This window comes from Candidatus Melainabacteria bacterium (assembly GCA_003963305.1).
GTDB lineage: Bacteria > Cyanobacteriota > Vampirovibrionia > Obscuribacterales > Obscuribacteraceae > PALSA-1081.
In genome coordinates, this window is record RXJR01000006.1 from 182,868 (window position 1) to 240,538 (window position 57,671).

Consider the following 57,671-nt stretch of genomic DNA (forward strand, 5'->3'; position numbering starts at 1 on the left):
GCATCGAGCAGATGAAGCATGAGACAGGCATGAACAGAGCTGCAGACCAGCGCGGATTTGCAGTTGTCTATATGGAAGCACTCCCCAAGGCATTTCCAGGAACATACGGACAGGTTCAATCTAATGGATGGAACTTGTCGCACGGTGCTCTTACTGAAAAGTCGTCAAGCTATGACGATTTGAACTATGTGCGGCAGGTAAATAGTGAGTTGTCGCGCCAACTAAAAGTTGATCCATCGGCAAAATATATAGTCGGCTTTTCCGAAGGAGGCGGAGCAGCACAATACGTTGCGCAAAGCATGCCTCGCACATTTGCCGGCGTGGGCTCTGTGCACGGCACGCGACTGGAATCGGACCCGATACCAAAGTGGGGCGACCGCACCGCATTTATTGCTGTTCTTGGCGATGACGATAACATGCTGCCAATCAGCGGCGGGCATGGGATCGGTGAAGGCTGGCGACTCATGAAAGGATTCGCCACCGTCACGATAGGCAAAGTATCTGAATCGCTACCGCTCTCCCAAAAGACGGTCTGGGCACAAGCCGATGGTTGTGGAATGCCAATCGTTACAGACAATGCCCGCAACAAAACATCCGTATATGTGTGTCCAGGAACCAGGGTCACCGAAATCGTTCGTCACGGTGGCATGCATGCCTGGGACGGACTTGGTCAGAATCCAAAGAATCAAATTACGAAAACTCCCGACTTTGGGTGGCCGGTCATCGGAGTGCCAAACGCCAAAGAAGATACAACTAATGACGTAGTGAACGCACTTATGCCATATAGGAAGGATGGCCGCGCGGTCAACATGCGACGTAACTTCTTGGAACAGTAAACTAATGCAAAAACAATGGATCGCCTCATTCCTTATTTGCGCTTCGACATTGGCACCACACGCAGTGGCAAAGAGTGTCAACGGTGTCGGCAGGGGTAAACCTCAACCGCACGTGACTAGAGAAGAAACATCCCAGGAAAGACAAGATCGTCTGGATCGAGAAAAACAAATGGAAGACGATCTCGCCGCTTACCTGGAAAGATGGAAAGCCGATCGGCAAGCACCAAGCTATACCTCAATCGCGTACTCCAACAAGACTTTTCGCTGGGGGTTCGCGTGGGGTCAAGAAACTGTAGGACGTGCCAACGTGGAAGCGAAAAGGCGTTGCGGGCCAGGGGCAGAGGTGCTGTGCTGGTCAAGAGGCACCTCGTTTTGCGCTCTCGCTGATGGTCCGCGCAGCTACGGCGCAGCACCGGGGGAAACTTCAACGCAGGCAAAAGCTGAGGCAATCAGGCTCGCCAGCAGAATCGCACCAGGTGCAAGAATTGTCCTGGTTGTAGGCGGCAATCCTGCGACGATCACACAACCAAAATAATTTTCCGCCCGCCAGCATTGCTAGACGTTTCTAACACCGTTGCATGCAGGATAAGCTGAACAGCCATAGAACATTTTGCCGTCGTGCTTGCCACCTCTGGCAACACGCTTAATCATGCTCTGCCCACATTTTGGACACGAGACTGGAGCAAAAGGCATATCGCCCTTGCTTGGCTTGAACCTTGGATTGACAGTCCTGGAAGAACGCCCGCAACTATCTACAGGCGTCGGGGCAATTCCTGATGAATTGGATGGAGGCGGCGGAGCCTGGCTCACCCGAGCGAATTGCGGAACAGCAGCCGAAGTAGGCGCGGTTTGGACGGCAGTGTTATTCGATGCACCAGCGCCGGTAGGAACACTATTAACAACACGTTGTGGCTGCGCACCAGATACAGTGCCAGAGACAGCGCCAGAAATCAACGCCGCATTCCTGGCGGAATTGAAATTCAAATAATCAGTATCTTTCGGTCGCGTCTTCGGAATCTGAATTTTCAAATAAGCGAGGTCTTCTTTGTCACGGAAGTAAGCAGCATAAGCATGTGCCACTACCGGGTCTTCTTTCTTTTCACGAGCATTGATGGCGTATACAGCTTGAGTCAAATCTGAAGGACCAGACGTCAGTGTTCTACGATAGTCACTTCCCTTTTGATCGATTTCGATCTGAATTTTTTGAAGCTCCTGTTGGTCCATATCGTTCGGCTTGGGATCATAGACAAAAGCATTCTCCAGGCTCTTTCGCCATTCAAGCAACGGCACTGAATTGTTGGCACCAAAACCCGGCACTTCCAGCACCTTCTCTTCCGTAATATCGAGCGCAGTTTCAATACCGTATGATGCCAGTGCCGTTTGACGAGCCAAACCGACATGCCGAATCTTCGCTTTTCGAATTTCGTGACTTTCCAAATACTTCAAAAGCTGCATGCCATGACGCTTGTTCTGATACAGAGAAATCTTCAGATGTTTTTCGCGTTCGAGATTTTCCAGTTGTTTCTTCGCATCTGCAAGCGACGCCTTAACTGCTACAGCTTGAGTGATACCTGCTCTGGTGCGCCAGGCTGCAATCGACTTCTCAAATTGTTCTTTCGAATGGAAATATTTTTCGACGAAATACTTCTCTGAGCTTATTCTGCAGAAGAACAATTGTTTGAGAGCAAAACAAATTACTGAGCCCCAGACAAACCACATTTTCGGCAGTGCAAAGCCGATCGCCGCTGCTACTATCAACAATGCGATGCCAATCGCTCTCGATCTATAAATTTGAAACTTCGCTTTTTTGGCTTCGGCACTTGGAACATATTTCACAAGTGGCAATGTCGGATGAAGCTGCGAAGGATGAGGTAAGACAACCCTTTCGATGGCAGACCATGCCAGTCCCAAACTGAATGACGCCGCACCGGGATCTATGGCAGGCAAACCACGATTTGTAAAAGTTGGCAGAAACAGCAAGATGCCGAGCTTGCTTTCCATCCGGCACCATGGGCACTCGGAAGCAGCTTGTGGATACCAGTGCAAATTGTCTGAGCTACACTGAGTTACCTCAGTTTCAAGCTTGACGAGTATGTTAATCCACTCTTCCGCGTTCGGGCGGCGCTCGACGGAGGGGCTGAATGCACGTTCAAAAGCATCCGCCACATCGCGAGGAAAATCCGCTAACGAAGCGGCTCCCGGTGGTCGAGTCATGCCAACATCGCGTATTTGCGAATAAACAAAACGGTGCTCGAAGATAGCACGTTCCATCGGCATATCGCCTTTAGCGAACGCACCGACGAATGGATGCCTGCCCATGAAAAGCAGCTGGAAGATTACAACCGCCAGACCGAAAGCATCATGGTTAGCCGTGCGAACAATGCCGCTCAGCTTCTTGCCCTGCAGCTCGGGCGGAGTATATTCAGGCACTCCAACGCGGCAGAGAAACTTATTTGCGCCATCGATGATTTGAAAACTATCGGCATCGATCAAAGCAACCTTGGCTTCATCAGAAATCAAAATTCCGGAGTGATTGATATCGCCAATCACACAACCGGTACGATGCACTGACGCAACGGCGCGGCTGACATTAGCAGCCGTACGAACCAAAAATCTAAAATCAGCTTTCGGAAAATGCTTCTTTCTCGCCCCGGGCGAATAAAGTTCGAAAAGAGGCTTATGTCCGTTGACGCGCTTCATCACAAAACCGGCAAACCTGCCGTCACTGTGACGAGCTATTGCAAGCGGAAATGCAACCCAACTCGACTGTTGGGCAATCTTTCGGTTTACTATCGAAAGAATTTTGGCTTCGCGCTGTTGAATATCTGTGGATGTGTAGACCTTCAAAGCACGGTCGTCATTTTCCAGGGCAAAAACTTCCCCCTCGCCACCGCGCCCAAGACGCTTGCCGAGTCGCACATTTACTCCGTCGACGATTAGTGATGTCATTGCCGATGCACCGCCAATATCAACGTCTTGTCATCATCGGTACGAGCGTTGACCGCATCACTGTTCAAATAGTTACTGAGCTGCTGCGAGAGTTTTTGATCAAATCCTTCTGCCGCCGTAGAAATTACGGGCCGAATCATTCCATCAAAAAATGGTTTGAAGGGTTTCTGCGCCGCCATATCGAGAGCCAATCTTTCAACACCATCGGAAAAAACCGCCAGCGCAGTAACCGGAGTATTCAGCCTTGATATAACAAGCTTCGGTTCAGGATCGTCGGTAAGGAAAAAAGTCGAGGAGGCATATTGTCCCTGACTCGGCCAACTCAAAGCAGTCCATTCATTCGTTTCACCGCAATGCGCAACAGCACTGCCATCACCGACATGGGCTACAAGCGTATTGTCCCCAGTCGAGATCATCAATATTACCGTCGCCGCAAAATCACGCGGTTTCAAACAACGAAGTTCGGCTGCCTGCGCGATGCGCTCGCGGGCAGCATAGATCCAATTCCAGAGGTCATCATCCGTTGGAAGTTCTGACTTGGAAAAATCAAATTGTCGGGCTTGAGTGACCAGAGTACGACATATCAAAGAGGCGCCTTCGCCGCCCATTTGCGCGCTGCCGGCACCATCTGAAACGACCGCGACTAGAGCCTTTCCACCATTAGCGCCGTACGAGCAGCTGAATGCATCCTGCCGTCGAATATTTCGTGCAACGTGTGACGTTCCACGACAAGATGCAGCTGCCCATGTCCAGCTATTCATTCATCAACTAAACAACTACCGCCCAGCCGTTAGGTGCAACAGGGTTTGCCAGAGGAACAGGCTCACCCGGGTTCGATCGAGACACTGAACTAAGTGAAGTGGAAAGCCAGGCAAATAGATCTTTGAAAGCCAGACCTTTCAACTTCAACGGGGTTCGCACTGACAACTTGGCAAGAATGTCCATGTTTGCAGGCTCAACACCGGCGGCGTAGAACATGAATTCCTTCTTGTCTTCGCCTGAACGAATCATTTCTGCAGCTCTGCCCCAACTATCTGAAGGAGCACCATCTGTGATGAGAAAAACCCATGGTCTGTAGTAAGCAATACCATTGGACTTATAGAGTTCTTTTCTTTCACGCAGCAATTCGATACCACGTTCGATGGCGGCGCCCATCGGAGTCAACCCGTCAGCCTTGAGAGCGAGCGGATGGAAATCAGCGACGGAAGTGAACTCATTGTGTACACGCACTTGCGGACCATAAGAGACTATGGCGATTTCTACTCGCTTAGCCGCCAGACTGTCTTCATTCAACTCGGCGCGAAACAATTGCAACGCCTGATTGAGTTGAGTCAGTTTGTCGCCTGTCATCGAACCCGACGTGTCGAGCAATAACAAGCACGGACAGCGAGGCTCTGGATTTTCAGCGAACTCAACGCCGCCGAAAGGCACTTGCTCAAAACTATTTTCAGACACGTCGATATCTCCCCAAATTACTTGAGACGTTACATAACAATAGCACGAAAAGCGCTCTACGTCCCGTTACCAGTGTTTCATTTAACTTTTAATTGTCACCACATTTGATATCGCAACAGACCTACACGCATACACAATTTGACACCATGGCATATCCACTGCATACAGCGCGGAGTTAGATTATCGGACGAGTATCAAAGATATCGGCAGCTCTGCTCAATGCAGCCATTGCGAATTATATATCCAAAGGCGTCATTTTCGGTATTAAAAACGCACCGAATTCAGTGCGAGTTATCGGACATGCAACAGCCGTTGCAAATTTAGGCAGCGGTCTCGTAGCGGTTCAGCCGCCGTATAGTCGCGGTTTCATCTTCAGGGTAAATCCCGTGTCTTGACCTTTCAATTTTGGCTAGATTAATGAAGCCAGAACTTTCTCTGGTCGTTGATTCACTTACTAAAAATTGACTGCTTCGGAGGACCGCCTTCCGTTGTTTTCCTGCATGCGTGGCAGCCGCCATGAGTGCACATATACCGCCGCAACTCTATTGAGGATAAATCATGCACTCTCCCAAATTACTTTTACTAATACTGGGGTTGGGTACCTGTTCAACATACTTGATCTCGTCATCTATCAACTCTGAAGTAAACATGTTCCATGCCTTTGACCACTTCGAAAAAAAGGTCGATACCGCAGCCTCTGCATCGGTTCCTGTAATCGGCTCATATGACCCATCTGCTTCGATTCCCAGGGTCGACCCATCTACTTCGATACCTTCAGTTGGTGCAGATGCTTTTTCCAGTTCGGACACTACAGAAAGCGCAGATACACCCTCTAGTTCAGATACTACAGAACGTGCATCTGACTCCAGGACATCGGATGCCGCAGTCATTGCATCCGGCTCCTCACCACTGAAACCGACTGCGGAAGACTCGACTTATAGCAAGTTAATTGCACCGTCAATAAAATCGAAGAATGGAGAACGACCGAGCCTGGATCTAGCTTTCTGCATCGACACTACCTCGTCGATGCAAGGCGAGATAGATACGGTAAAAGCCAAAGTAAAATCTATGGTGGCTAGAATTGCGCACAGCAAAAGTCGACCGGTAGTACGCGTCGGACTGGTTGCTTATCGTGACTTTGGTGACGAATACGTAACCAGATTTCTTGATTTTTCAAACGACATTGACGAAGTAGAAAACTCAATATCCAATCTTATGGCGGATGGAGGAGGCGATGGGCCGGAAGCGGTAGATCGGGGACTGCGGGTGGCCATAAATGATCTTGATTGGCGCGAAGACAAAAGAACAGCAAAATTGCTCTTCCTCATAGGAGATGCACCGACCCACAACGACTCAGAGGATGACCTGCAGGAACAGGCAAAATTCGCAGCAGCGAAAGGCATTCACATCAACACAATTGCCTGCGACGGATTAGAAGGTTATGGCGATCACGGAATTCCGCTCTACAAGAAAGTCGCTCAGCTTACGAACGGCAATTTTGAACCACTAGCTTACAATCAGCAAATTGTTGACACACATGGGCACGCCGCAACGCTCATCACATCCGGTGGCAAATCATATGTCGTCAAATCAACGGACAAAGAAGCATGGAAGGGCGACATCAACACACTGGTAGCAAAAGGCATCGCCGCGCCAGCTCTACAGGGCGCCACGAATGGAACAATCGGAGTTCAAGGCAGCGACGCGACCTACATAACAGGTGTCAATACAGCAGGAACAGTGCGCGCGTCGAACAATCTCGACTCCGTCATGGTCAACGGTGCAGAATCACTCATGTCAAAGATGGGCTTTTAAGTTTGTTGAGCAGTGGTTGACGAATTTTCATGGAGTGCAGCCGTCCCGGCTGCAAACTCGTTATCGAGCGGCGTCATGGAGCGCAGTCGTCCCGGCTGCAAACTCGTTATCGAGCGGCGTCATGGAGCGCAGCCGTCCCGGCTGCAAACTCGTTATCGAGCGGCGTCATGGAGCGCAGCCGTCCCGGCTGCAAAAGCATTAGCCTGCAGTCCAAACAAAAACCGACACCGTATACAGTACCAATTTCCCACCAGCAACAAGAGCATTCCACCCGGCTGCAAGCCCGACAGGCGTACCAGATTGCAAAGACTTGCTTAGCATCTGACCACCTCAGGTACGCAGTGCTATAACCTATAGGTGCAGTTACAGTTTCAAGGAGCACTGATATGCGCCATCCCGACGTCCCCGAATCTCTTGAAGGCTGGTGGATTCTCCATCGCATGTTCGCATTCGACCGCCTGGCTTGGGATGAGCTGCCACAGGACGAACGTAATGAAATCGTCCGGCAGGCAACTACAGCGCTTGAGCCCTTGAAAAACGGACAAGATACAGACCTCAGTCTCGCCCAAATGGTTGGGCACAAGGCTGATTTCATGCTGACGCATTACAGCAAGAACTTCGAGGGTCTCGCCTATGCACAGATGGTGGTAGACAAGCTCAAAATTGCCGAATTCCTGACGCCAGCCACTTCATACGTCTCCATCCTGGAACTCGGACTCTATGACGCGACCGGCAAGATTCACGCAGCGCTGGCAGAAAAGGGGCTGAAACCAAACTCGGCCGAATGGATTGCTGAATTCGACGAAATGGTTCAGGCTCAGCAACACGTACCCCATAACTCCGGACGCTTGTGGGCTCGCATCCCTCAGCGCCGTTTCGTCTGCTTCTATCCGATGGACAAAAAGCGCGGCGAAGACGTCAACTGGTACATGTTGCCATTCGCAGACCGAGCAAAATTGATGCTAGATCACGGCAAGATCGGACGCACATATCATGGTCAGGTAACCCAGGTAATATCAGGTTCGATCGGATTCGACAACTTCGAATGGGGCGTCGATTTGTATGCCGATGACCCACTCGTTTTCAAAAAGCTGATCTACGAAATGCGCTTCGACGAAGCCAGCGCCAAATACGGACACTTCGGCGATTTCTACTCAGGGGTTCAGTTTTCGCTCGATCAGCTACAGACTGCGCTCGATGGAACCGCTGTTCCAGCCCTGAATGTGCTGCAGCCAGCCTGACAGATTTAATGGGAATTTGTAGTTTGCCTACTATACAGGCGACCTATCTTCCATTAGTGTGAAGGTGCCCAAACTAATATGACGCTCTGACGAACCTTGCGGTTGGTCAAGAATCAGTTCTCTCGACGACCTTGCAGTTGTCCATGAGGCTTGAATTCCGTTACAGCAGCAGCAATAGCTGATGCGGAACGTCTGTGCGCCCACACCTAATTGGATTTACTAATGATAAAAAAGATTCTTTTCGTGGCCGTGTTCGTGTCCACTTCGGCGCTCGCGTCTGAGCCTTGTTTCGCCCAAAAGCGCAACGGTCTGCCACCAACGCAGATGGACAGTTTCGTTCGTCAGGCCGCAGGCAATGCCGAAAATATTTATGGCGACGAAAGCCACGAAGGACCTCCACCATTCATGTATTTCGAATACGAGAACCGCATAAACAGCGGTATCTACGACATAAGAGACAAAGGACTGACCACAGGACATGGAAGCTACATGCCCTCAGCTTGGGGTCGGGACGAGTTCCTTGGCGCCGAGTGGAGTCAGTCCGGAGCAAACGGCGGAAATCCAAATCTGGGCGGCATCGGCACAACTCAGGACCAGAACGGTAACCCGCAAAATGGACGCATGACTCCCGCCGATTTGCCTTACAAAATCAGCAAGGGCTGGTTACAGGTCAAAGATGCCAACGGAAACGTACTGGGCTACATGGCGCCGGGCGAGTCATATGAAGACTTTTTCTCGGGTCAGTCGGGTCATCTGTTAGCCGGCTTTCAAGATAAGACGCCGGCGCTGCTGCAACAGGTTCGACAAACAGGACGCGGCAATTTCACAACGTCGCAAGCAACAGCTCAAGCAATCGCGCAGAACAACTCCGCCATTGCGCACGCTCGCGCACAAGCCACCGCCGCCGCACAGGCCGCCCCTGCAGAAGGACAATCAATCGCTCAAGCAAATGCATCGGGACAGGCAGCGACACAACAAACATCGACGATGCCAATGGACACAGCGCCTGGCGGCGCGACACCATAAGGCGAACCTGAGATCGGATACCATTGATACCGGTCGCGCAAAGAGCACGGCTGCAAAATGGAATCTTTTCTATGCTTCAACTGATTTACCAAGATCGTCCGATCGAAAATCGCAGCGACGCATTGCACCTTGCTGGCACCGCGGGTGAAACTATCGCCTTGAAGTTTGATATTAACAGCGACGCGATCATCGATGATTTTCGCGTCACAGTTGATGTGTCAAGGTCACCCAACAGCCCTGTAGATTTTACAGATCCAGGCATCACGCAAACAGATTGGTGTGCCGAAACCTTCGTAGTAAAAACGTGGCAGTCCGCCGGAATCGGAATCTATCAAGCAGAGGCGATGCTTGTAGACGAGCTGCTCGTCAAGGATGATCGACTTGAATTGAAGGACTCATATCGCAGTAAAATTCAAAACTGGCGAGAAATTCTAAAACCGAGCAAGTTCTATAAAGGTCCGGAGATTGCCTCTCACAAAGACGCCAGAACGAAAGTTCTCGCTGGCGAGTCAAAAAAATTCTATGCGCGAATCAAAATCCCCCCACACATCAAAGAAGGACACTACAGCGCACACATTACTTGCCAATCCGGCAAAGAAACACTGCAGACCATTCCGGTGTCGATTGACATAGCGCCAATTAGCCTGATAACGCCGCCTCACACTTTCTTTCTCTGGTACAAAGGGCGTCTGAATCCTCGCTGTCCTCAGCACTTCGTTAGCGAAAGTCTCTTTCGATTGCAGCTGCAGGATATACGCGACCACGGCTTCAATTGCATCTCGCTGACGGAGACAGATACATCGACGGCACAAAGAGCAATCAATATTGCGGAGGAAATAGGATTCGAAAAAATAGTACTGCCTCCACCGTTTCCAGAACTAACGAAGTTGTGCTTCAAGAAAGCGCAGCCGATCATCTACTTGAGCGACGAATTGGACACACGGATCGAATTTCCAGGAAGTGACAGCCCTGAAGCCTTAATAGGGCATCATCAGCAAAATTGGAAACGAGCTCGAACTGTTGAAAAAGCAAAAACACTGGTTTCTCTTGTCAGTCACACCTTTACAAAAAGGCTACAGAACGAAACAGACATCGGACACTGTGCCGACATCATAAGCCTGTATCTAAATCGAAATCGAGAATTCTTCCAGTTCACCGAACAATTGCAAAATTCCACGTCGAGCCAATTCTTTTACTACTGGCAGTGTTACATGGAAAAACCAAACTTGAATCGAGTGCTGGCAGGTACATATCTGTGGAAAAGCGGCGCAGCCGGAATTTCACCATATTGCTATCAGCACATGCCGGTTTATCCGAACTCTCCCTTCAACGACTTTGATGAGTGGGAGCCCGACTTTCACGAGGGCGGCATTAATCGCCCCTTCAAAGATCACATGACGACGTATCCAAGCCGAGACGGAATCATACCGACCCTTCAGTGGGAAGCTTTGCGAGAAGGCATAACAGACTTCAAATACTGGTTTACTCTGCACCATTGGCTTGAAAAAGCTCTGACAAGTGAAAACAGGGAAGCTCGGGAATACGCGTCAGAAGCCAGAACACGAACAAACAAAATTCTATCGAGAATAAATTTGATCACCATCTCAATCAATAGCGAAACAGAGTTAGAACCTTACCCGAGCATTGAGCCGCATGAGTACGATCACTTCCGCAACGAGATCAGGAACGACATCGTAGCGCTGTCACGACTGCTGCACACATAGCTGAATGCATGGCTCCTAGCCTAGCTGAATGCATCGCTGCATGCGTCGCCAAATGCGTAGCAGCCCGTCGAGGGCGCTTCAACATTGTAATAATCCGATAATGAATTGACGTAATCGTTGATTGCCTGGCGACACGGGATGATACTGTAGTGGTTCAGTTGTAATAAGCAAAATGATCGACGTCGTAATCGTTGCGAAAAACGAGGAGCGGCACATAGGTGCCGTTCTCTCTGCCATTGCCGCGCAAAAGAACCTAACTGGAATAAAAACATTCGTCGTTGACAACGGATCATCTGACAACACCGTTGAAATTGCACAGAAGCACAATGCGCGTATCATCGAATGTACAGGCACCCTCGGCAAGGCACGCAATAGCGGTATTGCGTGCGGTGACAATGCGCTCGTAGCGTTTTTAGACGCGCATTCAGTGCCTATCGAAACCTGGGGAGCAACACTCGCAAAGGCTTTCTCCGAGCAGACCGACCTTGGTGCAGCAATGGGAAGCATCGAAAACATTTCAGAGAGACCAGGCACGGAGCTATTAGCAAAACACTCCATGTTTTCGTCGCCCGAAAGACTCTGGAAAAACACTATCAGTGGACTAAATTCACCGCTCCCCTGGATTCCCACCGGTAATTGCATGTACTCGCGCGATGCACTGAACCAGGTGGAAGGGTTCGACGAAAATCTGTTCAGATGTGAAGACACCGATCTGTCATGGAAGATTGTGTTGCAGGGATACCAACTTGCTTACGTGCCGGAGGCAAAAGTAACCCACTACGACCGAGCCGGAGGCACTTCATATCTGCGCAAGTACTATAACTATGGTGCCGGCGCCGCAGAACTTGCGTGCAAGTATGGACTGGAGTCCTCGCCGGTTGCAGACAAAAACTTGAGCGGTACAAAATTTCTCCTCGATGCTTGCTACAAACTCGGATTTTATTCCAGAAGAAAAACGGCGATGTCGCCCAAAATCACAAATCAGGTAGATCAAAAATTCCGCCAAAAGTTTCCCTGGCATAACGGCACTAAAATCGGATTATCATCAAGAATGATCTACTGGTTTGTGCAAGAAAGCACCTGCATTTGCGTCAATCTTGAAACGAACTCACGCCTGGTGCTGGAAGACTTAAGTGCAGACATTTTCCACCTGCTGACACGGCAGTGCAACCGCTCCGAGATCATCGAATCAATCAGTCAACAGTTTGATATCGACAAGGAGGCAATAGCTTCAGATCTAGACGAATTGATCCAGCAGTTGATAGACAATCAAATTTTGTCAGCAAATCAGCACTCACCGAACCACTCTGAAAGCCATTTCTCAAAATAATCACCATCACAGTCTCGAACCAATAAACGAGGCAATTGAAAGCGGTCGGTGCCGGGCCAGATCGCTTCGGGAATGTTCGAACATGCGTATTTATATGAAAGTTGCTTCGCTATCGATACAGTTTCGGAAGTATAGTCCGCTCTTGTGCCATAAGGATAGGCAAACCCATCAATGGAGTGACCCACCACGTCCTCCAGAAATTGCTTGCTCTCCCTGAGTTCGAAGGTTTGTTCAGCGATAGACAAACGGGAGAGTACTGGATGGTTAACCGTATGAGAACCGAGTTCGATCAGACTAGACTTAGACAGCTCCACAATCTCATCAACGGTCAATGATTGGCAAGGTGACGCAAGAGGGTTCGATCCAGCAACGGGATTCGACCCATCAGGAGGATTCAATCCGGCAAGAGATTTTAGCTCATCCAGAACTCTCGCACGCTCTCGCTCTGTTGCATCGCGCAAAAATCGGGTAACTTCGCGATAGATTTCATGTCGAGGGCCGGGGTCGTGCTCGCACAATAGATTCCAACCGCCGAGCACATTAGAGAGACCATTCAAAGATTGCCCATTAGAAGTGTTATTAGAAGCCGTGGACGACTCATTCAAATTCCACTCTCGCATCTCGCTCAAGTTTAATCTGACCTGATCCGGCAATGCAATCGCACCAAATATGATGCTTTCTACTTCACTCCACCAGAAAGGTGTGCGATGCTGGACCATCCCGGTGCTTATAAAGACTGTAGCCGGCACCTCATACTTGGTCAGAATTGGCAAAGCTGCAGTCAAATTGTCGGCATATCCATCGTCAAACGTGATCACAACTGAATTAGTTGTGAATGCCTCTTTACCGCCATCCAGCGCAGAACAATTGAGAGCACGATATTTCTGTCTCAGAACTTCAAGATGTTCACGGAAATGTGCTGGCGCCACCGATAACAATTGAGGATCTGCATCGGTATCGCTGATTCGATGATAGAGCAACATCAAAACACGAGGAGCTTGAAGGCTGCGCAAGAATGGTGGTGCTGCCTGCATCTCGATCATTCTTGAAGGCGCTCCCATTGACTACCACAGCCGACTCAAGAGGTAATTGTCGCAGATTGCCCGCGTATAAAGTTTTTAAGAGGCGCAGAAGTCCAGACAAATTCTGTCTGATTATCACTAAAATGGTCACACTGAATTCTGGACATTATTATGGAATCTAAAAACAACAAAATACTCATCTTCTCTGACGGCGCATGCTCAGGCAATCCAGGCCCAGGTGGATGGGGTGCGATAGTGCTTCTGCCAGACGGCACGGTGCATGAGCTCGGTGGCGGCAATCCATCGACAACCAACAATCGCATGGAAATGGCGGCAGTCTTCAAGGCTTTGAGTCTACTGAATCTCGAAGAGATGCACGATATTACCGTTTACACCGATTCTGTATATCTAATAAATGGCATCACGAAGTGGATAAAAGGCTGGAAATACAGGGGATGGAAAACCTCTACAGGTGGGGATGTACTCAACCGGGACCTCTGGGAAGAACTGTCCAAACTGGTCAGCAATCTGGAGCCGTCACGTATTGCGTGGAAGTGGGTAAGAGGACACGACGGCAATCCAGGCAACGAAAGATGTGATCAGATAGCCGTTGCCTTTTCGAAAGCTAAACGCGAACCGCTCTATGTTGGCCCGGTCGACGCTTATTTCGTCGACCTCACCGAGTTACCCGAAGAACAACCATTACCCGAGCCAAAGGGCACTGGCACCAATAATGGTGCCTCGAAGGGCGCTTACAAAACTGCCTCGGCAGGTGGTACAGCTTACTACATTAGTTATCTGAACGGCGTTGTCGAGACTCATTCAACCTGGGCAGAATGCCAGAAACGGGTGCATGGAAAACCCGCCAAATTCAAAAAGGTCAAATCAAAACAAGAAGAGCTGGACACCCTTAAAGGATGGGGTGCCGGCTAAATCTACCAGGCTTGATCTTCCCAATCAGTTAGTTCAGCACGGTTTATCAGACCGCGCCGAAAGGCTATGTTTAGAGCACGACAGCGATGATTGTATTCATCTTCGTCTGAAGCTCCTTTACTGGAAATACCGAACTTTGTGTACAAACATTTAAGACGAGCTTGGACTGCCTTCTCAGTGATATACAAACGCTTCGCGGTAGCTTTATCAGTAAACCCGAGTGCGATACAAATCAGCACCTCAAATTCAGCTTCGGTCAATCCAGTAGCACCACTTTCGGTGCGGCGAATAATTCTCTGAATGCGCGGATGAATCCAGCAGTCACCACTCAGAACGGCCTTAGTAGCGTCAATGACTTGCTGATCTGTGGAATCCTTCAAAACATATCCAAATGCGCCATCCGGAGGAACAAGCTTCCATAGCTTGCGCACGAATATTTCATCAGAATGATTGGATAAGATTATTACGCCCGTCTGAGGCATTTCCTTCAATATCTGTTCGGCCGATTTGATTCCAGAAAGCACCGGCATCTCGATATCGAGAAAAACAAGCGGTGGCTTATGCTCTCGAACAAGCTCAAGCGCGCGTTGACCATCAGCCGCCTCATAAAATGGTGAAAGCGATTCAAGGTTTTTCGAGAGCAACTCTCTCAGCCAGACACGCTCCCGCTCCTGATCGTCGGCTATTACAATGCCCAATAGAGAACGCTCCGAAGTTAGCGAGACAACCTTATACATGTCATTGTAACCTGTTTAAAATCTGCTTACTAATCTGCTTGAGCGTAGTGAAGACTCCAGGTCCCGTAGAAGCAATGGATTCAAAGGAAACCACTTTACCTGTTGGATTCAAATCACTCTCCATCATCTCAAGACTCATAGCACTTGTGAGATCCCGTTTGTTGTATTGCAACACATAGGGAACTGACTGTAACGATAAGCCATAGCTTTCAAGATTCTCTTTCATGTTTTCTAGAGCATCGATATTTTCCTGACGTCTGACGATATCAGAGTCAGCCACGAAAATAATTCCGTCGGCGCCGTTTAAAATAAGCTTGCGGCTGGCGTTGTATTCAACCTGTCCGGGAACTGTATACATCGAAAAGCGTGTTTTGAAACCTTGAACGGTGCCCAGGTCTAATCCAAAATAGTCAAAGAACAGCGTTCGTTCAGTCTCAGTAGCAAGACTGATAAAATCTCCGCGCGTCTGAGGCGCCAGCTGACTGTATATAAACTTCAAGTTTGCGGTTTTGCCACCAAGACCGGTGCCATAATAAACGATCTTACAGTTAATTTCTCTAGTGAACAGATTTATCATTGCCATGGTTAATCCTCGTGCTGCAACGCAGCAGTGAGCCGCCGCCCGCGCTGCTGCGGTCAGAGACTAGCTATTGAACTCCACTACTGCAATTATTTCACCTTCGAAATAAGCACGGTATGTGGTGCCTCTTAAAACTCACCTGGGGTCCACCCTAACCAGTCAACCGGAAAGAAGTTGAATACAGATAGAAACTTTGGTGCCAGTTGGAAACGACATAGCACTTGTCCAATTGACTTCAGCGCCGATTGCTGAAGCACGCTCGCGAATATTCTTCAGCCCACGCGACAAGGTATTACGCGTGTCTCGAATGCCGCGTCCATTATCCTCTATCGAAACAATCAAGCTGCCGGCTCTTTCTTCTACGAGAACAGTTGTATGAGTCGCGCCGGAATGTTTCTCGATGTTGTTGAGGGCTTCCTGGGTAACACGATATATGGCGAATTTTGCCTCGTCTGAAATTTCAATGCGATCACGCTGAAGATTCGAATAGACAATTGCTTCTATCAAACTGGCGCGGCGAAATCTGTCGACAAGAGCCTGGATAGATGGAATCAAGCCTGCCTCGGTCAACAATCGCGGATGCAGATCAGACATCACCGCACTGACGCCAGCAGCAATTAACTCCATTCTCCCAGTCACATCTTGAACCACTAATTGATCGCCTAAGTTGCCAGCGAGAAGCACAATATTTTCCAGGCGAGGAAGAATGAATCGATCAATCTCATCTGAAATATTCTTGCGTTCGGCGCCGACCGCCAGGCTTTCAAAAAGCGCTCTGTCTCGGTTAATCAAACGAGCCCACTCGTCTTTAGCGTGCGCGAGAATAATATCTAATTCGGATAGTCTCGCTTGAGACAATTCATCAACATCGAACTCTTCACTAGCCATCACAGGCGATGCTTCCTCAGATATCGAAATCACCAGGTCGTTTGGAAACTGGTCGCGAGCCCCCAGTGAATCAAGTTGCACGCTAGCCCCGGCAAGAGAGCACCAGGCTTCAAATGCGTCAAAATCTGCTCTCTCCGCAGTAATCCACTGTGCGGAGGAAACGAGCTTATCGGCACAGCGAATCGTGATAACACTTTGGTCGTTGATACGCTGATATTGGATCATAAGCATGTCATTTTCGGATTCGACAAACATCTTCAAAAGCGCTTGAATGGCGCGATACACACAGAGTTGCTGCAGTCTGGATAATTGACATTCTTCAGCTTGTTCAAAGAACAAAATAAGACGTCCGCACCGCCTCATGTAACGCTTGCAGATATTGTCGATGGCTGGAAGCAACCCTAACTCTTCCAGATCTACTGGATGCAACTCGCCCAGCAAATCACGAAAGGCTGAGATGGATTGATGAACCTCGTCCACCAGAGCAGCGCAACTCGATGCAGCGGCGCTGGATGCAGCAGCATTGGATTCAGCGACGTTGGATGCAGCGCTGCCGGGTAAGCCCAGGTTTGGCGTACCGCCAGTTTGGGCTTGAACAGAGCGAATCAAACGTGCCAGCAATGGCAAACTCTCATCGTGCAATTCTTTTGCAACCCGATGTCGCTCTGCTTCAACAGCTGCAAACTCAAATTCAAATTGAATCATACGAGCTTCTGCATTCCAACGCGAACCAATATGACGGGCACGCGCCGCTATAGCAGATTTACTCGTCGCAGAGGTCGGCGGTGCCTGACTCTCAGCCAACGAAGAGCTTATCCTGGTTCGCACCAAAAGAGCCGAATACTCCGCCCATAATTTTTTCATCGTCAAAAGCGATTGCAGTCGCGGCGGAAGTGCGACCATCGAAGTTTGCTCACATTGCAAGGGGCGCTGCAAACGTCGCCTCCAATCACCCACCAATGCCAATTCGATTCTCTCACAAGACGGCAAGCTGTGAACTGGGAGGGCAAGCAGGAGGCACCTGGGGTTCACCCCAGGTCGCCATAGACCAGCTACGGCCTTGCACAACGACCAGGAAACGGCGACTTAGCGAACCTGGACCTTAACCTATAATGGAATAATCTGGTAAACGGAACAATCTGGCGGCGACAATCGACACAGACATGCAATTTCAGATTCTCCTTTTCGACGGCTTTGAAGAAATGGATGTCTTCGGCGTTTTCGAACCGCTGAGAATGGCTGATTTGCAGGTCAAGCTGGTCAGCCTTCACCCGAAAGAATATGTCACCGGCTTTTACGGCACCCGCGTCATTCCTGACACATTGCTGGATGTAACCAATGCGCCGGATGTATTAATCGTGCCAGGCGGTGGGTGGATAAATCAATCACCGGCTGGAGCCTGGGCAGAGTCGGAAAAAGGAACCATACTGGCGGCACTCCAGCAGTTCAGTCAGGAGGGATGCATTCTCGCTTCCGTCTGCGCTGGGGCGATGTTGCTTGCCAAAGCAGGATTGCTCACAGACCGGGCTGCTACCACTAATCTGTCTTTGCTGGACGAGCTGTGGCAAGAGCAAGTGAACGTCATACAAGCGAGAGTTGTTGACGACGGCGACATTATCACCGCAGGCGGTATCACCAGCAGCCTCGACCTCGGCGTCTGGTTGGTACAACGTTTTCTTGGTGCAGACAAAGCGTTAGAAGTTTCGCGCAAGCTGGAATTTGAACCGCGTGGTTGCGTTTGGCAACAAAGCAAGTCAAATCACTGATTGGTCCACTACTGTTCGTAGTGCTCAAGCAGGTGCCGGACTGGATGCAAAATTCCAAATTCCGGGAATGAAACAATTTACCTTGACCCAGGCGGCGGAGAAAATCAATGAGCGAATCATGGTCAGCCCTAACGCACAGTGCCGAATCCGCGGCGCGTGGTGGCAAATACAACGAGGCAAAAGAGTTTTACAAGCAGGCGATGGCAGACGCAGACTCACGGCATGACTTGCTCCAGGCTTACTACACAAGATGCAACTATGCAGCTCTGCTGAGACTTTTAGAAGAGTATGCAGAGGCTGAACAACTGTTGCGGGTAGCGACCCAAATGCGGCACGACTATCCGCAACAATTGGCGCTAGATCCAGTCACCCCCTTGACCGACCTGGAAAGAATTCTAGTGAAGCAAAATAGATTGGCCGACCTGGAGCAAGTTCATCGTGCGGATGCGGACCGAATGTTCAACACCTACGGAAGAGACTCGCACGAATTCAAAATGAGTCTGATGAATCTTGCTACGACCTACGGCACTCATTTTAAGGACATGGATAGGTGTAGAGCATATTTTCGAGAAATTCTTGACTGGTCGAAAACTGCAGAACCAATCACGCGAAAAATGATCTACATGCATTATGACAAGGTGCTGCGTTCCGCCGGACTCAATGCGGAAGCAGATCTGGCGCAGCAAGAACTGGCAGCCTTGCAACAAACCAACTAGACGCCTCTTGTTAATTGCCAGTCAAATTTGAAAGTCATGTCTAATGTAATGACTTCAGCGAGCTAGGTAAGGGTGAGCACACATTGCTGTGTTCCTTGCAAACCGCTGCAGTTCGGCCCATTACTTACACCCCTGAAGCCCAGTGACGAAACCGAACTCAACGAGTCGACACATCGCACTTGATACGGTGCGTTTTTAGAGCACAAGCCACTTCACATTCACTTCACATAGGCGCCAAAGCATTGATGCCCAAGGGTTTTCGGACGCCCTCAATCCTTTCGAGCGAAATCTTACAAAACGACCAAACGGTGCAGAATCTCAAAATGTATAGCCGATCACTATAAAGATATAGCAATCACCAAAGGCACTGTTGATCAACAATAATGACGCTCTTGTCTCCTCAGGTATTACGTTATGTCCAATATCGATAAAATTCTGAATTGCTGCCATTGCAACTCCGCCTTTGTGTTCACGAGTGGCGAGCAAGACTTCTTCAAGGCCAAAGGTCTTACGAACGAGCCAAAACGTTGTCCTAACTGTCGAATCTTGGTTAGAGTTCAACGCAGCGGAAAAGACGTAGGTACAACGGCCGAAGTCGCCTGTGCAGACTGCGGAAGCCAAACTAGAGTGCCTTTCCAGCCGAAAGGTTATAGACCGGTCTACTGTAGTGCCTGCCTCAGAACCAGAAAAGACGACCTGGCAGTTGCAAACGTCTGAAACTAGCAAGACCGAAACTAGTAGACCCCCCAGCCACGCCGCGGTTCACTTCAATTACGAATTGCTGCACGCCGTGCAGACCTAATGACAATCCCCATCACCGGAACCTGACCCGGAGGATGGGGATTCGTGTATTACTGACCCGCCCCCTTTAGCGACTCCAGCAATGAGAAGCTCAAGATGTTAGACCCGACCTGGAAATTAGTCTGCTACGCCCAAAACTGACAACGATTCTGTTAACTGGTTGTTATTTAGCACCTCCATACTCCTTGCCATAGACCTCTCAATGACAAAAGGTCGTGGACGTCGCCGATTCTAATGGCATCCAAGGAGCAAGCAAGATGAGACAGTTCGATAAACAACCAGCCGCTCAAGTTGACGACCTCGCGCAGAAGGTAACAGAGCAAGTTTCGAAAGGTCAACTCGACAGTGCATACGCAATGATGAAAACGGAGTTGCACGCTGAGTTTTCTACGATGCCTCTAGAAGAAAAACGTCAAACATGGAACGCCCTCTCGCAAAAACTAGAGGACAATGGCGTACTGCCAAAGCTTGCCGCCGCATGGTTAGCTGATCTGAGTCATGAATTTCCAAAAGGCACTGATGTTTCGTTCACAAAGAGTCAGTTGGACTCAATTGCAAAAAATGCGCTCGATCCGTTCTACTCAGGCTTTGCAAGCGAAATGTCCAAACAGTTCGATGTAGCCTCGAGACTGGGAAAAGACGACAATAAAATTGATGCCAGTGAAGTTGCGTCCTTCAAAGATCGACAATTACAGGCAAGTTCCGAGAAATTTGCAGAGAACGTCGTAAAAAACGTCGAAAAGTATGCGGCAACCTCTCCCACAGAAGCTTACACGTACTTGTCTTCAGTCATCTTCGATAGAACAAAACGTGAAACCCCAGAAGAAGAAGCTGCGACATGGAAAAACATTGACGAAAAATTGAACGCCAAAGGTTTGATACCAAAACTTTCAATGGGCTTTCTTGATGCCAATTTCCATGATAATCCTGTGACGCAATCGCAAATGGCAAGCATTGAGAAAGGCAGCCCCAACCTGTTGACGAAAGAATTAACGGGCTTCATTGTCGATGCATTCCCCAAAATTGGCACGGTTGACTATCGCTTAGACGAAATATCAGCAGCAGAGCGGAAGCTTTACACGCAAAAGCTCAGCGATAAACAGTAGACTTCGCAAAGGTTTCGGGTACCGGCGGCACCATTGAAATTCAATGGTGCCTGTCCGTTTGTCCAGACACTTATTTGCGACACGCACTACATTCAGTACTAAAATCGAAAGAAAAATTTGAGCTGTCATTAAGATATGACAGAAAGACAACTGAAGGGTATTCCTCGACAACCGGGGGAAATGTTTTAGCCGAAACCCAAAAACTGTTTAAACCGCCGTCTAACGCCCGACTCTCCAACAGAACAGCGTCGGAATAGAGTGGGAACATTAAACGAGCAGCCAAATGACAAGGACAGGCTTGAATAAAAGCACTCAAATTTGTAGGAGGCGATGCACTAAAAATCAACTTCCGGGGAATATATAGATCGTGCCCGACTGCCCATCGACCGAGCCCAAGTGTCCGATTTTGTGTTTTTTACTGTCAGCTCAAAGGAAAATTCGATATAACTGGCGGTTCGAAGATTCCGAGTCTTTGAGCTGACTGGTCGTATACTGATTAAAGTGGCTATATTTTGGAACCTATGGAAGAGTCCTGGCAAACCTACAAAACCCTGGGAGAACGGGCTACCGGTTCTTTGAACTACCCATATGCCGAGGCGATGTGGGCTATGGCCGTCCTTATCGCTGAAGAATTCGGGGAAAAAGACCCTCGGTACTGCTTTTCCATAGACTGGCTCAGCCATGTTCTTCTCAAGCAACAAAAATACGCCCTGGCGGAAAGATTTCTCAGCCGCTCCTGGCGCTTGAAGACCAAAGTGTTAGGCTCGAGCCAGCTGGAGTTAGCCAGAACTTTGAATACTATTGCCGAGCTGTACTACCTGCAAGGCAAGTTTGCCGATGCGGAACAGATCTGCCGACGCGTTTATGAAGTGTATGTCCAACAATACGGACCAGACCATCCGAATACCCAGACGGCTCTCAGCAACGCCACTTTGCTGGAGCAGACCAATGCCGCTCGCAATGCGGCGGCTGCCGCCTCGGCACAGGTAGCGGCAGGAGTACAGGCACAAGCTCAACCGGTCGGAGTCGGCACACACGCACAAGCCGTTCAATCGGCTTCTTCAGGCTATCCCACAGTACAAGCAGCCCAACAACAATCTCAACAGGTAGCGCAACCTGTCGCACCAACCCGGCCTCAACCAATTAAACCAACCAGTGAAAGGCGAAAACTAGACGTCTGCGAAAGCTGCGGACAACCGATCGAGGGTGAAGAGTGCGTGCGCTGTACCAGCACAACATTGCGAGTCTATCGTATGGACGAAAGACTGACCTGAGATGCAGCACTGCATTTAGTATCACAACAGTCGGCAGCAATCGAGCACCTGCACAGTCGCAACGGATGAGCACACTACCGTTCGTACTTACGCTAAACGCCATCTACTGATTAATCATAAACGTTGCGAAGTCAGCAAAAAAGGTCATCAAAGCCTCTTTGTGATCCGAAAATTCAGGCACGCAATTAAGTGCTTCCGTCATGTTGTGCATCCAGGCGTCACGCTCCGGCACACCAATACGAAAAGGCAAATGCCTGGCTCGCATGCGCGGATGACCACGCTCATTGCTATAGGTCGTGGCGCCGCCGGTTCTCTGAATCAGAAACAGCGTCAGCTTCCTCTTAGCATCGGTCAGATCAGCCGGGTACATGGGACGTAGCAGCTTATCTTGCTCGATCCGAGAATAAAACTCATCGACGAGCTTGTAATATGGTGCTGTATCGCCAAGTTCTTGGTATATATGTGCGATTGGGTCTATCATGCGCCACATTCTAACGCATTGGCGCTCTGGGACCCTGAAAGCTCGGCTCTAGACTAAATATTGGTAACGCACGTGGACGACAAACAACCGATCAGGCTGGATCAATTTCTAAAACTTGTCAATGCAGTTGGTTCAGGAGGCGAAGCTAAACATCTCGTGCAAAGCGGATTAGTGCGCGTCAACAATGAGGTCGAAACACGTCGCGGACGAAAGCTCACAAATGGTGATGTTGTGCGGCTTACCGATACTGACTACGTTGTGAATATAGAGCAGCAATAGCATATGCCAGAGCAGCAATAGTATTGTATATGGTGCATGAGCGAGCGACACTCGCCTCGCTCGCAGAATGCAGTCACACTTGCAATCAAGACCCAGTGGGTCAAGTCCAAATACGATGCGTCATCTGAGGACCGGCAAACGTCACACGCTAACCTGTTTGTGGCGAAGCCTTTTCTAGAAGCTTAAGCGCACTAGAATTAAATCCTCTCCTCTTGTCTCGCTAAAAGAGCGGGAGAGCGCCCACAAAGTTCCGAAACCTAAAGCCGAGCAGCCGCCAACGAAATCTTAGACTGTAAGCCAGGGTCTGGAATTTGGGAATGAAATGGGTTACATATGGTAAGCAATGAGCGAACGAACCAGAGCGAGTATTATGCAAACTAGAACATTCGGACAAACTGGCGAAATGGTACCAATCATCGGGCAAGGTACATGGAAGTTTCCCACTGATAAGAATGAGTTCGACGGAGCTGTCAAAGCGCTCCGCCATGGGTTTGAGTTGGGAATGACCCATATCGACACAGCTGAGATGTATAAGTCCGAAGACGTGGTCGGTCAAGCCATCAGAAACATCCCAAGAGAAAAGCTTTTTATCGTCAGTAAGGTAATGCCGTCAAACGCCAGCTTTCACGGCACAATTGAAGCGTGCGAGCAATCATTGAAGCGACTTGGAACAGACTATCTTGACTGCTATTTGCTGCACTGGCGCGGCTCGATTCCATTAAAAGAGACCATCAAGGGGTTGGAAAAGCTGATTGACGACGGAAAAATCCGCTCCATGGGCGTCAGTAACTTCGACGTCTATGACATGGAAGAAGCGCTTGGAATCGCCACCCATCCCATTGCTTGCAACCAAATTCTCTACAATATCTTTACGCGCGGGCCGGAGCGGCAGCTCATGCCCCTATGCGCCGCCAAAAAGATTGCCATAGTAGCGTACACACCATTTGGTGAAAAAACCGTTCCGCCTAAAGGCACCGAGGGTGGTGATGTTCTGCACGAAATAGCCGCTAAGCATGGCACCACGGTCAGACAAGTGTTGCTCGCCTTCACAGTGCGCGACCACAACGTTTTTACAATCCCCAAAGCCGCCAAAGAGAACCACGTCAGCGAAAATGCCGGAGCAGCAGACATCGTTCTAACCGAAGACGACATCAAGAAAATCGACCACGCATTCCCTGCTCCAAAAAATCCTGTCTCGCTGGAAATGAATTAGCAACTGATGATTAAACCGCGCCTGAGCTTCTGGCAGATCTGGAATATGAATTTCGGATTCTTGGGAATTCAGTTCGGGTGGGGTCTTCAGTTAGCCAATATGAGCGCCATTTACACCAAGCTTGGTGCATCGCCCGACAGCATTCCCATACTCTGGTTGGCAGGTCCGATTACTGGATTGCTTGTTCAGCCCCTGATTGGAGCCATGAGCGATAGGACCTGGAACAAGCTGGGCAGGCGTAAACCATACTTTCTCGTCGGAGCGATACTGGCAAGCATTGCTCTCTTCCTGATGCCTGATTCGCCCGCTCTATGGGCAGCGGCGTCGCTGCTCTGGATTCTCGACGCCAGCATAAACATCAGCATGGAGCCTTTCCGGGCATTTGTTTCAGACAAGTTGAACAGCGATCAGAGCACGACCGGCTTTATCATGCAGAGTTTCTTCATTGGCATCGGCGCTACACTGGCAAACGCTCTGCCGCTGATATTCAGCAATCTGGGCATGAAAGGACTGGCCTCAAACGGAGTGCCACTAACCGTGGTGCTATCATTCCGCATCGGAGCGGCTATGTTTCTCTTGTGCGTACTCTGGACTATTTTTTCGTCATCCGAATATCCGCCCGAAGATATGGAAGAGTTCAATCGAAAACGGGCTCAAAATCCAGGGTTTGGCGGACTCGTCAAAGAAGTCGTGCAAGAAATTCCTCAAGCCGTAAAAGAAATGCCAACCACTATGAAACAACTGGCTCTGGTGCAGATTTTTACATGGCTTGGTTTGTTTTGCATGTGGATGTTCTTTGGACTGACCACCGCTTATCACGTTTTCAACGCGCCTGATGCCAAATCAGAGTTATTCGATAAAGGCATCGAATGGGCGGGATGGTGCTTTGCCATCTATTCGATTGTCTGCTTCATCGTCGCCTTTGTCTTTCCGAAACTGGCTGAGCTAACAAGCCGAAAACTCTTGCACGGTGTGTCGCTTGTGCTGGGCGGGCTGAGCCTGATCTCAGTCTATTTCATTCATGACCCAGCCACACTCCAATTTTCTATGATCGGCGTAGGCATAGCCTGGGCATCTATTCTTTCCATGCCCTATGCAATACTCGCCGGAGCCATTCCAGCGGACCGAACTGGCGTTTATATGGGCGTTTTCAACTTCTTTATAGTGATTCCGGAGATTATCGCCTCACTCTGCTTTCAACCGCTAGTCAAGAATGTCTTTCACGACAATCCACTTTATGTGGTCATCATGGGCGGTGTGTCAATGCTGCTCGCAGCAGCACTGGTAACGCGCGTTCAAGACAATGCGCCAAAAACAATGGCTTCGGTTTCTGCCGGTCACTGAAGCTTACGTATTGAAGGACTCGTAGCTTACGTCTCGAAAAACCTATAGCTTACAGCTCGAAAGACCTATAGCTTAAGTCTCGAAAGACTTATAGCTCACGTCTCGAAAGACTTATAGCTCACGTCTCGAAAGACTTATAGCTTAAGTCTCGAAAGACTTGTAGCTTAAGTCTCGAAAAACTTTTTGCCGGCGTGGGCAACAGCCGTGTCTTGCTCGCCGGTTCCGCCGCTGACTCCGAGCCCACCCACAACTTTGCCGTTTTTCAACAACGGCACGCCACCAGCAAACAACATAATGCGTCCATGATTAGAGTTGTGAATACCGTAAAACTGTTTTCCGGGCTGAGACTCTTTTCCCAGATCTTCTGTGGAAATGTCGAAACAGCGCGCAGTGAAAGCCTTACTGATAGAAATATCAATGCTGCCAAGCCAGGCATTATCCATTCTGATATGTGCGACTAAATTTCCACCGGCATCGACAACAGCTATGTTCATCGGCTGTTTGATGTCAATTGCTTTCCGCTCGCAAATGTCGATGACGGCGCGAGCTTCAGCGAGTGAAATGGTTTCAATAGTATTAGTCATTGGTTGCCTCAAGAGGATGGGGAAAATATTTTACAGCCTCAGAGCACGCCGGGTGTTCAGTCCAGTTTCAACTGTTACTCAACTCGCGAATCACCTCGGCAATACCGACGACAACTCGCGCAAGGCTGTCATAATCGACCTTATCGGGAGTGTCTTCTTTGGTGTGATAATGAGGATAACGATAAAAAGCTGTATCCGTAATCATCAATGCGGGATAGTCATACTTCCAGAAGGCAGCATGATCTGAGTAGGCAACGCCGCGAATTGACTCGGGCACAGCCACTTTCTCACAAGGAAAGTGCGTCGCTTTTCGGAAAAGTTTCGTAAAACGATTGAGCAATCTTCGCGACTTCATGTTTGACACGAAGGCGATGAAATCACCTTGCTTCGGATAAACAAGTCCAAAAACATCATGGGGGAATGACTGGCTGCCTGGAGCGTCCGAATAGTATCCCATCGTCTCCATCGACAACATGGCAATAACCTTTTCAGCACGCTCGTGGCAAACGTTGGCGTATTGCTGAGCGCCCCAGTCATCGGTTCCGAAAAACGGTGGCTCCTCATTAGTAAAAGCAATAAACCGGATTGTTCGCTTGGACTCGAACTTAGCCAGCAACCGCGCCAGCTCTAACAAAGCCCCGACACCACTGCCATTGTCATTCGCAGCTGGGCAATCATAGACTGAGTCGTAGTGAGCCCCGAGAATAATGATCTCTTGAGGTTTCTCCGTGCCTTTCAACTCAGCGATGATGTTACGCGTACAAACTTTGTTCAGCACAGTCGTAGTGGCGTCACCACTGCCGCCAACAGACGTGGAAACATGCGCCATGAAATCTTGTTGGCTGCGGTTGTAATTAAACTCAGCCAGGCACTGCTCGATATACTGTGCAGCTTTCTCCAAGCCATCGGGATTGCTAGTTAAGCTGCGAGCTCCAATAATTCCTGCCAGCATCAAAATATGGGCACGCAGTTTCGCGCTGACCAGATTTTCTGATGTGCTCAACGGAGCCAGGGATTCACGACGAGATTTCTGAGCCATTAGCGATTGCCTCTGCTTCAATTTCGACCAACATATCCGGCGAAATCAGTTTTGCTACCTCGACCATCGAAGTAGCAGGACGAATTTCACGAAAGAACTCTCCATGCGCTTTTCCAACTTCCTCCCAATGGGAAATATTGGTTACATAAATCCGCGTTCTGACGACATCCGACATACTGCCACCAAGGGCGGTGAGAGCAGATTGAATGTTTTTTAGAATTTGAACAGTTTGGGCATAGGAATCGCCGACGCCGACTATTTTTCCATCAGAATCAGTAGCAGTGGTTCCTGATACATGTATGGTATTACCCACGCGAACAGCTCTGGAATAGCCCACAATAGGCTCCCACTTAGTGCCGGTTGAATGATTCTGCCGCTTCATTTGCACGTCTTCTCTTGTAGCTCCTGGTGGAGTCAATCCCCATGACCAGATTCAAGTCAATGGGGTCACCGCAACAGATTATAGTTGTCCGGAGCGGGCAAAGTCTGACAGTAAAGATTTCGGTATCGATTTCGCAAAAGTGCTTACTATTTCTTGCGTCCGATCTGAGCGACAGCAGCCGCGGCGAGACCGCCCAGGATATAGAGACCAACTGTCGTTACGGCAGTAGACCTGGTTCGCTTTGTCAGAAGAGCAGCGTCTTTGCCCAGACCGACTTTCTCCGGCATGGTCACCACGCCTACACCAGCCATTAGACCAACATTCACACCCTTGAACCATGCACCGAACCCGGGTTTCGCCCCGACGCCACTATACATAAGGGTGTTCGAAACAATATCAGTGACCAGAGCATATTTCTTCAATGTGGAACCTGATGGTGGCTCCAGCCCAAACGCCGTCATCACTTTGGAAACGCCGCGCATGCCCAATATATCCAATCGCGGTGCTTCCGGCTGCGATTTGCGCACCAATTCATGAGCTACAGTCAGCACACAGGCTCCAGCTAATCCATTAATCAAGGCTCTGATCATGTTTTTAATTCCAATTTGGGTTTCTATTGAGTGTATTTCTCATCCAGACGAGAGATAAGAGTGAAAGTTTCACTGATCCATGTAAACGAGATGCACGTGGAAGTCCTGACAGTTGTAGACAACATCGCTTGACTATTCCGCCCGCCTCGCCCTCTATATTACGCTGTTTTGACAGGTCAAGATTCAAGCCCTATAGAATTGAATTAGTCACGATTCACCGAAAGATCATTAAAGAAACCCATAACGCTGCAGATGATACTAAAAGCAATACCGGAGTAATAAACAACCCGATTTTAAAGAATGCGAAAGCGCTCAGATGCGCCCCTTTCTTTCGCGCCGTTGAGATCACCAGCATGGTAGCAAGAGAGCCGGCCACAGTCAGATTAGGACCGAGGTTGCAACCCAGCAGAGCACCATACTGAGCGGCTATAGGAGCATGCGAATGACCGAGAACAGAAATTGCCAGCAGTGCCATAGGAATATTATTAATGACGTTGCTGCCCAGGGCGGCACCAAAAGCGGTGACTAAAATTTGCATAAACGGATTGGTGCCAAGCGTATTCAACTGTGCTGCGGCAAATTCTGACAGACCCAAATTCTCAACGCCTCGAATGACCACGAAAAGCCCAGCCACAAAAGGAAAGAGCGACCAGGGAATATCTTTCGACAATATCGAAAAATCAAGTTGTCTGCGAACTATTCCCACCGCGCCCAGCAACACACACCCCAAAGATGCAATCACATATGGTTGCACCCGAAAAATCGAGCCGGCAAAATAACCAATTAGAACAAGCAGGAAAACAACTAAAGAAGCCCGGAAATATACGACATCTTTAACGGCTGACTTCGGGTCTGGAAGCTCACCCGCATCAAAAGCAGCAGGAAGATCCATTTTGAACACGAGCAACAACAGCAGATAATTCGTTAATAAAGCCACAATTTGAGGCAAAATCATCACAATTGAAAACCGTGCAAAGTCATAGTGAAACGCACTCTGAAACAGCAAATTAGTTAGATTGCTGACCGGCAAAAGCAAAGAGCCTGTGTTCGATACAAAAACACAGGCAACCAGAAAAGCTGTCGATTTCAAATTCAAGTGTCGAACGAAAGACAGTACGACTGGTGTCAAAATTATGGCCGTTGTGTCCAACGAGAGCAGCGCTGTCGTAGCTCCACCGAGAAGGAAGACATTAAGGTAAAGCCTTGTGCCACTGCCTTTTGACATTCTTGTGGTGTGCAAAGCGGCCCACTCGAAAAATCCAGCTTTATCCAACAAACCGGAAAAAAGACAAAGCGCCAGTAGAAAAACTAGAACGCTTGAACCGTCAGATATCGTTTGCACCGCCTGACTGACATTTTCCAGACCCAGTAAAAGCATGAGAGAACCGCCCAGCACAGTCGCCCACGACTCATCCATACCGCGCGGCTTCGTCAGCACCAGAACAAGCGTGAGAGCAAATACTGAGAGGGTTACGACCAGGTGAAGATTTGCCGGAATTACCATTACAGCTCGCAAAATCTCCACAAAGTATCACCAAAGTACTGATGATACAAACTGATCCAAGATGTCACAGTAGGCGTCTCAATGGCGGCAGTTTATAGCGGTCTTTGCGATAATTGTTGAGATCGAAGGGAAACTATGAACGAAATTCAGTACATTAACTGGTGGATTGGCGAGAACCGCACCAGAGAATCAAAAGATTTGAACATCGGCGGAATCACTGTACGCGTCAACAAGGACGTGTTCTCGCCGGATCCTGAGATGACTAACTCATCATTGATTCTGTTGAAAAGTCTGCCCGACCTGGAAGGCAAATCGGTGCTCGATATCGGCACAGGTTGCGGAGTGCTTGCCGTATATGCAGCGCTGAACGGTGCCTCGAGAGTTACGGCGTTAGATATCGACCCGAACGCCATTGCCAACACGGCCGAAAACGTCGAGCGTCTCGGACTTCAAAATATCGTCGAAGTGGTGCAGGCGAATCTGTTCGACGGAGTGACAAAGCGCTACGACCTGATCGTCGCCAATTTGCCCATTTTGGGCGCAGTCTGGAACGACCTGACCGGTCCGGTCTCGAAAGTGTACGAACGCTTCCTCAGTGAGTATGATCGTTATCTCGAGCATCCCAATGGACGAGTACTTATGGGCTTCGCTTCTTTCGGCGACCTCGATAGCATTCTCGGCATGATCTCCGCCGCCCCATATTTAGTGTCAAAAAAATCTGAAACCAAATTTGGTGTGGAGTGGTTCGTCTTTGAATTCAGCGCCCTGCCTGACCAAGCCAACTGACTCGTTAGAGTCCCTCTAAAAAACGCTCCTCGTAGATAGCACTGTATGCAAATTGACCTTCGACACATTTGTTCGGTTGCAGCCGCAACAAGGTCTTTCGAGCCCGTGATGACACATACGGGTTCTCGTCATCGCACAGTTTTTCCAGCAACTCACTGTCTATATTGTGATTCTCAGCCATGGAGTAGCGCACATCGGGAGACTCATCCTGGAGAAGGAAGCGCAAAACATCGATGGGTGTGCGGGGATTTTCGGAAACGGCGCAGCGCACATCAGAATCGAGATGCATCGCCAGCCTTACGAGCGTGCGGACTTCAACGTTTCGATGCTCGGCGACACGCTCGAGAAGGAAAGCAGGAAGAACATCACAAAGCTCGTGCAGAACCTCACCCGTGGTATTCGGGTTGTGCACGAGAGCCCACTGGATCTTGTTTGGAATAGCGGAAACAGGCTCGCCAGCAGAGTCTTTATTCATATCATTATCTAACCCGTGAGAAATGGGTAACAGAGCGGGTTCGCGGACTGACCCGTTTTACTAACATAGCTGAAATAGCGCGCAGCTGGAGTAGGGAAGACCCATAATCTTATAGAGGATCTCTTAGATGTACTCTTCATCAAGTGATTCGCCAGTAGTCCCTGAAAAGACGATTGGAAAGATGAGCTCCGTCGCCAAAATTGTTCGTAGGGACAAGTGGACGATTAAAAACCGCCGCCACGCAGCCAAACAGGGAATTGCCTATACGGATTTATAGGCGTTCCTAACGGGATCAGCATTACATTTCGGTAATAATTGTTATAGACCTGGCAAAGGCTCATTGCAGTTCTAGGCATTAATCTCGAGGCAGCACCTGTTGGATGGTCCGACAAAGCGCTGAAGCCGGTATGACTGAAACAGAAGAGCAGGATTACGACCTATCATTCGCCTACTGTTTCCGTTGGGATAGCCCAGAGCAGCACATAAGGGAGGCATTGAAAGTTTTGTTGTTCAATAGCGTGGCAGAGAAACCTGCACTTAAGTCGGGCGAAAGAGATTCGAAGAAAGCCGTACAAGAAGAGGCGGCTCGAATTAGATGGTTGCTGGCAATAAATCCAAACACGCCCCCTCCGGTTCTTGAGCATCTGGCCAGGGACCAGTCTCCAGTCTTGCTCGAGCGCATCGCCGAAAACCCCCGTACGCACGTTACGACGCTGGCAAAGCTGTCGACCCACGGACATCCACAGGTTCGGGCGTCAGTGGCAGAGAATCCTACTCTATCTATAAAGACCATCTGGCGCCTGGCTAAAGACGAGAATCCAGACGTGCGCCACAGACTGGCCGAGAGCTACACGATTCCGGTGGCTGTTCTGCGCGTGCTCTGCGAGGATGAAAACCCGTACGTGGCTTTCCGCGCCCAGCACACAATGAAGCGCATCATGGCTGAGGTCGACCACCTGCGCACTGCCTGATTAAATCGCCTGGGCATTTAATCAATAAGTCTTTGACGCGAGCGCAATTGATGCGGGGCTGCCTGCTCAATCAAATATAGGTTTTGATGCGTGCTCGCAGCATGCGGTTTATTTCCGCCTGAATCTGCCCTTCAACGTACCGGGTATGCTGCCGTGCCGTGTCAACCAGAGCGTCCCGGTCGCCGCTTGTGTCTTCCCACGGTGTAGGTTTCAGCATCGTCATCTTCCATTTCACAGGCAGTGAGCCGAGATTGGCAGGAAAAGGAAACCACGGAAAAAATGGCGTGACAGGGAACGACGGCAGGCTGAGGAGCTTGGAGAGAGTTTCCACGTTTAAGAGCGTGGGAGAAGCTTCATCACAACCAATCGTAGCCACAGGGTAGATGGGCGCACCGGACTCGAAGGCGGGCAGTAAGCGCGACCAATCGAACTCTCGCACGCGGTATCGCTCCGAAAAGGGTTTGCCTGTGGCAGGCAGTCCTTCGGGAAATACAGCTACCAGCTCGCCTTTCGAGAAGAGATACTTCAAATTCGTCGACGACCAGGGCACGAATCCAACTTGAAGCAGAAAGGCATGAACACGATCGTCTTCAATCCAGTCCATATCGGCTACAACAGTCAGACGTCTGGGACTCTCCTGACTCATCAATGCATACATGAGCATGAAAGCGGGCCAGGGAATCAATCCGTTTGAATTACCTACAATGAGCGCTGGACCTTGCTTCGGAAGCAAGTCCAGACCTATAGACTGTACCCGCCACCAATCTTTATAGAGGAAATGCAGGAACGGTTCTATGGCAGCAAGACGCCGCAAGTCGAACCCGAAGTGATTGTCGCAATGACGAGTATTCTTTATATAGTTGCGATAAGTCTGAACGAAATTCGGCACGTTCTGCTCCTGCTACTGGGCGTCAGGCTCCCAACCGGTAAATAAAGACTTGCGCTCACGGAGAAGCTTGTTCAGATCGCGTTGAATATCGTACTGGATTTCGCGAGCGATCTTCAAAACGAGTTTTTTGTCGTTTGCCTTCTCCGGCGGATAACCGAGATCGATCGGCTTGTGAATGTTGATCAACCAGTGCACAGGCAGTGGAATGAACATATTTGGAAAAGGCATCCACGGGAAAGTAGGCGTCACGGGGAAGAACGGCATTTTCAGGAGTCGGCCGACAGCCTTCAAATTGACGAAATTTGGAAAAATCTCGTCACCACCTACAGTGGCAACAGGAATTATCGGCGTTTGCGTAGAGATGGCCAGTTGCACGAAACCGGGGTGGAAATCCAGCAATCGGTACCGCTCAGGAAAGGCTTTACCAACGCCTCTCAGCCCTTCGGGATAAACGCCAACCAACTCATCGCGGTCGAGAAGCTTCTTAGCATTCTCGAGAGTGGCACGAACTTGCCCTGTCTCCGAGATCCACTGTCCCATGCTTGGAATGGAGAAGAACCAGTCTGTAACCAGATAACGGATGCGTCTTGGCGACTGATGAGCATTACACATCGCCATTGTAATCATCGCGCCGTCGAGTGGCAGAAGACCAGAATGATTTCCAATCAAAAGGGCTCGACCGTTCTCTGGAATGTTATCGATACCGCGACAATCAACCTTGAAGTAGTCTTCATAGCAGAAGCGAAAGATTGGTTCCCAGCGCGCAAAAGTCTCGAGCTTGAAGCCAAACTCGTCGTCGAGACCGTAGTAGCGACTGAAGTAGTCTGGATTTCTTTTCTCGAGCGCCTTGAGTGGGTCTACAAGACCTAGCGTTTTAAGATTCGTCCAAGTAGCCATAGGAAGCCCAACACTCCTGGTCCGAATGAAAGAAAGAGCACAAATTTTTTCAGAGCCCCCTTAGCAAGAACGCGAAACTTCTCGCGTTTGCTTTCATGGCATTCTTCGCTCTCATCCGTAGTTGCGTCGTCAGTTGTAGTATCAAAATCTTGCATGCTTACACTTCCTTGTCGGTGGACAGGACTCCTCTTCGTCAACTGAGCCAGTTGAGCGCATATGAAGCACAGTATAGAGTGAACAGGACCTCGCTATCCACCTGCATAGAGGCTCTCCTTAAGAAACATTTACTGTTAACCAGGCGACCTCATTCCTGGCGGAGCGCTGGTGCGATAATGTGCGCGTTACCGGTTGGAGTTAAGACATGCAGCCCGATTTGAACAAAATGATGCAGGAAATGGCGAAAGCGCAGCAAGGAATGCTGAAAGTTCAGCAAGAACTTGCCAATGCGACTGTCGAAGGATCCGCCGGCGGTGGTGCTGTAACAGTCAAATGCAGCGGTTCTATGGAATTCAAAAGCGTCAAAATCAAGCCCGAAGCGGTCGACCCGAGCGACGTAGGTACACTTGAAGATTTAGTCTTGATGGCAATCAAAGACGCCTGCCTGAAAGCACAACAGCTGGGTGAGCAGAAGATGAAACCCGCCCTTGGCAACATTAAAATGCCACCAGGACTCGGTTTCTAAAAAAACTAGATTAGCGGACGTGGCGCTTGATGAGCGTACACGGCGCTAGATTAGCGGACATCGAACTCGATGAGCGGACGCGGCGCTTGATTAGCAGACATTGCGCTTGATTAGCAGCTTACCTCGCAGTTGAGTCGCGACGAGACACGTTTTTTAGATAAACTATGAGTAGGTTTATCAACTAACTGGACTGGGATGTTTTTCACTCCGCCGCTGGCAAAACTGATCGAAGAATTCCAGAAATTTCCCGGTGTCGGGCCAAAGTCTGCTCAACGCATGGCGTTCTATGTGCTCAACATGAACTACGACTCCGTGCAAAATCTGGCCTTTGCCATCACTGATGCGAAGGACAAAGTCAAAAATTGCAGTAAGTGCTTTCATCTCTCATCGAACGATCCATGCGAAATTTGCGTTAGCGATAAACGTGACCGCAGCAAAATATGCGTGGTCGCAGAGGCTCGGGATGTGATAGCGCTCGAACGAACCCGTGAATATAAAGGCAGCTATCACGTGCTAACTGGCTTAATCTCACCACTAGATGGTAAAGGTCCTGAGCATCTGAGCATTCGAGAGTTAGTCAATCGTGTTCACGACGACAATGCCGAGGAAGTCATTCTTGCCATCAACCCCACTATCGAAGGGGATGCGACCGTTCTCTATCTAAACCACTTGCTGAAACCTCTGGGTACCAAAATCACCCGCATTGCCTTTGGATTGCCAGTTGGAGCCGATCTCGAATACGCAGACGACTCGACACTGTCTAAAGCCATGGAAGGTCGGCGAGAAGTATAAGCACCAAATACAATACCAGGCCAAAGTCGTGCTATCAGTATATCGATTTAAAACACCACCGAGCCAATGCCAATATTTGGCAGACCGAAACTGGCAACTGGAGTACGAAATCGTAGCCATGCTGTCGGCGAAAGAGTACGAACAGAAGATCAATCAAGGGTGGAGGAAATTCGGTTCTGCTCTTTTCCGACCACAGTGTCACGGTTGTACGGCTTGCGAATCGCTGCGAGTATTGGTGAACGAATTCAAACCGAACCGCAACCAGAGACGCGTAACCAAAGCCAATCAAGAAACCGAGCTACGCATAGTCAACCCCTCACTCACCAAAGAAAAGATCGAGCTTTATATCCGCCATCACGAGCATCATACTGAAACAAAAGGTTGGCCAAAGCGAGAGAACTCGCCGGCCCAGACAATTAGCTCAATGATCAAAAATCCATTTCAAATGCAGGAATGGCAGTATTACCGCGACGGCAAGCTAATCGGAGTAAGTTATATCGACCCGCTGCCCCTGGGCTATTCAGGCGTCTACTTTTACTACGATCCTGACTACAGATTTTTGTCTCCAGGCACCTGGATAGTTCTTTCAATGATCGAACAAGCAAAAATAGACCAGAAGCCTTACGTCTATCTGGGCTACTATGTGCAAAATTGCGGGTCGATGGAGTACAAAGCAAAATTCGACCCGCATGAAGTGCTAACTCAAGACGGACGCTGGGTTCCTCACGTCAGCACAAAGGCAGACACGCAGACCTGAACGAGTTCTATGCTTTAACGAGTTCTATGCTTTGACGAAGTCGATTACGAATTGAGCAACCTTGGAAGGACTCAAACCACACTCATCCAGCAAAACTTGTCTGGCTCCGTGTTCGATGAATTTATCTTCGAGGGCAATCACGGCGATTTCAGCTTGCTTGACTTTCGGATTTTTCACTCTTTGTTGAGCAGCCCACTCCAGAATCGCAGCTCCAAAGCCGCCCGAAGTGCAACCTTCCTCGAGAGTGAAGATCTTATTTTGCTGATTCTGTACAAATTGAATAAGCAACTCAGCATCCAGCGGTTTTGCCGAACGGGCGCTGACAATAGTGGCATCGACCCCAGCTGCCTGTAGAATCGGCAACGCAGCTCTGGCCGTTTCAACAGTGGCACCGTAAGCCATCAAAACTGCAGTTGTGCCTGCCGCGCCTTGATGCACCACTTCCCACTTATCAAAATCGATCAGCTCGAAAGCTCCCGCATCGTCTGGCTCCACAGCCTTGTCTCTGGGGAATCTGATCGCCACTGGTCCATCGGCTTTCTTCACCGCGGTGTAGACCATGTTGCGAAGTTCACGAGTATTTCTCGGTGCCAATACTCTCAAGTTCGGAATACTGCGCATGAAAGAGATGTCGAAAACACCCTGGTGGGTTTCTCCATCTTCAACCAGACCACCTCGGTCGATTCCAAAAATGACCGGCAGGTTCATTATGGCAACGTCATGAATAACCTGGTCGATGGCCCGCTGCAGGAACGTCGAATAGATCGAAACCACCGGCTTCAAGCCAGCTTTCGCCATCCCACCTGCCATGGTGACCGCATGCTGTTCACATATTGCGACATCAAAAAAGCGATCTGGAAACAGAGTTCCAAATTTCACTAATCCGCTGCCTTCAGCTGTAGCTGGTGTTATTGCCACCATATTCGGTTCTTGTTCAGCAATTTCGATGAGCGCTTGAGTGAACACATCGGAGTAGGTTTTAGCCTTAGCTTTTGCAGGCTGCGATGGCTCCACTTTCTCGCTCAAAGGCGGTTCCAGACTGAATGCCGCTACACCGTGAAACTTGATCGAATCCTTTTCGGCAGGCTCGTAACCTTTGCCTTTTTGCGTGATGATATGAATGATTTGAGGACTGTTCAAATCCTTCACTTTGTTGAAAGCGTCAATTACTGCACCGACATTATGACCGTCGATCGGACCGGAGTAATTGACACCAAGTTTTTCAAACACAATTCCCGGCGTATCGAAGCGCTCTTTGGCTTGCTTCTTCACCGACATGATCATTTCCCAAACAGCCGGCGTCAACTGGGCTCTATCCAGTCTGCCTTCTATCTGGTCAAGCTTTTCTTTTATGTCTTGATAGAAGAACGTTTCTTTGATGCGCTTCATGTATTGCGAGAAACCGCCTACATTGGCGCTGATTGACATTTCATTGTCATTCAAAATAATCAAAACGTTTCGCTGAATGTGTCCAAGATGGTTGATCGCTTCCAGCGCCATACCGCCAGTCAGACCGCCATCGCCAATTACGGCTATTACTTTATGATCTTGCTTGAGATGATCGCGCGCAATCGCCATTCCTACGGCCAGCGAAATCGACGTAGAGCTGTGCCCAGCAACAAACGCGTCATGTTCGCTCTCTAGCGGACTTACGAAACCACTCAATCCTTTATGTTGGCGCAAAGTCTTGAATTGCTCACGACGTCCAGTCAGCATTTTATGAACGTAACATTGGTGACCGACGTCCCATAAAATCGTATCTTTGGGAGTCTGAAAAATGCGGTGCAAACCCAGCGTAATTTCAACGATGCCGAGATTGGATGCTAAATGCCCGCCAGTTTTGGAGAGATTGTTGATCACTTCTCGACGAATTTCTTCTGCCAGCGACTGGAGTTGATCGACAGACAAACTTTTAAGTTCTGCCGGACTGAGAATGGCATCGAGAAACGACGTGGGCGGCTTTTCTAGTGTGTACATAGACTGCCGGGGGTCCCTATATAAGAGTTGATTAGAGTCAATAATATCAACCTGTATCTGGCATTAGCTTAATAAATTCAAGCATTTTGCAATTCAAATTGGCGTTTACGGGCGCCTGTAACGGTTTCCGCCGAAAACCGTGGTTGAAAAGAGTTTACGCCCGGTTAACGATCTGGTTACGAACCACGACAAACAACCAACATTGAGGTCGTCAGTAACGCTTCTCCCCGCTCCAACCAGACGAAAACGGGTTCGGAAAAGCGCTCAGGTCAATTTTTCAGCTTCTGGTTCTTCATGATTTTAAACATTAGGACAAGTCGCCGCGGGCACTGTATGTGATACCACAACAGGCTCACTGTAAGAATTAGTTCAATTAGTTCAACTGCGATCTCTTCATGAATGACAATCGGCACGCCGTCCAATTAATCACCAGACGTCTTCTTCATGACGCAAGAAGTGTGTGACTATACCGCCGACAATACATATCGAGCCGGCAATGAGCATAAACATGCTCGTGATATTGGTAATCGCCACGTCGGCATCTGCCATTCCATTCTTGAGCAGGACTGAAACGCCTATAAAAATGCAGCCCAGTAAAACAACTGAAGCCGGCAACCACTTTTTCATCGTATTCGCTCCATTGTTTGGAACGCCGAATCACTCGGCAGCCTATCATCTCTTACTGTACCGCCGGATATCGGCAGCCGATCATTTCTAACCGTACCGCCGCGTCGGCAGCCTATCATCTCTTACCGTACCGCCGGATGTCGGCAGCCTATCATCTCTTACCGTACCGCCGGATGTCGGCACCCACATCTCTTACTCTAACACCGACTGTCTACTAATCAATGGCTAAGACACCGACAGGTTCGGCATGTCGGTAGAAATTACCAGCAACCTGACAGGCGACGCATATATAATCGGCCACGTGGTATCTAAGATGTAAGTGCCCTTGACCCGGACGGAAGGAGATCTAATGGTTCGCAAATATTTCGGACAAAGCTTGCTTATGATGGCCTGCAGTTTGGGACTTCTCACGCCTGTTTTAGCTGCAGCAGGTTCGGCGGGCAATCCAACCGAGTCAGCAAGCGCAGCAAACTTGGCATCGGGGACGACCACCAACGCAACTGCTCCTTCAACGACAAGTACGTCCATAATCAGTCAGGCAACCGTTCCCACGGTCCCAACTACCAATGCCGCGAGCCCGGTGCCCCAGACGACATCGACTTCTACGGCTTCGACTACTTCGACTTCTAACTCCAGTTCAACTTCGAATGCATCGACGTCTTCGTCAGCACCCGCAGCATCCGCACAGCCTGCGACACCTTCTGGATCCACTGATGCGAAAGCGACCCAGAAACCATCCATGGGCAATTGGCCTTCCAGCTGGGTAACTAAGAAGGATGAACCTGTAGACACGACGAATTACAAGCAAACTTACAAAAATGCAGTGCACTCCGAATGCATATTGATCGCTGAGTATCTCGGATATCAAAAAAATCCAGACGTCAAATTCAACCAGCCCATTCAGGCGGACTACAAAATTGTCCGAATACTCAAAGGACCTCCGCTAAATAAGCGCCTTCCGATCAAGTACGAATTTCATGATCACTCAAATCCACCAACGCCTCCGGGTTGGAAATTCAGCGAGAAAGAGATGCCTGCTGTTGGCAGTCAATGGTTGATATTTATCGAGCACGCAGTTCCCCACAACGGACAATTCGAGACATATGAAGGAAACTGGGGCCGGCAGCCAGCTTCGGAAGACAACCTGAACAAAGTCTATGAACTCTTGCAGAATCAAGGCGAGACTGGATACTAAAACTCGCGATTGAAAACTGAAAAAATTCAGGTATTAAAACTCGCGAATGTAACTAACTCGAATCGCCGGTAAGCTAAGCTCGTTAGCTTTTCGGGACTTTCCAACCTGGTAGCTCTTCAATATCTGCAGAATATATTTTCAACTCCATCGCTCTCGTCAAGAGCGATTGCAGATCAACACCGACTTGAAGTGCTGCTTCGCAAGACCCCGTCTGGGAGCCGAAAAGCAAGCGCTGCAGTTGTCGCTACAGGAATCTTCGTCAGCGTTTTTGCCTTTACCGTCGCTTGCTTTTTCCAATGGAAACATGAATCTAAACTGCACAGCTTGCCGCTAGCTTGCCGCGATTCTGTAGAAAAGCTCGACACGTATTTGCGCGGCAATGACGATCCCGATTGCGTCATGCTCGGCTCGTCAGTATTTCTCGTGCCCGCAGTTTATTGTGAAGAACATCGGCTCGGACACACACTGGTTGCGCGAGAAGCAGATGCTGACCTGGCAAAGCGTTTGATTCGTTGTAATCAAGCGCCGGAACTGCAAAGACAACTGACCCGGCGACTGCAAAAACCGATATCCGTAGTCAATCTTGCTGTGGCCGGTTCAAATGTGTCTGATTATCTGGCGGAAATCAAAGCCATGCATGAGGCCGGACACAAGCCTAAACTTGTAATATGCGGACTGGGTGTGCGCGATTTCGTCCAATCATTTTTCAGAATGGACGCACAGAACAACCCAGCGGCAAAATTACTCAGAGCTGACGCAGCACAAAATGATTTAGACGAGCGAGCACTGAGCGATCTGCGAGAAGAAATCGCAACCTGCATTTTCAGCGAGCCCCGCAAGCTATTAGGTTCAATTCAAGCCAGTTTGACGAACAACGCACCCGTCATGCTCGTACCGAAAACGGATGAACAAGTCAAAGCAAAACTGATTGAAACACTTACAGATGCTCCAAAACACGGGGCTTTCGTAGAAGGACAGCTGGCATCGTACAACGAGCTATTGCGTTATTGTCACGAACAGTCCATTCCTCTAATGATCGCAGAAGTACCTAAACGGGGCGGCTGGTCTGGAATTGTAGACGAGGCAACAAAGCAGCGACTCAAGGCGGAGATCGTAAATCAGTGCAAATCGTATAATATTCCTTACTGCAATGTGGGAATGGGATACGACTACTCTGATTTCACCGATGATATCCATCCGAACGAAAAGGGCGGCGTTAAGCTTTTCGACAAAGTGGCAGCAGCTGTCGTAGAGCGCGGTTTTCTATAAAGTGCGACTGACAATTTTTCTTCTAGTAATGACTCTCGGGGTCGCTGTAACACCGGCGCGCGCCGATGATTCACAGACGGAGGTCTCCATCAGCAAAGCGATTGTTGATGGGTTTGCGGTCAATGGACCCACAAGCATCCAGCTAGATCAACTTGAAAAAGATGCATTTTCGCATTCATATTCCCACGACACCAATGAACAGCGCATCTGTCGACTCGAACATTTTGTTTTCGGAAAACAAAGCACGGGCGATTTATCGAAACGGTACAACAAATTACGGACAGCGTTATCTCCACGAGCAGCAGATCAGCCGACAACGCAAGACGGAAAGACACCGGGCACCTCCGCATCCAACACCTCCACACCGGGCACCTCCGCATCCAGGACCGGCGCGGACCCTGCCAGCACAGCATCCATCAGCGCCGCCCCACCTAAAGTCTATGAATTTCCAACGTTCTTTCCGAAGCGTGAAGAGGCGCCACCGCCCGCGGAGACACCACGGAAGCACATGGGTTTGATCGACATCATGAACCGCGGCATTGACAGTTACAACGCCCACAAATACAGCAACGCAGAGGACGATTTCGAGGAGTGTTGCGCCATGGCACCTGGTATGTCCAGGTGTTTCGCCTACCTGGCCATCACCAAAATGCAACTAAACTTGAGACAAGCAGCAATCGACGCATTCAGAACTTCGTTCATGCTCGATCCCTTCGGAACCTACGGAAGATACGCAAAATCATGCCTGATAGTGCTTGCCGGGGATGAGGCGATGAGAAAGCGTCCACCCGTAGATTCAAAAGAAATTCTCGATATTGCCATGAAAAATATCGATAAACAATCAGCCGACATAAGCGGACGACATCAAACCCAAGCCTCTCAGATTGCGGGTTCGCGCATCGGCTATCGGCAAGACTACTCGATGATTGATTCGAGAATACAATCAAATAACGCACGCATCGAAGGTACACTGCGAGCAGCGCACACGGTTGAATCGGCGAACAACCTGAAACATATGCTTGCGGTCAAGAAGATGCCAGGAGACGCCAACTTACGTGCATGGGGAACAACGTTGACAACACGGTACTACGGGAACGAAACTTATTTGAACGCACCGTACTATATTCCAAAAGAAAGACCGATGGAGCTGAAAGCGATCGTACAATCATTACAATCGGTGCACAATAAACCCAAACCAGCACCGCGAAGGGACCACAACGTAAAATCTTCCCCCGGTAAACACTCCTCCGCACCGAAGTCAGGACACGCCAGAAAACATCAGTAACTAACGAGGCCAGGCAATGCGTCGCATAAAACAAGTTTTTCTCGTTGCAGTATGCACAGTAACGTGCGCGCATTTGATAGAACCGGCATTTGCACAAGACAACAATGCCGTCGATGCTCGCGCACAAAGTGCAATCAAAATCACCAGAGATTGCAATGAGTTCACCGCAAAAGTGGATCAACTAATCGCGCAAAATGACGCGGTAACAGCTCAAACAAATCGACTGAATGGAACGGCTAAGCGATTCCAATCTAAAGTTGCTCCGACAATCAAGCCACTGAAGGGCGCTCAGCTTGCCCAGGCAAAGAAGATGTATCAGTCAGACTTGAACCAGTTCGCCAGCCACGTTGCAGCCTACCAGGAACACAATGCCAACGTGCGGCAGCACTATGGTGAGTGCGCAGCAAGCAAAGCCGCCTACGAAAGAAATAAGAACTCCTACATGCTTCACTGCAAAGAATTCCACATTGAAGATCTTCCGCCGCCGCACGTCTGCGTGACCATGGAAGAAGCTATGACGAACTCGACAGAAGCAGCCGGAAGACTTAAAAGTTCTGTCAAAAAACTTGTCGACTCGCAAATCGAGCTGATGAAGACGGAATCTCGCTTGAGTGCAGCAATAGCAAACAGCGCAAATGTCGATAAAGACGTTCGCAAGCAACACGAACTAAATCTGAAGGAACAGGAACTCGCGGTCGAATTTGCGCAACTACAGGAAGAACATAAGCAGCTTGAGATGGAAAAGCGCACGTTGAACGCCTCAGGAGTCAAAACCATCGTGCCAACCGTAAAAGCTCGCATTCGCAAGTAACCACCAGACGATCACCAAGTGATCACCTTGTGACAAACGAAAGTAACCAACAAGTGACAAAACCGCCGGTTTCCCGACGGTTCTGTTGCTTTTTCCAACTTACAGTCCAGGCAACTATGCTGCTGGTGGGCTAATAACTCGATAAGCATGCCCTTTGAAGATGAGCGCGACTTCTCTGCCAACTGACAGATATTTCGAGATACCCGGCGTGTTGTGAATCAAATCGAAGTACTCTTTGCTGCCGAACTGAATCGTTACAGCCTTCGGTGCTGAACCTTCAGAGTACGTCGAATCAACCCAAACACCGTTGCGCAAGTAGAATGTCTTGTCTTCAATTGACTTGATCGCGGCTGATTCCTCATCTTTTGCCATAGCAACAACATCAGTATTCTTCAGCTTGTTCACGGCCTTGGAATTCACTACCGCGACTTTACCACTGTCACCATATGCTCCTGCTTTCTTTTCGACAACCATGGAGTGGGTCGATCTGAAGTCCCGTTCGTATGGCATGTAATCATACAATTCCGCGTGAGTACGAGAGCCGGCGAAGTGCACGCTTTTAGCCAGGCTCGATTCTGGCATCCAAACGGGCGAGGCAGCGGGAGGAGGCGGAATCATGCCTGTCTCGGACATCAAGCGACCAGCAACCAGCGTACCGCGAATGTGGGATTCACTGGCGGATTGCCGCGGGGAAGCGAAACCTTTAGCACCGCCGCCTCCCGGTACGGCTCCGATGAAGTCTAGTCCATTACGCATGCGACGCATGACATTAACATCTTCACGACGCATCGGCATTGGACGATTGATTGCAGTGCCGTGACCTTCGCTTGGATCTGTGACAAGAAACGATGTGTAATTCGAGATGATGCCGTATTTCTTTGACAAAGCGACGATTTCATCGACGACTTCTTTGCTGTCACCATTGTCCTGAGCTACTTCAGTCAAGTGTCCAATTCGTCTCATTGCCCACAATCTAGGCAAGTAAGTGTGATCGGCCGAATTGCTTTCGAAGTTGAGCGGGAACGAGTAAGCTTTCGCAACGCCGTTCACTTTTCCAGTTAAGTTGACTGTGGCTTTGGCACCATTTTTGTATTTACCCAGCAACAGTACCTGCGATCCTGCGAAAATATCCTTCACTTCGCGAGGGTAAACATCCTTCACGGTGATGCCGTCATAAGCAATCGAAACGTTGCTCAGAACAGGGCTTTTGATTTTTTGATAGAAGCCTGAAAGAGCAGTCTCAAGATTTTCCGATGGTTCGACATACTGGGCGGAGCCATGATGTTCTTCAGCAAGCTTGTTCAAAAGTTTGGTGTTCACATCGTAGCCGACACCAAAATCAAAGATTCTGGTATCACGCTTTGGAGCGATTGATTTGAGCAAAGTCGAAACATTTGTTTCACCTACAGTGGGCTCACCATCAGTCATCAGAACACAATACGCAGGTCTGTCGCTGACTTGATTGAGCATCGTCAGACCAGTGTGCATTGCATCACTGATATTCGTTCCGCCACGAGCTTCAAGATCATCGATAAAAGCGGCGGCAGCCTTCTTATTTTCAGGAGTGGCTGGAACGACTTGCGGCTTGAATGATTCAACGTCAGTAGCGAACTGAACGATGCTGAATTTGTCAACCGGTGAAAGTGCATCCACAATGTACTTGAGCGCTTTTTTGGTCTGAACTATTTTGTCGCCTTGCATCGAACCAGAGGTGTCAGCAACAAGAACAATGTCCTTGCCGATCACTTCTTTGCTCTGTACAGGTGGTGTCAACGTCAGCAAGAAATAACCATCTTCACCTTCGTTTTTATGTGTCAGTAAGTTTGCAGCCAGGTCCTTGTTAGACACGCTGTAATACAGCAAGAAATCTTTGTCTGGAATGGAGTTATGCGCCAACATCGTTACTTTGGCTTGATTGTTATCTGAACGATTCGATGAAATTGTGTGAGTAGGCGACCAGATGGTACGCAATCCCTGCTTGCTGTTCAATTTCGCGTCAATCTTCACTTCATCGATTGGTTCACTTTCACCTTCTGCCTTTAGCGGAAAACGATATTTCAACATTCCATTTTCGGCATGCAAAATCTGCGTATATTCGAGTTCGACTTTCTTTGTGCCGTGAGCAGGAATCGGAAAAATTCGAGCGCGCACAGTCTTATAGTCAGCGTATTCAAGCAACCCCGGATCGACCATACTACGAACAATTTGCTCGTACTGAGTGCGCGCCTCTTGAGCTTCGAGAATCTTACCCTCAACAGGCTTGCCATCTATATGCAACGAAAATGAGCTGAAGGTAGTGTCTTCAGGCAAAGGAAACAGATAAGTTCCTGCCAGATTTCGATCGGTGTCATTCGAAAATGTCTGCGTAATGTATGTTTTAGCAACCTGGTCGGTGATATCGACCTTAATCTGTTCAGATTGCATGTGCAAACCAAACGAGACACCGCCCTTCAAGATCGGACGAGGGCCAGGAGTCGGAATCGGAGGAGTAACAGGTCTGCCCGGGTGCGGGTTCACAGGATGAACCGGACGGACAGGGGGGATGGGAGCGGGAACCGGTGTCATCGGAGGCATGAGCAGAGCGCCTCCGGACACAGCAGAATCGATGACAATAAAACCAGATGCTTGCGACATCGGCGATAAAAGAATCGTGGCTGCTAGAGACAACGCTGATGCAAGAGCCAGTCGTTTCATATTTCGTCCTCTTCATAAGTGCCAGTAAGCAAAGCGATCGTCTGTTCAGTAACAACAGCTTGAATCTCGTTTTTAGTAGTAAATGCCAGCGAAAAGATCGAGCCTGACTACTATTCGAGACGATCACAGGTTGCCTAGTGATAGGTTACTGCCAGCGTCGCCCACTTACTGCCGTCAAAACATGCAAGAAATTCTGGGGTATACCCTAGAGTAATCCGAATTTGCCCGCAGACTGTACACACCTGGTGCAATGAATTGGCCGGCAGACTAAGACACCGGGTGCAATAGAGGTCGCACAGCCTGTACATACCTGGACCAAGACTCCAGGCTCTTTGATTGATGAGCCTGGAGTCTAAGGTTGGCGGTAACTTCCTGCGAGCTTAACTAGTCTCCAGCCGCGAATTCTTTCTTGCCTAGCATTTCATCACGCTTCGGGTCTTCTTCCGTATAAAAGGGAGTCAAACTGTCGGCCTCGTCATTCTTGCAATTTGGACAGACGACATGGTCCGTATCGCCGCTCTCCACCTTGAACTGAAATTGGCACTTCTGGCAAAGATAGTCACCCGGACGAGTAAGATTGGCGCGCTGAGCACTAGTTGCATTGACAGGTAGTTCATCCTTTTCAAAGCCGATGTTGTTTTCTGGCGTGAGCATTGCGTAGCCTCCATTTGCGTGTCAGTCTAGATGGCAGCCATCGGCTAAAAGTTCCCGCAGAGTTCAAGCTAAGAGCGAGCAACAAGATCGCTTCATTTTGTACGCCAAAAATGCCTCGGGGAAGTGTGGAAGGAACCCGAAGCATTCTTAGTTTGTGTGCGTTTTGTGTTCATCAATTCATTCTGCAGTTCTGACTGACAATAAATTGTCTTTGTTCCCAGGAACCATGTTCAATGATCGAAAACATCAAAGCCTGGGTACGTACAGCTAAGAACGTATGGACTGTCAAGAAAACACCAGGAGAATGTCAATGGGTTCATCGTATTCAAACATTCACGTCAAATCAAAAGCGGCACAACAAGTAACACATACATTGAAACGAATACCAGCGATGTTGCCTGCCTATGTTGCTGAAAACTCAAATAATTGGTTCAGCATTTTTCCGGAAGAGGTTGAATACAGTACTTTCCGTCAACTATGCAAAGCTCTGTCGGCAGAAACAAAGTCTAGTTGCATCGGACTCACCGTGCACGATAGCGATGTTCTTCAATACGTAATCTGCGAGAAAGGAAAAATTGTCGACGAATACAACTCATGGCCTGAGTATTTTGATGATGGCGATGCCCAGCCAATGGGAGCCAAGGAGAATGTATTGTGCAGGTATTGCCTGAACAGTTCAGACGGAAAAAATTTAATGGACATACTGCACAATCGCGGTATTGCGCTGGATGGCCAAAGCAAAGCAGAAGAGCTCGCCAAACACTTCGGAATTGATACAAACCAGGTACATTTTAGTTTCTCGTCCATCGCCGCCACAAAATCGTTGCAGTTCACCGCCAAGTTTATCGAAGCAACGGGCGAGTACACAAATGAAGAGAGCGGGGAACAAACAGGACCGCCCATTCTTGTTGATTACATTACTTATACAAGAAAAAATTGTACTGATGATTACGAGTTGAAGGAGTGCGAAAAAGAATGGAAGGCGGCAGCAAAAGCAGACACAGTTGAGATGCAACTCGATCGAGGCGCGTCTCTGTGCGACTCCTATGAGTCCAGTGGGCGTATGACTATGGTATGCAACAACGGTGGTGCGAGTCAGGGTGTGAAGATTCGCATTACAGGTGGTGCAATTGATAGAGGTCTGTTAGAAGATTGGAGTGTGAAACTGATTCCAATTCCAATTGGACTCCTACGCGAATGCAAACTACCTCTTGTTGAACCTGGTGTCCTTCAAGCCGAATGCTCTGAGCTTTCGTTTGATCGGCAAATAAATATCGAGTTTGACGCGAAAGCAAATGCAATCGGGACGGACTCATTCACTATAGAAGTTCATCCGCTCCAGAAGGACGGTCAATCGAGCTATAGACATGAGTTCTGGGTTGCAGTACGCGATGACCTGAACGTTTCTCTGGAAGGAGCGAGCATGGAAACAATTCGAAAACTCATGCAGCTCCCCAAAAAAGTGCGCAATTAATGAAAGAAATGAGCACTCGCTCCCTTACAGGAACCAGTGCTCAATTTCGGTTGGGGAACCGAAACCTTGTACGCGTTCAGCAGCTACATTGCCGAAGAGCTGATCGCTACGCTTGCCGGGGCGTCAAGCTGCAAGTTGAATGCATCGCCCGACCCTACATTGACATTGTCACCTTTTCGCAGCAAAAGACTTTCCGCAACTCCAATGCCGGTTCCTAATCCCAGCCCAGCAATAGCGCCGCGTCCAGCACCTCTTCCGCCTCCGGCAATAGCACCAATCACGGTGCCTATAACTGCGCCTGATCCAGCACCTATTGCTCCATGAATCGCAGCTTTTTCTATTTTTTGTTTAGTGGTTTCGCCTCTAAAAACATCACTCTGTGCGCCTGAGGCAAGATGAAACTTTCCAAGATCGCCGACGATGTGCGCAGTAATTGGCGTTTCAACACCGTCTGGTGTTCGCAATCGAGTGAACTTCAAACCAAGATTACCGGAATGCGACATTCTCGCTCCAGGTACTGCTGTTGTTACCTGACCGATAAGCAATGAACCCGCAGGAATTTCACTATTACCCAGGTTTATGGGCTGCGCAAGACTAGCTTCAACCTTGTCACCGACGCGCGAAACGCCGCTAGAAAGCGCCGTATTAACGGTAACTGGCATCATCATGCCAGCAGGAATATAAGCGATGCGCCCCTGTTTGTAGTATGGGAATGAGCCAGAAGACGTAGTGGTTGTGCCGGCTTCACCAACGCTTGGCTTATCACCACCAGTCAAACTGGCTATATAACGATTCACCGAACCGGAATTTTTCAATGATGCCTTCAAACCTGCTGCCCACTTGTTAGCGAGTGCAGCAGTGGTTAATCCCTGTTTCTTAGCGCTGGCTGCATCTGGTGTGGCTATATAGAATCCACCCAGGGTGAGCACAGGCTGACCATTCACATAAGTAACCTTGACTGAGTTTGGAGACCTATCGGTGGACGCAACCAGTGCATTGTCCAAATTTCTCTGCATTGTTGCCGTTCGCTGTGTGGCAGTCTGTCCACCTGCACCTGACGACACACTGAATGCCGGTGCCCCGGCAATTCTAACTGCAGTATCTGCCATCGCCGGCAGTATCGCACCCGTGGCCAGCTGAGAGGTCAAAACAGCGGCCAAAATAAGATTCTTCGGACGGCAAAGTGGAGAAAGCATGGTGGGACGTCCTCTTTTCTAGTACATGCATAAATCGACGCTGGAGAACCCCAAGTGTTTCCGCCAACGCCAAATTGATTTTCCCGACATCATGACAGCCTTCTTAAGCCTAGGCTGATTTCAACTCATCATCATGGTGAGAGAAGGCAGCCACGTTCTCGTCTTCAGGAGTAGATGGCTTAGCTCCCAACTTATCCGCTAGCTCTTGAGCTTTATCAGCATTAAGCGGTGACTGATCTTTGGAGATTGTTTCCTGACCACGGTTCCCACTGTCTTCGTAACTCGTTTCCTCGTCACGGGTCTTCGTGTTCTCGGAACCCACCTTCGACAACTGATTCTTTTCGTCATCAAGAGTCTTCATTGCGTCACCAGACGTCAATTCAGTCAAAATCCCATCGAAATTTTGCCAGACATCGCGGCCCTGCTTGGACGACCCGAAAACAAAACCTAATAGGGCTCCCACACAAAACGATCTGAACATCACCTCTACCTCCAAATATATGTACTGGCATTTCGGGAACTAGCCTAGCGAGGTTGAGCCGCATGCTATGACCTTCTAACCTGCTCTGACGGCGCATTTTTGATGCAAAATGTTCCACACCCTGCGCCATCTTTGGGGTTTACCCCAGCCATTTGCCGAAAAAGCTAAGCTAGACTACTCTTGGAGCAGAGAGATGTTCCGAGGAAAACAATGAGGCTATCGCTGGCGCCCGCTAAACGCCTGCTTCCCGCCGGACTAAAAGTACACGGACGCGACGGACTCCTGTTCCAACGCCTGTTTTGGGGTGCCATGGCAGGCTGTCTGGCGACATTGCTCCTGGCAGAATCGCCCATCCTGGAATCGATGGAACTTAGCATGCTCGAGTGGCGGTACAAAGTGGCGGACAAGATCTCAACAATTTTTCCAAAGCAAAAGAAATCGCAAGATATATGTCTTGTGAATTTCGATGATTTATCGCAATTCGATATGGGTGTAGCGCGCTTCAACGACAGCGCCTCTCAGGAGAAGCTAGCAGAGGCACTCAAGGTAATTGAAAGCGGGCAACCGACGATGGTTGTGCTCGATCTTGACTTGCGAGGCGCCACCAATCCCGAACTCATCTCTACCATCAAGCGGTTTCGCAACGTCATAGTGGCACTGTTCGGCAGCCTCGAAGGAAGCACCGAATTGCCAGCCGCCGAATTTCTTTCACATGCAGCCTCATATGGTTATGACGAACTGATTCACGAGCAAAACGGGCTGGTCTGCCGCTTGCCCATAAATTATCGCGGCATCGACAATAATACTGAAGGATTCACAGCCGAAGGGCTGGCACCGGTTCCTTCGCTCACCGAGGCGGTGATCGACTACTATCGGCGCGTCAAAGGCGTCGGTCCGCCCAGCCAATTCTTTTCGGTCCCTTCAGACCAACCTTTATATATGAGTTACCGGCGCATCGATTATCCGACTATTTCCCTGCGAGATACGGTGCAGCCTGATTTCGACCCATCTATGTTTCGCGACCGCATCGTCATCGTCGGTTCGACGTTCACTCAACGTCACAATGATGTGAAGAAGAAGAGCCCGTTTCAAGAGTCCGTGCCGGACATAAACCTGCATGCCGACGCCATTTCTACACTCCTTAACGACGACGTGATTTACAGTTTTCCGAAAAATATCTCACACCACCTGTTGCTTCTTATTGGTGCCGCATTTGGTGCAGTTGCTTCCATTCTGCCGCTTGGCATGAGAACCGCGGCCTATCTGTTCACCTCAATGAGCCTGGTCGTAGTGGCTCAGCTGGCATTCCAGGTCTTCCATCTCGCTCTGCCGACCGCCTCACCACTGGCGGTGCTGACACTGGGATTCAGCCTGGGCACATTCATTTACCTGGACACGGACTTGAGGCAAAGAAACAGAGAGTTAGCCCAGGCACGCGAGTCGATGCAGGTGCGCGCCGAAGAGGAACGCCAGCGCATTGCTGAAGACTTGCATGACGAAACCCTGCCGGCGCTATCTTCCGTAGCGCGCATGGCCGATCGGCTCGCCCACGAGCTCGAAGACAATCCTGTGCCCAGTCTGATGCGTGAGAAGCTGGACCATGCTGTTGTTGAGATGCGTCGCGTTATAAACGATTTGCATCCGTCTGTTCTTGAGACCATGGGCTTCAAACCGGCCATCGAGAATCTTGTCGCCATTTGCGCCCGAGAGACGGGCATTGAAAGCAATTTCGAAGATGGAGATGGGCGCTCAGACTACAACATGACCAATTTCACCAAGCTGCAACTTTACAGAATCGTCCAGGAGAGTCTTAACAACGTCCAGAAACACTCGGGTGCCTCGATAGTAGAACTAAATATCCGTGAAAATGACGGTTATCTTTTCATCGTTGTGACGGACAATGGAAAAGGTATCAATTTTAAGGCTATTCGTAAGGATGCCCACGGGCTGCTCAACGTTCGCCAGAGAGCACAATTAGTTGGCGCTATAGTCGAATGGAAAAAGCCAGAAAAATATCCCACAGGAACCGAATTGAGGCTTAAGATACCAGTCGTAGAAACTCCAACCACGGGTGAAGCTTGATGACGATTATGATCGTTGATGATGAAGAAAGAGACAGAATGTGGCTTAAGAACCTTCTGGTTCAGAACTTTCCGTCGGATCAACCCATCCATGAAGCTCACGACGGGCAGCAAGCCGTTGACATGGCACTGAAAATCAAGCCCAATCTGGTCTTTCTCGACATCAAAATGCCGAACCTGTCGGGTATCAAAGCGGCAGAGGCGATTTTACAGAAGCTGCCGGAGACCGGCGTAATCATGCTCTCAAACTTTTCCGACGAGGTTTACGTCAGACAGTTATGGAAGATTGTGCCTCCAAACGGCGTTTTCGGTTACGTCCTCAAGAACGCCTCGAACGAGCAAGTCGTGGAAGCTGCAAAAGCCGTCATGTCCGGCGATTGCTGGATACATCCGGGTATCGCCCGCGTCATTCAACGCACCCAGAACCGCGCCACCAGTTTGACAAGCGCAGAATATGAAGCCCTGGTCTGCATCGCTCTGGGTATGACCGACCATGCCATCGCCAAACGACTCTATTTGACGGAGAAGGCGGTTCAATCACGCTTGAAGTCTTTATACGCAAAATTGGGAATTCCAGGTCGCGGCGAATCACACGAAAGTGAATTCAATCAGCGCTGCCGAGCCTGCTATGTCGCCACTCGCCGCGGATTAATCAACCAGACGGAGTTGGACGATTGGGAATCAAAACTCGACGAAAAGAAAGGGGGGCCTGCTCAGGTCTAGGTTAGATGAACACACTCAGGAAATGGACACCGATCTCATGCGCGCTGCTTTCCATAGCAGCATATTCCGTTGCCATTACCTGCGGTGCCGATGCGCAATCAGAGATGAAACCGATGCTCTCCAAAGTAGCACCGCATAGAGTGGCAAGCGCGATTCCATCTCCGCAATCGGGAATCAAGCTGATCGAATACATCTCTCAGCGCATGCACACACTCAAGGGGTCGTTGATTGCGGCAAAGACTGCCACATATTCGGCTGCCCCGCAAGAGAAAAGTCAGGGTCCAACCAATCCGATTCTGGCGCTCCGCCCGCCATCCAACAATTATATTGCAGGCAGAGAATTAGATCGAGACTCGAGCGCAGACAAAAGCTCAAACGAAGAGCAGAAGCGACGCAAAGCAGAAGAATCCCGAACAGACAAATCTGCAGCCGGCGACGATTTCTATGGCTATCAACCAGTAAATTCAGGACGTCGAGCCACCCTGGCTTCAGCCCAGACAAACGCGGCTAAGAAAGATTATCCTGCATCGACGCGAGAAAGAGACTCACAAGCTGCGGTTTTCGGAAGAATGGCAAATGGACCTCTAGCCAGGTCATTAGCCAATCTCGGCGGTGCCCTGCAGGGCGTGGACAACATTCAGCGCGCCGCTGAAGGGGGTAAAGACGTCGGACTCAAAATGAAGGCAAAAGCGCCTCGCGCCGAAGCGTCTTATCAAATTGCCAGCAACAAGACTGCGGCGGGTGTTTGGGAGCGAGGGCAGCTCATACCTCAACAAAGTGCAAGTAGTTCTGTAAATGCGAAGGAAGGTCGAGCCGGTAATGCAGCTGGTGCGGCAGGTGCCGGTGGAAGTGTCGTCGCTGATGCAGTCACACAAGAGCCGAAGGCACCGCCCATGCCACCAGCGTACTACCGCACGAACTATCAGCGCGTGCCCGGATCAATGATGAGCAAAGGCATCAGCATTGCTGCCGAGAGCGCACCAACGAGCTCGACTGCTGGCGCGAATATCCGCGATTACAGAACTGCGCCTACGACAATCGCGTCGGCAAACGTTCCATCTGCTTCACCGGTAATGGCGCCGGCGGCGCAAGGAGTGCTGATTCCACCACCACCTTCAGTCAGCGAAGCGGCTTCGAACAGCCACTTCAATGCCATACAAAAACAAAAAACAGAAATCGCGTTGCTTCCGCCCAATGTAATTACCGGTATCCCACTGGTTCGCCTGGGCAGCTCGGCGTTCGACGCCAACAGAGCGCTTACGTCGATCAAAGGCAATAAGCTCAAGCAACAATCGATCGGCGGCTGGACAGTATATGTATTGCATAAAGCCAACTCAGTCGATCCCGCCATGCAAGTTTATGTACGTCACGGTCTCGTAGAAGCTTTGAGGATTTTCGATAATGCATTTATAGCGCCGGATTTCGGAGTGCATTTAAATGACGACGTTTCCACAGTCAAAGCAAAGTTTGGTGAACCAGCATTCATGCAAGATGAGCCTGAATGCCCATCAGCGAAAAACTATGTGTACCCTATCAGCCAGGTGAGCTTCGAACTGACGAGAGCGAGCAATTCACCAAGTCCAAAAGTTGTCAGCGTGCTTATTTTCACGGTCAAATAAACGTTTTCATGCTCACTGAACGCATTCGCGGTCAATTAACAGCTTTCAAGTAGCCTAATTAATGCTCAGCAAACACGGGTGTCGCCTTGCAATTGGCGTTCGACTTGGGTTAGGATCAGTATATAGATAATCCAATTGCGAGCGCTTCTCAGCCCGTGCTTCAGACGTATCAGCCGCTTTATCTGAAGTACCGACCTCAGTCTCTGGCAGACCTGGTCGGTCAAAAATCTGTTGCGCAAACTTTGACCAACGCAATAGATCACAGTCGCATCTCCCATGCATATCTTTTCACCGGTCCAAGAGGAACAGGGAAAACCTCCTCGGCGCGAATTCTCGCCAAATCGCTCAATTGCGAAGCGGGTCCAACAGCCACGCCGTGCCTGACATGCGCATCGTGCCTGGAAATCAAAGCTGGCAACTCACCTTCTGTATTCGAGCTTGACGCCGCCTCGAACAACAGCGTAGACGACGCCCGCTCATTGATAGAGCGAGCCCCACTTGTGGCACAGGGCGGTCGTTACAAGCTCTATATCATCGACGAATGCCACATGCTCACGAAAGAAGCATTCAATGCCCTTCTGAAGACCATCGAAGAGCCACCACCGATGGTGGTATTCATTCTGGCAACGACGGAAGAGCACAAGGTTCCACCAACCATCATCAGCCGCTGCCAACGCTTGATGTTCAAACTGGTCAATCAGAAAGAACTGGTGGCACATTTGCGTCATATTTCGACGCTGGAAGAGATTAATATACTTGACGAAGCCCTGGAATTGATCGCCAGAAGATCCGGCGGAGGGCTTAGAGACGCGCTTGGTCTGCTCGATCAAGCCAGCCTGCTCTCCACGAAAGAAAAACCTGTAGAGGTTAACGACTTGCTGCTTCTTCTCGGCGCAGTACATGAAGATATACTGTTGCAAATCAGTACAGCCGTACAAAATCGGGATGGTCAGGCTGTTTTAGCTGCTGCGAACACTCTTCTCATGGAAGGTCGTGAGCCGGCAATTCTTGTACTGGAACTGGCGAAACACTTCCTGAATCTAACTAAAGCATCATATGTGAATGAGACAGGCAGCCTCACAGCAGAGTCGTTGAATACGTTGGTGCTGGGGTCACCTTCATACTTACAGGCGCTCGTTTCACAAGCCAAAAATTTTGACCGTGCCGAATTGGCATTGATGGTCGAGTATCTCGATAAGCTCGAACAGACGTGCAGGCGCTCCAGCCAGCCGGTTCTGAGCGTGGAGATGGGTTTACTGGCCCTGTGCCACCGACACGATATGACTTTTGTTCGAGATCTCGATGCCCGCCTCAAGACGCTCGAAAGTGTGATGGCTGACGACATCGCCCGGGGACCGGTAACAGGAGTGGCGCGACCAGCTGCGCCAGCCACTTCAAATGCAGGACCAACTTCACATGCAGCACCACCATCGGCCCCTCGACCGAACGTCGGCACTCACGCTGCTGTGCCATCGCACACGCAACCTCGAACCGAGAGTGCGCCGGCTCACGTTCAGTCAGACCACAGACCAAGCCCCAGTCACACTCCAGCAGCCGCTCATGCACCTGCTATGGGAACCCATGCTCATGGTGCCGCGGCCGACGCCCGCCCAAGTCACCAGTCATCGACACCAAAAGCGGTGCCGGGAAAATCCGAACGTCATACGGAGCACTCTGCTCCAGTTGAGAAGGCACCGGCTCCGACAACGACAGTTTCAAACAAAATCAATGAAATGATGGCAGCAGCCGGATTCGGAGCGCCATCGACAAGCAGTTTCAAAAGCGGCAGCGGAAGCAGCAGCAGCAGCAGCAGTAGCAGTAGTGGGGACAAAGCCAGGTCCTCAGGCTTTCCAGCGCCGGCAGCAAAAGTGCCGATGGAGGCTCCGCCGGGAGACAGCTCATACGACGACGTCGAACCCGAAGAGCAGACTAGAATTGCAACACCAGTAATACGCCCACCCGTGGAAGAACCCAGCCTGGAAGTGCTCGAAGCACAAGGCGACGTCATCGCCGAAATCGATGATTACGATATTCTTCCGAAGCCAATTTCAGCCCCTGCACAAGAACCACTACCTCTCGCAGCGCCTCCGATAAACACCCCACCCGCTTCTGCTTCAGAAGATGAAGAAGAGGAAGAGGAGGAGGAAGAAGAAGCACCAATTGAATCGGATGACTATGACGACGGAATTCCGCCAGCGCCTATTGTTGTTGAAGATCCGGCACTGAAATCTCAAGCCGCAGCAGCCCAACCGACGATAAACGAATCAACACCATCGCGGACAGCGGCAGCACCATCGGCGCCAGCCACCTCATCCGCACCAGCTGCGACACCACCATCGGGCGGTGAAGATATCGATCAATTCTGGTCTGAAGTAAAAGAGAACTTGCAGAAGCGCCACTTACCGACTTTCAGTATAGTCAGCGTTCATGCCTTTCCTGTCGCGCTGGACAACGGCGACTTAGTGCTCGGCGTGCGCAAAGAGTATTTCCAAAAGCAACTGGAAACCAAGATCGACCATCTGAAAGCCGCCTGTGCAGCCGCATCCGGACGCACAATGAATGTGCGCATAAAAGTCATTGCAGATAATGCCCCTGCCCCCGCAGCCGCATCCAAAGCTCCAGCAGCGCGTCCGAAAGAAACACGGTCAGCCCCGGCAGATTCAGAGGAAGGAGAGAGTAGGGCGCCAAACTCTCCTCCAGCTGCCAATCAAAGCACTGCGCAAAGTAGCTCCAATGCCAGGCAGCCTGAAGGGCAGAGCCCCGTTCGAACCTCACACTCAAGCCATATCGAGTCGCGCGTCGGCGGCAATCTGATTAATGAGGCTTATAAACTTTTTGAAGGACCAGGCTCCCGCCTGATCGGCTAAACAAGTTTCGAAGCTTCAGCAGTATTCTTCAGCGAATCTCGAAGCGAGCAGCGCTCAATTCAGACCCCGACTCCGCCTCTTGTGAATCGGCCCAACTGACCTCCACCGATGAAACATCAGCGTGCGCAGGACCTTCCTTGCACCAGTCAATTAACGCCTCCACGACGGCTCGGTCGCCAAGAGCACAAGCCTCCACAGACCCGTCCTTCAAATTACGCACCCAACCGCGAAGCCCAAGGGCGTCTGCCTTTTCGCGCGTGCTCCAGCGATAGCCAACGCCCTGCACTCGACCCTTTATCAGAAGTATTGCTTTTGCCATATGCCAAATATTGAACTGCTTTGGTCCAAAATCAGCAATAGATCCTTGGTGCAAACGATGCAATCCGTGGCATGAAACAGATAAGATATGGGGAGGGCTATACTTTCCATAGCACTCGTTTCCAGTCGGTCAATGAGCTGACGTGGAGACTTACTCGGACAACGCGCCATCGATGATGACAGACGACGGAACACAGACGAAAAATCAAGATAAAGAGCGCGTTATTGCGGCAATCGCCGCTTTGAAAGCACAAGGCTCGGACATTAATCCATACACCGTATCAGGCGAAGCGCAGGTTCCGAGATCGACGCTCTATCGCGATCCGGAGTTGATGGATTTAATTTATCGTGAACGCAATGGCGATGACAGCAGCCAGATGTCCAACGACGAAATCCAGAGCAAAATCGCTGAATTGGAAGAAGCCAACGAGGCGCTCAACGAACAAATCTGGGACCTCGAAAAACAGCTCGAAGCAATGACAAAAGCGAAGCAAGACGCTTACGTTCAGGGTTTTCAGGCAGGTATCGAAGAAGCG

The 57,671-nt window shown here is 49.7% G+C and carries 57 protein-coding genes (1 of these 57 only partly in view); 31 read left to right on the forward strand and 26 right to left on the reverse strand.

Annotation, left to right across the window (positions count from 1 at the left end; all coding sequences use genetic code 11):
• Together EKK48_08390 and EKK48_08395 are read left to right on the forward strand one after the other, a co-directional pair.
• On the forward strand, window positions 1–836 hold an 836-nt coding region (locus tag EKK48_08390; GenBank protein ID RTL43849.1), incomplete at its 5' end, for a hypothetical protein.
• Entirely contained in the window at window positions 793–1,371 is a 579-nt protein-coding gene (locus tag EKK48_08395) for a DUF4189 domain-containing protein (protein RTL43755.1), read from the forward strand. The genes EKK48_08390 and EKK48_08395, both read left to right, overlap by 44 nt.
• Before the next feature lie 20 nt (window positions 1,372–1,391).
• On the opposite strand, the gene EKK48_08400 is transcribed toward EKK48_08395, so the two are convergent.
• Genes EKK48_08400 through EKK48_08410 form a run of 3 tightly spaced genes read right to left on the reverse strand, consistent with a single transcriptional unit; the run spans window position 1,392 to window position 5,240 of the window.
• Window positions 1,392–3,785, reverse strand: a complete 2,394-nt coding sequence (locus tag EKK48_08400) for a hypothetical protein (GenBank protein ID RTL43850.1) — start codon at window positions 3,783–3,785, stop codon at window positions 1,392–1,394.
• Window positions 3,782–4,546 (reverse strand): protein phosphatase 2C domain-containing protein, encoded by a 765-nt coding sequence (locus EKK48_08405; protein ID RTL43756.1) that lies wholly within the window; start codon window positions 4,544–4,546, stop codon window positions 3,782–3,784. Before EKK48_08405 ends, EKK48_08400 begins: the two co-directional genes overlap by 4 nt.
• A gap of 7 nt (window positions 4,547–4,553) precedes the next feature.
• Window positions 4,554–5,240: a VWA domain-containing protein gene (locus EKK48_08410; protein RTL43757.1), complete on the reverse strand. Its 687-nt coding sequence runs from the start codon at window positions 5,238–5,240 to the stop codon at window positions 4,554–4,556.
• Between the two features lie 558 nt (window positions 5,241–5,798).
• Here EKK48_08410 and EKK48_08415 point away from each other — a divergent pair.
• The 5 genes from EKK48_08415 (at window position 5,799) to EKK48_08435 (ending at window position 12,376) form a co-directional block, all read left to right on the forward strand.
• Window positions 5,799–7,055, forward strand: a complete 1,257-nt coding sequence (locus EKK48_08415; protein RTL43758.1) for a VWA domain-containing protein — start codon at window positions 5,799–5,801, stop codon at window positions 7,053–7,055.
• Between the two features lie 386 nt (window positions 7,056–7,441).
• On the forward strand, window positions 7,442–8,296 hold the full coding sequence (locus EKK48_08420) for a heme-dependent peroxidase (GenBank protein RTL43759.1): 855 nt from the start codon (window positions 7,442–7,444) through the stop codon (window positions 8,294–8,296).
• A gap of 222 nt (window positions 8,297–8,518) precedes the next feature.
• Window positions 8,519–9,322 (forward strand): hypothetical protein, encoded by an 804-nt coding sequence (locus tag EKK48_08425; protein ID RTL43760.1) that lies wholly within the window; start codon window positions 8,519–8,521, stop codon window positions 9,320–9,322.
• A gap of 71 nt (window positions 9,323–9,393) precedes the next feature.
• On the forward strand, window positions 9,394–11,046 hold the full coding sequence (locus tag EKK48_08430) for a hypothetical protein (protein ID RTL43761.1): 1,653 nt from the start codon (window positions 9,394–9,396) through the stop codon (window positions 11,044–11,046).
• 172 nt (window positions 11,047–11,218) lie between these two features.
• A complete protein-coding gene (locus tag EKK48_08435; GenBank protein RTL43762.1) occupies window positions 11,219–12,376 on the forward strand; it encodes a glycosyltransferase in 1,158 nt (385 codons plus the stop codon).
• Here the strand turns inward: EKK48_08435 and EKK48_08440 are convergent.
• Window positions 12,334–13,437 carry a hypothetical protein gene (locus EKK48_08440; GenBank protein ID RTL43763.1) on the reverse strand — a complete coding sequence of 368 codons (1,104 nt, stop codon included), beginning with the start codon at window positions 13,435–13,437 and terminating at the stop codon, window positions 12,334–12,336. The genes EKK48_08435 and EKK48_08440 overlap by 43 nt on opposite strands.
• Window positions 13,438–13,569: 132 nt before the next feature.
• On the opposite strand from EKK48_08440, the gene EKK48_08445 reads away from it, so the two are divergent.
• The gene (locus EKK48_08445) at window positions 13,570–14,331 is read left to right on the forward strand and encodes a ribonuclease HI (GenBank protein RTL43764.1); all 762 of its coding nucleotides are present in this window, start codon (window positions 13,570–13,572) and stop codon (window positions 14,329–14,331) included.
• Window positions 14,332–14,333: 2 nt separating this feature from the next.
• Here the strand turns inward: EKK48_08445 and EKK48_08450 are convergent, their stop codons facing one another.
• The 3 genes from EKK48_08450 to EKK48_08460 all read right to left on the reverse strand — a co-directional run bounded on the left by EKK48_08450 (window position 14,334) and on the right by EKK48_08460 (window position 17,439).
• Entirely contained in the window at window positions 14,334–15,068 is a 735-nt protein-coding gene (locus tag EKK48_08450) for a response regulator transcription factor (protein ID RTL43765.1), read from the reverse strand.
• A 1-nt stretch (window position 15,069) separates the two neighbouring features.
• Window positions 15,070–15,651, reverse strand: coding sequence for a gliding-motility protein MglA (locus tag EKK48_08455; protein ID RTL43766.1), 582 nt, complete (start codon window positions 15,649–15,651; stop codon window positions 15,070–15,072).
• A 156-nt stretch (window positions 15,652–15,807) separates the two neighbouring features.
• Complete coding sequence (locus tag EKK48_08460; GenBank protein RTL43767.1) at window positions 15,808–17,439, reverse strand: hypothetical protein; 1,632 nt, start codon at window positions 17,437–17,439, stop codon at window positions 15,808–15,810.
• Window positions 17,440–17,699: 260 nt separating this feature from the next.
• Here EKK48_08460 and EKK48_08465 point away from each other — a divergent pair, with 260 nt between their 5' ends.
• The 5 genes from EKK48_08465 (at window position 17,700) to EKK48_08485 (ending at window position 22,199) form a co-directional block, all read left to right on the forward strand.
• Window positions 17,700–18,302: a DJ-1/PfpI family protein gene (locus EKK48_08465; GenBank protein ID RTL43768.1), complete on the forward strand. Its 603-nt coding sequence runs from the start codon at window positions 17,700–17,702 to the stop codon at window positions 18,300–18,302.
• 107 nt (window positions 18,303–18,409) lie between these two features.
• Window positions 18,410–19,018 carry a hypothetical protein gene (locus tag EKK48_08470; GenBank protein RTL43769.1) on the forward strand — a complete coding sequence of 203 codons (609 nt, stop codon included), beginning with the start codon at window positions 18,410–18,412 and terminating at the stop codon, window positions 19,016–19,018.
• Between the two features lie 414 nt (window positions 19,019–19,432).
• Complete coding sequence (locus EKK48_08475; GenBank protein RTL43770.1) at window positions 19,433–19,735, forward strand: zinc-binding protein; 303 nt, start codon at window positions 19,433–19,435, stop codon at window positions 19,733–19,735.
• A gap of 341 nt (window positions 19,736–20,076) precedes the next feature.
• The gene (locus EKK48_08480; GenBank protein ID RTL43771.1) at window positions 20,077–20,925 is read left to right on the forward strand and encodes a hypothetical protein; all 849 of its coding nucleotides are present in this window, start codon (window positions 20,077–20,079) and stop codon (window positions 20,923–20,925) included.
• 521 nt (window positions 20,926–21,446) lie between these two features.
• Window positions 21,447–22,199 carry a tetratricopeptide repeat protein gene (locus tag EKK48_08485; GenBank protein RTL43772.1) on the forward strand — a complete coding sequence of 251 codons (753 nt, stop codon included), beginning with the start codon at window positions 21,447–21,449 and terminating at the stop codon, window positions 22,197–22,199.
• 103 nt (window positions 22,200–22,302) lie between these two features.
• On the opposite strand, the gene EKK48_08490 is transcribed toward EKK48_08485, so the two are convergent.
• Window positions 22,303–22,689, reverse strand: a complete 387-nt coding sequence (locus EKK48_08490; GenBank protein ID RTL43773.1) for a globin — start codon at window positions 22,687–22,689, stop codon at window positions 22,303–22,305.
• A 63-nt stretch (window positions 22,690–22,752) separates the two neighbouring features.
• Between EKK48_08490 and EKK48_08495 the strand changes: the two genes are divergently transcribed.
• From EKK48_08495 to EKK48_08505, 3 genes are all read left to right on the forward strand, one after another.
• Window positions 22,753–22,959, forward strand: coding sequence for an RNA-binding S4 domain-containing protein (locus tag EKK48_08495; protein ID RTL43774.1), 207 nt, complete (start codon window positions 22,753–22,755; stop codon window positions 22,957–22,959).
• Window positions 22,960–23,329: 370 nt separating this feature from the next.
• Window positions 23,330–24,172 carry an aldo/keto reductase gene (locus tag EKK48_08500; protein RTL43775.1) on the forward strand — a complete coding sequence of 281 codons (843 nt, stop codon included), beginning with the start codon at window positions 23,330–23,332 and terminating at the stop codon, window positions 24,170–24,172.
• A 45-nt stretch (window positions 24,173–24,217) separates the two neighbouring features.
• Window positions 24,218–25,516 carry an MFS transporter gene (locus EKK48_08505; protein ID RTL43851.1) on the forward strand — a complete coding sequence of 433 codons (1,299 nt, stop codon included), beginning with the start codon at window positions 24,218–24,220 and terminating at the stop codon, window positions 25,514–25,516.
• A 164-nt stretch (window positions 25,517–25,680) separates the two neighbouring features.
• Here the strand turns inward: EKK48_08505 and EKK48_08510 are convergent, their stop codons facing one another.
• The 5 genes from EKK48_08510 to EKK48_08530 form a co-directional block, all read right to left on the reverse strand.
• Window positions 25,681–26,100, reverse strand: a complete 420-nt coding sequence (locus EKK48_08510; GenBank protein RTL43776.1) for a heme-binding protein — start codon at window positions 26,098–26,100, stop codon at window positions 25,681–25,683.
• A gap of 67 nt (window positions 26,101–26,167) precedes the next feature.
• Window positions 26,168–27,139, reverse strand: a complete 972-nt coding sequence (locus tag EKK48_08515; GenBank protein ID RTL43777.1) for a M28 family peptidase — start codon at window positions 27,137–27,139, stop codon at window positions 26,168–26,170.
• Complete coding sequence (locus EKK48_08520) at window positions 27,117–27,521, reverse strand: RidA family protein (protein ID RTL43778.1); 405 nt, start codon at window positions 27,519–27,521, stop codon at window positions 27,117–27,119. Before EKK48_08520 ends, EKK48_08515 begins: the two co-directional genes overlap by 23 nt.
• A gap of 146 nt (window positions 27,522–27,667) precedes the next feature.
• The gene (locus tag EKK48_08525; protein RTL43779.1) at window positions 27,668–28,111 is read right to left on the reverse strand and encodes a hypothetical protein; all 444 of its coding nucleotides are present in this window, start codon (window positions 28,109–28,111) and stop codon (window positions 27,668–27,670) included.
• 214 nt (window positions 28,112–28,325) lie between these two features.
• Complete coding sequence (locus tag EKK48_08530; protein ID RTL43780.1) at window positions 28,326–29,636, reverse strand: hypothetical protein; 1,311 nt, start codon at window positions 29,634–29,636, stop codon at window positions 28,326–28,328.
• A gap of 114 nt (window positions 29,637–29,750) precedes the next feature.
• Here EKK48_08530 and EKK48_08535 point away from each other — a divergent pair, with 114 nt between their 5' ends.
• Window positions 29,751–30,401, forward strand: a complete 651-nt coding sequence (locus tag EKK48_08535) for a class I SAM-dependent methyltransferase (protein RTL43781.1) — start codon at window positions 29,751–29,753, stop codon at window positions 30,399–30,401.
• 4 nt (window positions 30,402–30,405) lie between these two features.
• Here EKK48_08535 and EKK48_08540 read toward each other — a convergent pair whose 3' ends face one another.
• The gene (locus EKK48_08540; protein ID RTL43782.1) at window positions 30,406–30,876 is read right to left on the reverse strand and encodes a hypothetical protein; all 471 of its coding nucleotides are present in this window, start codon (window positions 30,874–30,876) and stop codon (window positions 30,406–30,408) included.
• Window positions 30,877–31,283: 407 nt separating this feature from the next.
• Here EKK48_08540 and EKK48_08545 point away from each other — a divergent pair, with 407 nt between their 5' ends.
• Window positions 31,284–31,847 (forward strand): hypothetical protein, encoded by a 564-nt coding sequence (locus tag EKK48_08545; protein ID RTL43783.1) that lies wholly within the window; start codon window positions 31,284–31,286, stop codon window positions 31,845–31,847.
• Between the two features lie 70 nt (window positions 31,848–31,917).
• Here the strand turns inward: EKK48_08545 and EKK48_08550 are convergent, their stop codons facing one another.
• From EKK48_08550 to EKK48_08560, 3 genes are read right to left on the reverse strand one after another with little or no spacing between them, the layout of a single operon-like run.
• Window positions 31,918–32,736 (reverse strand): hypothetical protein, encoded by an 819-nt coding sequence (locus EKK48_08550; protein RTL43784.1) that lies wholly within the window; start codon window positions 32,734–32,736, stop codon window positions 31,918–31,920.
• A 12-nt stretch (window positions 32,737–32,748) separates the two neighbouring features.
• A complete protein-coding gene (locus tag EKK48_08555) occupies window positions 32,749–33,633 on the reverse strand; it encodes an acyltransferase family protein (GenBank protein RTL43785.1) in 885 nt (294 codons plus the stop codon).
• Window positions 33,603–33,788 (reverse strand): hypothetical protein, encoded by a 186-nt coding sequence (locus EKK48_08560; GenBank protein ID RTL43786.1) that lies wholly within the window; start codon window positions 33,786–33,788, stop codon window positions 33,603–33,605. The genes EKK48_08555 and EKK48_08560 overlap by 31 nt, the downstream gene beginning before the upstream one ends.
• A gap of 206 nt (window positions 33,789–33,994) precedes the next feature.
• Here EKK48_08560 and EKK48_08565 point away from each other — a divergent pair, with 206 nt between their 5' ends.
• From EKK48_08565 to EKK48_08575, 3 genes are all read left to right on the forward strand, one after another.
• On the forward strand, window positions 33,995–34,315 hold the full coding sequence (locus tag EKK48_08565) for a YbaB/EbfC family nucleoid-associated protein (GenBank protein ID RTL43787.1): 321 nt from the start codon (window positions 33,995–33,997) through the stop codon (window positions 34,313–34,315).
• Window positions 34,316–34,510: 195 nt separating this feature from the next.
• Entirely contained in the window at window positions 34,511–35,107 is a 597-nt protein-coding gene (gene recR, locus EKK48_08570) for a recombination protein RecR (protein RTL43788.1), read from the forward strand.
• Window positions 35,019–35,864: an arginyltransferase gene (locus EKK48_08575; GenBank protein RTL43789.1), complete on the forward strand. Its 846-nt coding sequence runs from the start codon at window positions 35,019–35,021 to the stop codon at window positions 35,862–35,864. The genes recR and EKK48_08575 overlap by 89 nt, the downstream gene beginning before the upstream one ends.
• Window positions 35,865–35,888: 24 nt before the next feature.
• Here the strand turns inward: EKK48_08575 and dxs are convergent, their stop codons facing one another.
• The 4 genes from dxs to EKK48_08595 form a co-directional block, all read right to left on the reverse strand.
• Window positions 35,889–37,841, reverse strand: a complete 1,953-nt coding sequence (dxs, locus tag EKK48_08580) for a 1-deoxy-D-xylulose-5-phosphate synthase (protein ID RTL43790.1) — start codon at window positions 37,839–37,841, stop codon at window positions 35,889–35,891.
• Window positions 37,842–38,267: 426 nt separating this feature from the next.
• The gene (locus tag EKK48_08585; protein ID RTL43791.1) at window positions 38,268–38,468 is read right to left on the reverse strand and encodes a hypothetical protein; all 201 of its coding nucleotides are present in this window, start codon (window positions 38,466–38,468) and stop codon (window positions 38,268–38,270) included.
• Window positions 38,469–38,693: 225 nt separating this feature from the next.
• Window positions 38,694–38,996: a hypothetical protein gene (locus EKK48_08590; GenBank protein ID RTL43792.1), complete on the reverse strand. Its 303-nt coding sequence runs from the start codon at window positions 38,994–38,996 to the stop codon at window positions 38,694–38,696.
• A gap of 6 nt (window positions 38,997–39,002) precedes the next feature.
• Window positions 39,003–39,209 (reverse strand): hypothetical protein, encoded by a 207-nt coding sequence (locus tag EKK48_08595; GenBank protein RTL43793.1) that lies wholly within the window; start codon window positions 39,207–39,209, stop codon window positions 39,003–39,005.
• On the opposite strand from EKK48_08595, the gene EKK48_08600 reads away from it, so the two are divergent.
• The 4 genes from EKK48_08600 to EKK48_08615 all read left to right on the forward strand — a co-directional run bounded on the left by EKK48_08600 (window position 39,208) and on the right by EKK48_08615 (window position 43,028).
• On the forward strand, window positions 39,208–39,663 hold the full coding sequence (locus EKK48_08600; GenBank protein ID RTL43794.1) for a hypothetical protein: 456 nt from the start codon (window positions 39,208–39,210) through the stop codon (window positions 39,661–39,663). The two genes, EKK48_08595 and EKK48_08600, sit on opposite strands and share 2 nt — an antisense overlap.
• A gap of 189 nt (window positions 39,664–39,852) precedes the next feature.
• The gene (locus EKK48_08605; GenBank protein ID RTL43795.1) at window positions 39,853–40,932 is read left to right on the forward strand and encodes a hypothetical protein; all 1,080 of its coding nucleotides are present in this window, start codon (window positions 39,853–39,855) and stop codon (window positions 40,930–40,932) included.
• Window position 40,933: 1 nt separating this feature from the next.
• Entirely contained in the window at window positions 40,934–42,217 is a 1,284-nt protein-coding gene (locus EKK48_08610) for a hypothetical protein (GenBank protein ID RTL43796.1), read from the forward strand.
• A 16-nt stretch (window positions 42,218–42,233) separates the two neighbouring features.
• The gene (locus EKK48_08615) at window positions 42,234–43,028 is read left to right on the forward strand and encodes a hypothetical protein (protein ID RTL43797.1); all 795 of its coding nucleotides are present in this window, start codon (window positions 42,234–42,236) and stop codon (window positions 43,026–43,028) included.
• 114 nt (window positions 43,029–43,142) lie between these two features.
• Here EKK48_08615 and EKK48_08620 read toward each other — a convergent pair whose 3' ends face one another.
• Window positions 43,143–45,722 carry a VWA domain-containing protein gene (locus EKK48_08620; GenBank protein RTL43798.1) on the reverse strand — a complete coding sequence of 860 codons (2,580 nt, stop codon included), beginning with the start codon at window positions 45,720–45,722 and terminating at the stop codon, window positions 43,143–43,145.
• Window positions 45,723–46,106: 384 nt separating this feature from the next.
• The gene (locus EKK48_08625) at window positions 46,107–46,376 is read right to left on the reverse strand and encodes a hypothetical protein (protein ID RTL43799.1); all 270 of its coding nucleotides are present in this window, start codon (window positions 46,374–46,376) and stop codon (window positions 46,107–46,109) included.
• A gap of 310 nt (window positions 46,377–46,686) precedes the next feature.
• Here EKK48_08625 and EKK48_08630 point away from each other — a divergent pair, with 310 nt between their 5' ends.
• Window positions 46,687–47,850: a hypothetical protein gene (locus tag EKK48_08630; GenBank protein RTL43800.1), complete on the forward strand. Its 1,164-nt coding sequence runs from the start codon at window positions 46,687–46,689 to the stop codon at window positions 47,848–47,850.
• Between the two features lie 83 nt (window positions 47,851–47,933).
• On the opposite strand, the gene EKK48_08635 is transcribed toward EKK48_08630, so the two are convergent.
• A complete protein-coding gene (locus EKK48_08635; protein RTL43801.1) occupies window positions 47,934–49,046 on the reverse strand; it encodes a TrbI/VirB10 family protein in 1,113 nt (370 codons plus the stop codon).
• 109 nt (window positions 49,047–49,155) lie between these two features.
• Window positions 49,156–49,527 (reverse strand): hypothetical protein, encoded by a 372-nt coding sequence (locus EKK48_08640; GenBank protein RTL43802.1) that lies wholly within the window; start codon window positions 49,525–49,527, stop codon window positions 49,156–49,158.
• A 210-nt stretch (window positions 49,528–49,737) separates the two neighbouring features.
• Between EKK48_08640 and EKK48_08645 the strand changes: the two genes are divergently transcribed.
• The 4 genes from EKK48_08645 (at window position 49,738) to dnaX (ending at window position 56,817) form a co-directional block, all read left to right on the forward strand.
• The gene (locus EKK48_08645) at window positions 49,738–51,609 is read left to right on the forward strand and encodes a CHASE2 domain-containing protein (GenBank protein RTL43803.1); all 1,872 of its coding nucleotides are present in this window, start codon (window positions 49,738–49,740) and stop codon (window positions 51,607–51,609) included.
• The gene (locus EKK48_08650) at window positions 51,609–52,331 is read left to right on the forward strand and encodes a response regulator transcription factor (GenBank protein RTL43804.1); all 723 of its coding nucleotides are present in this window, start codon (window positions 51,609–51,611) and stop codon (window positions 52,329–52,331) included. The genes EKK48_08645 and EKK48_08650 overlap by 1 nt, the downstream gene beginning before the upstream one ends.
• Before the next feature lie 5 nt (window positions 52,332–52,336).
• Complete coding sequence (locus EKK48_08655) at window positions 52,337–53,950, forward strand: hypothetical protein (GenBank protein RTL43805.1); 1,614 nt, start codon at window positions 52,337–52,339, stop codon at window positions 53,948–53,950.
• A gap of 122 nt (window positions 53,951–54,072) precedes the next feature.
• Window positions 54,073–56,817, forward strand: a complete 2,745-nt coding sequence (gene dnaX, locus EKK48_08660) for a DNA polymerase III subunit gamma/tau (GenBank protein RTL43806.1) — start codon at window positions 54,073–54,075, stop codon at window positions 56,815–56,817.
• Window positions 56,818–56,845: 28 nt separating this feature from the next.
• Here the strand turns inward: dnaX and EKK48_08665 are convergent, their stop codons facing one another.
• Window positions 56,846–57,136, reverse strand: a complete 291-nt coding sequence (locus tag EKK48_08665; protein ID RTL43807.1) for an acylphosphatase — start codon at window positions 57,134–57,136, stop codon at window positions 56,846–56,848.
• A 142-nt stretch (window positions 57,137–57,278) separates the two neighbouring features.
• Here EKK48_08665 and EKK48_08670 point away from each other — a divergent pair, with 142 nt between their 5' ends.
• Window positions 57,279–57,671 carry the beginning of a hypothetical protein gene (locus tag EKK48_08670; protein ID RTL43808.1) on the forward strand. Its footprint extends 1,824 nt past the window's final position, so 393 of the gene's 2,217 nt are visible here — the first part of the coding sequence; its start codon is at window positions 57,279–57,281; its stop codon lies off the right edge, out of view.

Coding starts and splice junctions, on each gene's coding strand:
- EKK48_08395 (RTL43755.1), top strand. CDS start 793: ATGGCCGCGCGGTCAACATGCGACGTAACTTCTTGGAACAGTAAACTA.
- EKK48_08400 (RTL43850.1), bottom strand. CDS start 3,785: ATGACATCACTAATCGTCGACGGAGTAAATGTGCGACTCGGCAAGCGT.
- EKK48_08405 (RTL43756.1), bottom strand. CDS start 4,546: ATGAATAGCTGGACATGGGCAGCTGCATCTTGTCGTGGAACGTCACAC.
- EKK48_08415 (RTL43758.1), top strand. CDS start 5,799: ATGCACTCTCCCAAATTACTTTTACTAATACTGGGGTTGGGTACCTGT.
- EKK48_08420 (RTL43759.1), top strand. CDS start 7,442: ATGCGCCATCCCGACGTCCCCGAATCTCTTGAAGGCTGGTGGATTCTC.
- EKK48_08425 (RTL43760.1), top strand. CDS start 8,519: ATGATAAAAAAGATTCTTTTCGTGGCCGTGTTCGTGTCCACTTCGGCG.
- EKK48_08430 (RTL43761.1), top strand. CDS start 9,394: ATGCTTCAACTGATTTACCAAGATCGTCCGATCGAAAATCGCAGCGAC.
- EKK48_08435 (RTL43762.1), top strand. CDS start 11,219: ATGATCGACGTCGTAATCGTTGCGAAAAACGAGGAGCGGCACATAGGT.
- EKK48_08440 (RTL43763.1), bottom strand. CDS start 13,437: ATGGGAGCGCCTTCAAGAATGATCGAGATGCAGGCAGCACCACCATTC.
- EKK48_08445 (RTL43764.1), top strand. CDS start 13,570: ATGGAATCTAAAAACAACAAAATACTCATCTTCTCTGACGGCGCATGC.
- EKK48_08450 (RTL43765.1), bottom strand. CDS start 15,068: ATGTATAAGGTTGTCTCGCTAACTTCGGAGCGTTCTCTATTGGGCATT.
- EKK48_08455 (RTL43766.1), bottom strand. CDS start 15,651: ATGGCAATGATAAATCTGTTCACTAGAGAAATTAACTGTAAGATCGTT.
- EKK48_08460 (RTL43767.1), bottom strand. CDS start 17,439: ATGGTCGCACTTCCGCCGCGACTGCAATCGCTTTTGACGATGAAAAAA.
- EKK48_08465 (RTL43768.1), top strand. CDS start 17,700: ATGCAATTTCAGATTCTCCTTTTCGACGGCTTTGAAGAAATGGATGTC.
- EKK48_08470 (RTL43769.1), top strand. CDS start 18,410: ATGAGCGAATCATGGTCAGCCCTAACGCACAGTGCCGAATCCGCGGCG.
- EKK48_08475 (RTL43770.1), top strand. CDS start 19,433: ATGTCCAATATCGATAAAATTCTGAATTGCTGCCATTGCAACTCCGCC.
- EKK48_08480 (RTL43771.1), top strand. CDS start 20,077: ATGAGACAGTTCGATAAACAACCAGCCGCTCAAGTTGACGACCTCGCG.
- EKK48_08485 (RTL43772.1), top strand. CDS start 21,447: ATGGAAGAGTCCTGGCAAACCTACAAAACCCTGGGAGAACGGGCTACC.
- EKK48_08490 (RTL43773.1), bottom strand. CDS start 22,689: ATGTGGCGCATGATAGACCCAATCGCACATATATACCAAGAACTTGGC.
- EKK48_08500 (RTL43775.1), top strand. CDS start 23,330: ATGCAAACTAGAACATTCGGACAAACTGGCGAAATGGTACCAATCATC.
- EKK48_08505 (RTL43851.1), top strand. CDS start 24,218: ATGAATTTCGGATTCTTGGGAATTCAGTTCGGGTGGGGTCTTCAGTTA.
- EKK48_08510 (RTL43776.1), bottom strand. CDS start 26,100: ATGACTAATACTATTGAAACCATTTCACTCGCTGAAGCTCGCGCCGTC.
- EKK48_08515 (RTL43777.1), bottom strand. CDS start 27,139: ATGGCTCAGAAATCTCGTCGTGAATCCCTGGCTCCGTTGAGCACATCA.
- EKK48_08520 (RTL43778.1), bottom strand. CDS start 27,521: ATGAAGCGGCAGAATCATTCAACCGGCACTAAGTGGGAGCCTATTGTG.
- EKK48_08525 (RTL43779.1), bottom strand. CDS start 28,111: ATGATCAGAGCCTTGATTAATGGATTAGCTGGAGCCTGTGTGCTGACT.
- EKK48_08535 (RTL43781.1), top strand. CDS start 29,751: ATGAACGAAATTCAGTACATTAACTGGTGGATTGGCGAGAACCGCACC.
- EKK48_08540 (RTL43782.1), bottom strand. CDS start 30,876: ATGAATAAAGACTCTGCTGGCGAGCCTGTTTCCGCTATTCCAAACAAG.
- EKK48_08545 (RTL43783.1), top strand. CDS start 31,284: ATGACTGAAACAGAAGAGCAGGATTACGACCTATCATTCGCCTACTGT.
- EKK48_08555 (RTL43785.1), bottom strand. CDS start 33,633: ATGGCTACTTGGACGAATCTTAAAACGCTAGGTCTTGTAGACCCACTC.
- EKK48_08560 (RTL43786.1), bottom strand. CDS start 33,788: ATGCAAGATTTTGATACTACAACTGACGACGCAACTACGGATGAGAGC.
- EKK48_08565 (RTL43787.1), top strand. CDS start 33,995: ATGCAGCCCGATTTGAACAAAATGATGCAGGAAATGGCGAAAGCGCAG.
- recR (RTL43788.1), top strand. CDS start 34,511: ATGTTTTTCACTCCGCCGCTGGCAAAACTGATCGAAGAATTCCAGAAA.
- dxs (RTL43790.1), bottom strand. CDS start 37,841: ATGTACACACTAGAAAAGCCGCCCACGTCGTTTCTCGATGCCATTCTC.
- EKK48_08585 (RTL43791.1), bottom strand. CDS start 38,468: ATGAAAAAGTGGTTGCCGGCTTCAGTTGTTTTACTGGGCTGCATTTTT.
- EKK48_08590 (RTL43792.1), bottom strand. CDS start 38,996: ATGGACGTACTTGTCGTTGAAGGAGCAGTTGCGTTGGTGGTCGTCCCC.
- EKK48_08600 (RTL43794.1), top strand. CDS start 39,208: ATGGGCAATTGGCCTTCCAGCTGGGTAACTAAGAAGGATGAACCTGTA.
- EKK48_08595 (RTL43793.1), bottom strand. CDS start 39,209: ATGGATGGTTTCTGGGTCGCTTTCGCATCAGTGGATCCAGAAGGTGTC.
- EKK48_08615 (RTL43797.1), top strand. CDS start 42,234: ATGCGTCGCATAAAACAAGTTTTTCTCGTTGCAGTATGCACAGTAACG.
- EKK48_08620 (RTL43798.1), bottom strand. CDS start 45,722: ATGAAACGACTGGCTCTTGCATCAGCGTTGTCTCTAGCAGCCACGATT.
- EKK48_08625 (RTL43799.1), bottom strand. CDS start 46,376: ATGCTCACGCCAGAAAACAACATCGGCTTTGAAAAGGATGAACTACCT.
- EKK48_08630 (RTL43800.1), top strand. CDS start 46,687: ATGGGTTCATCGTATTCAAACATTCACGTCAAATCAAAAGCGGCACAA.
- EKK48_08635 (RTL43801.1), bottom strand. CDS start 49,046: ATGCTTTCTCCACTTTGCCGTCCGAAGAATCTTATTTTGGCCGCTGTT.
- EKK48_08640 (RTL43802.1), bottom strand. CDS start 49,527: ATGTTCAGATCGTTTTGTGTGGGAGCCCTATTAGGTTTTGTTTTCGGG.
- EKK48_08645 (RTL43803.1), top strand. CDS start 49,738: ATGAGGCTATCGCTGGCGCCCGCTAAACGCCTGCTTCCCGCCGGACTA.
- EKK48_08650 (RTL43804.1), top strand. CDS start 51,609: ATGACGATTATGATCGTTGATGATGAAGAAAGAGACAGAATGTGGCTT.
- EKK48_08655 (RTL43805.1), top strand. CDS start 52,337: ATGAACACACTCAGGAAATGGACACCGATCTCATGCGCGCTGCTTTCC.
- EKK48_08665 (RTL43807.1), bottom strand. CDS start 57,136: ATGGCAAAAGCAATACTTCTGATAAAGGGTCGAGTGCAGGGCGTTGGC.